Below are 55,587 nucleotides of genomic sequence, written 5' to 3'. Positions count from 1 at the left end.
ACTCTTTATGTGACGCATTGCTATATGCAGCAAAGGATACGGATAACTTTCACCAATGTATCAAAAACGGTTTGAAAGTAGCACAAGAGTACAAAGCCGAGAAATGCTACCTCGATATCATCAAAACGATAAACGGCAATCCAGATGGAAGCGTGTCTCGTACGTCAAACCCTGTGAGGCAATGAGGAATAATTATGCGACAAAAAATACACGCATGGTTAAAACAAGAGAATGTGACAAGCATGTCACTCTATGCAATCAGCCTTCTAATGATGAAAGGAACATCTCTCATCATGCTCCCGTTCATGGCGGCCTATCTTTCACCAAATGAGTTCGGCCACCTTGAGTTATTATCGATTACAACGGTGTTTTTTAGTCTGTTGGTCGGACTATCAATGCATGAAAATTTATACCGTTTCGTTGGCACAGTTAAGCTTGATACCGAGCGATTCACCAGAGTTTGCGAGCTATGTACAAGCTCATTAGTCACCTCCGTACTGCTTGCATCGGTGTTTGCTATCCTTTTTTCCTTTGTATTTCTAACCACGGCGATTAGTAGCCATCAGGCGGCTATCATTACTCTGGTTATCTCGGTAGAAGCACCGCTAGCCATATGCTTGGCTTGGCTAAGGCTCAACAACAAAGCATGGATATTCTTTAAAGTCAGTTTGGCGACGCTGATAATTCAAATTTCACTCATCGTATCGATACTGGTGACCTCGCCAAATGTGACTCTTATCTTTGCTGTTGGTGGCTTGTGCACTGTTGTACAAACAGCATATCTGTACATACACAATCGATTTATCTTCAAATTCCCATCACTTGAGCACTACAAAAAATATCTTCGCTATTCGTCACCTTTAATGCTTTCAGCCATTCTTGCTTTCGGATTAAGTGGCGCAGAACGATGGATCATCGCTGAATCACATCCACTCGAAACACTTGGCATTTATGCTGTTGCAGCAAAGTTTGCGCTGGCTCTGGGTATTTTGATCCAACCTTTTCATATGTGGTGGATGCCAAAACGCTTTGAGTTATTAGAAACCCAAGGTAGAGAAAAAGCCGTGCATCATACTCAGCATGGCATATCAGCCCTATGTATATTAAGTATTCTCGTGACATGGATCAGCCAGAGCTTTATAAACCTAGCCCTGCCTAGCAGCTACCATTTAGCCAGCCAGCTTGTCGTGCTTTGTATTATCATTATGTTGTTAAAGGAAATGGCCGAACTTTTAAATATTGGGGTGCTCTATGCTCAAAAAACTCATCGTCTTTTCTATATCAATGTGATAGCAACGGTGATCGCTTTATCTTTAGCTTGGTATATGAAACATCTTGGTGTATCCATGATTTTGTTATGTCTATGCTTAGGACAACTGGTTCGTATTGTCCTAATTGCCTACCTAAGTCAATCTAGTTACCCTCTGCCATACAAAACAAAATCTCTTATACTAACAATGATTATAAGCGTGCTTTTTATTTCAAGCAGTTGGCATAACAGCTCTATTGCTGTAGCGATGTTGATGATGGTGATCCAGCCTATTGCATTGATTATATTACTTAATAGACTGAATTTAATCGAAATTGACCTATATTTCTTCAAACGTCACTCACCGCAAGATCGCGTAGGACGCATGTTATGACAGGACACAGGGCGCTTTCACCATTAATTGTTACACTTTGCGTCTGTTCACTCATCGCCCTGATATGGAAGTTTGTACCTCATCCTGCCGTCGCTGTGGTGCTATGTATGTTGCCCTTGGGTTTATTGTTTGTCCTCAACCAAACATTCTGGCTAGTGAGCTTATTTGTGCTGTTTTCATTTTTCCGAATTCATGAAGCCATTCCAGCCCTTTACTCTCTCAAAATCCCATTACTTTTATCTCTTGGAGCTCTGAGCGCACTGGTTTGGCACAGTTTGATCAGCAAACAATTAGAAACTTTCTGGCATCCCAGTTTTACTTGGTTATCCGTGTTCTGGTTTCTGGTCTTCATTGGTATCCTTTTTTCATCAAACCCGGGCCTCGCAGTTAAATACTTCAAAGCCATGTACTGGAAAATTATTGTGATGACTTTTGCCATTGCCTGGCTAGTCAATAGTGTCATCAATGTTCAACGAATCAGTATATTAATTGTACTCGCTGGTGGTTTGATTGCTTGTGTGGCACTTTTTAACTCCATCAATGGAATCGGTTTAGTCGAGGGCACTCGCGTCACCATCGGAAGACAACTCAGCTCAGTGTTAGGGGACCCAAACGATCTGTCTCTTGTTCTCATGTTCCCACTGGCGTTTGCGGTGAGTTTACTCACCACCAAAAATATTGGTGGTATACGTATATTAGGCTTAATCGGAACCGTGTTATCCATGCTGGCCGTTCTTGCAACACAAAGCCGAGGAGGACTACTGGGTTCGATAGCCGTCTTTGGTATCTTTGGGCTGAGACTCATTCGTTCTAAGGTTTTATTAGCGGTGATCGGAAGTATCGCCTTATTGGTTCTTGCTGCCGCTGCAGGCATTTCAGATCGCAAATCAGGTGGCGCGGCAGAAGAAGGAATCGATGCCTCTGCCATGGGCCGTTTGTACGCTTGGGAGGCCGCATTCGGTATGGCGGTAGATAATCCCATAACCGGAGTTGGAATCAATAATTTCTACTCAAACTATTTTTTTTACAGTCCACACTGGGATGGTCTCAACCATGCAGTGCATTCTACATGGTTCGGTGTATTGGCCGAAACGGGCTTTGTTGGCTTGTTTGTTTTTATTGGTTGTATTATCTCCTTGATAAAAACCAGTCAACAAACTCTAAAATTACTCGATTCCAATCCGTCTCACTACTCACCTTATCTGCACGGGACTGCAACCGCCGTCTACGCTGGAATTATTGGCACTATCGTTTCTGGTACCTTTCTCACTCAAGGTTTTACTTGGCCTATTTATATACTCGCTGCTCTGTGTATTGCACTTAATCGAGTTGTTCAAAATAATTCTCAAAATGATAATATCGCTCAAACCACTTTCAATAAAACTTAACATAATGTTTTAAAATGATTTTTATTTTGGCACGCAAAGTGTAACACCTCCTACATTGATTAAACACTAGGAGACTATCCATGCTGGCGGCTCAAATAAACGACATAAAATTATGGCTCAAAGAAAACCCAAATCCTATTTGTCGCAAACTGTTTTGCATTTTGAAATACATCAGAGCATGTGATCTCCCTACCCCTTCTTTGCTCAATAAGCTGATTTCTATCATCTATACTGGTGTAACAACATCTAGTTCTGCCTTAATGCGCGTCTTTATATACACACCAGCGTTTAAAGGGCGCTTAGCCACCTATGGTAAACGCCTCTATTTATTCGGGGGTGTCCCGCTTATTACTGGCCCACTGAAATTGGTTGTTGGTGATGATTGTCGAATTTCAGGGCATACAACCTTTAGTGGCCGCCCTCAGTCAAGGGCGCCAGAGCTTATCATTGGTAATAACGTTGATATTGGCTGGCAGACCACGATTGCGGTCGGGAAACAGGTGGTGATCAGCGATAATGTCAGAATGGCAGGAAGGGCATTTTTATTTGGATATTCAGGACATTCATTGAATGCAGAGCAAAGAGCAGCTGGCGCAGGTGACAAAGATCAGGATGTGGGGAGCATTATACTGGAAAAGGATGTTTGGCTTGGAACCAACGTAACCGTGTGTCCCAATGTCACTATTGGTCAGGGAACAATCGTAGGCGCGGGAAGCGTTGTTACTAAAAGCTTGCCCCCATTTGTTGTTGCAGCAGGAAACCCTGCACGAATTGTTCGAAAATTGGCAGAGCAGGAGGTTCTATGAGTCGTGATTTAATCGTATTTGGCGAGGACTTTGGTGGACTACCTTCGAGCACTCAACATATCGTATCCAGACTCGCGAAGGACCGAAAAATACTTTGGGTTAACTCTATTGGCCTGCGCCAACCCAAATTCAATACAAACGATGTAAAACGTGCTGTTGGCAAATTACTCGGTCTAAGTAAGCGTGGCTATTCGTCAGAATCTCGGCCGCATCCAAGCAATATCACGATTGTCAATTTAAAGACCATTCCGGCACCAAAATCAACATGGGCAAGAACCATCGCTAAAACAATGTTATTAACTCAACTTAAGCCAATCATCGATAAGCTTAAATTGGTGAATCCTATTTTATGGACCTCTCTTCCCACCGCTGCTGATCTTTGCGGACACTTGGGTGAAACAGCTGTAGTCTATTATTGCGGTGACGACTTTGCATCGCTAGCGGGCGTCGATCACCATACAATCTCGACTCACGAAAACAAACTTGCCAATATCGCTGATTTAATCTTAGGGGCAAGTCCAGCGATATGTCGTAAGTTTGACTCAACCAAAACGACACTTATCACACATGGTGTCGACTATGAGTTATTTAGCCAAAGCGCTAAGCGAGCATCGGATTTGCCAAGCAATGGACGCCCTATCGCAGGATTTTATGGCAGTATTTCAAACTGGCTCGATTACGAATTAATCGCGAAAATCTGCCTCAGCAACTCAAATTGGGATTTCGTTTTCATTGGCCCAATCGAGTTAGGTTATAACCCATTACCAAATTTATCGAATGTCTATTACCTTGGTCCCAAACCTCACCATCAACTGCCCAGTTACAGTCAGCATTGGGATGCCAGCTTACTTCCTTTTAAACTCAATCAGCAAATTATGGCTTGCAGCCCTTTAAAACTCATGGAGTATCTAGCAGCAGGCACTCCTGTTATTACTACACCCTTCCCTGCACTGGAAAGATACAAACCATATGTAAACCTGGTGAACGATGAATCAGAGTTTAAGCAAGCACTGGATGATGTAATGGTTAAACAAAAAGGTAATTCAGAGATAGTTCGTAGTGAAAGTTGGGATGCTCGAACTCAAACAGTCAATAGGCTTTTGGAGTCTCTATGAATGAACTTAAGCTTCGCTTCATTGTCATTTTGAACGCCGCTTGGCGCCAAAGGTACATTATCGTTTTGCCGATATTGTTTATGCCAATAGCAGGATATTTTGTCGGTAAAATGGCACCAGCCAAATACATCTCACACACCAGCATGCTCATTCAAGAAACAGCCAAAATGAACCCATTTTTGGAAGATCTCGCAGTTTCCACCATGCTCAAAGAACGTTTAACTGCGCTGCGGACACTGTTAAAAAGCCGGCATATTCTTAGGTCGGTCGCCGAAGAGCGAGGCTTAACAAATGATAAAATGTCTCCACAACAAATCGATCGAGTGATTGCTCAGCTCGCGGCGAGCCTCACTGTCACTCAACCTGGCAAAGATTTTCTCAAAATTGAGCTTACTGCCTCTAAGCCGGACGGAATGAAAGAGTTACTCGAATCCATTAGTGAACATTTTATTGAACAAATGCTCGCACCAGAACGATCATCGATTAAAGATTCTAGTGAGTTTTTAACACTGCATATTGAAAAACGTCGACAAGCTTTGGACCAAGCCGAAACGGCTCTAGCCAACTTTAAAAATATCAACGCTGCAGTGACACCGGAAATGCAAAATCAAAGCCTAACTCGGTTAGCCACTTTAAAACAAAGCCTTGCAGAAAAAGAAGCCGAACTGGCTGGTGTGACTCGAAGCCTTGGCTCTCTTGATCAACAGTTATCCAGAACCAACCCTGTTGTTGGTAAGATTGAAGATCAAATCATAGAGATTAGAAGTGAGCTGTCATCTTTAAGAGCCAAATATACCGACAACCACAGCGCAGTTATAGGTAAGCAGCGCGAGCTGCGCCGCCTTGAAAACGAACGTACTGAACTATTATCCGTTGAGCAGCCGAATATCAGTAGCGAGCAGCTTTGGGACATCGCCAGTAGCAACACCTTATCTGATATGAGTAAGATTCAGCCATTACTTGTTACTCAATTGCATAACTTACAAGTTGTCCGTGGAAGGTTTGAAGCCTTAAGTGAAGAAACCAAAAGCCTTAAAGCCATGATCTCTGAATTAGAGCAACAAGCAAATAAGTTTGGCGACAATGCCAAAGACATATTTCAGCTTCAAAGCGATGTAAGAATTAAAAGACAACTCTATGACGAGTTGATCCAGCGATACGAAATGGCGCAGCTTACAGGTTCTCTTGGTGTATTCGAGCAAAATAAGCGGGTAAAAATCATCGACCTTCCATTCACCCCAAGTGCTCCAGCAAATCTGCCTATTATCATCTTTATCGCCGCAGGGCTTTTTGCTGGTATTGGACTAGGCTGTGGCATCGCAATAATCATTGAACTATTCAATACATCCGTAAGAAGTCCGAACGAGTTAGAAACACTTACGGGCAAGCAAGTCATAGCGATTATTCCCAAAATAAAACCCTTTCATACCTAAATGAATCTCAAAATGATACAACCACCATTAGCAATGTTAACTTACTGTTTAACATTGCTTTTTTATTTGGCATAGGATGTGCTTTAAGCGTATTAGGTTCGTTCACTTAGGAACTAATAATGAAGAAGCATACCAATACTGTCATCCATGTTGTCCAGCACCTATCTCCCGGTGGTTTAGAAACTTTAGCGATCAATATGCTCAAGTTTGCTTCATCAAAATCTAATGTTTTAATCGTGAGCCTTGAGGGTAACAAACAAGATGCGATTAAAAACTGGTCCGTACTTAAAAACATCAGTCATAAACTTGTCTTCATGGGTAAGCCTGCTGGCCTTAGCAAAAAAACGGTTCTGTCTCTTTATCGTCTGTTCAAACAAGTGAAACCTGATGTGGTCCACACCCATCATATTGGTCCACTTATATATGGCGCAAGCGCAGCAAGATTGGCTGGTATCAAAAACCTCGTTCATACCGAGCATGATGCATGGCATCTTAATAATCCTAAGCGCCGCCTACTGCAAAGTGCGATTCTAGCCCTGACTCATCCACAAGTGGTTGCTGACGCCGATGTGGTAAAAATGCAGCTCGATACAAAACTCAAATATCATAAAGTCGCGGTGATTAAAAACGGGGTTGATTGTGAACGGTTCTCACCCGGAAATCAAAAAAACGCCAGAACACAATTAGGCTTGTTGTTAAGCGATACTATTATTGGTTCAGCTGGCCGCTTAGAAGAAGTAAAGGGTCATGATTTGCTGTTAAGAGCGATGCCATTTGTCGATTCTAAGGTCAAGCTGGTGATTGCAGGAGATGGAACCAAACGTCAGACGCTCATTCAACTGGCAAAAGATCTCCACATTAGTGACCGTGTTTATTTTCTTGGCTTAGTAGATGATATGCCAAATTTTTACCGCGCTCTTGACGTTTTTTGCCTCCCTTCTCGATGCGAGGGCTTCCCTCTTGCAACATTAGAAGCTCAAGCTTGTGGAATACCTACCGTTGCACATGATGTGGGCGGCACTAAAGAAACACTGTGCCCAGATACAGGGCTTCTTTCACAAGTCGGAGATCACCAAGCTTTAGCAAACAATATTAATAGACAGTTAAAGCACAATTCAGACCGTTCACCGCGCCGTTTTGTCACCATCAATAATGACATTCGAAAAATGGTCGAAGCATACAATGCCCTTTCACAGGAGAAATTCGCATGATCGACATCATTATCGCTGCTGGTTTCACATTAAGCGCAGCTTTGATTATCTACCACCATGTGGTTTACCCAATGATTCTATCGTGGTATTCCAAACACCATCCAGCTACGGCGATACAGCATGTAGAGCGTGGCTACAAAAAAGGTCAGGATGATGTCGAGTGTGCAGACGTAACTATATTGGTACCTGCATATAATGAAGAAAAATGGATTGCTGAAAAGATCCGCAATCTAGCATCGATTGATTATCCCAAAAAGCATTATCAAGTCATTATTGCCTGCGACGGTTGTACAGACCGTACCGTACAAATCGCTCAAGATACCATTCAAGAGGCTATTTGTTGTGATACACACTTTGAAATACGTGCATTCGAGGAAAATAGGGGCAAAGTGGCGTTGATTAATGACCAAATGCAGACCATTACATCCGAAATCACCGCAATGAGTGACGTTTCAGCACTTATCTCTATTGACGCTCTACTGGTTGCCAACAGACATTTTCAAGATAGCCGTGTTGGCGCTGTCAACGGGCACTACCGGCTTCTGTCAACTGGCAGTCAAGGTGAAGAGAGGTATTGGCATTACCAAAGCAAAATGAAGCTAAGCGAAGCCAGTTTGGGCAGCACTTTAGGCGCACACGGTGCACTTTACATGTTTAGAACTAAATTGTTTGAGCCTTTACAGGAAAACACCATCAATGACGACTTTATTATCCCAATGCAAATCATACGCAAAGGCTATAAAGTGCACTACGACCAAAATATGATCGCCTTGGAACTCGAAGCCACGTCTTGTGACAAAGATTTTAAACGTCGGTTAAGAATTTCTGCTGGTAACATGCAGCAAGCTGTTCGTTTAGCTGACCTATTTCTGCCCAAACACAGAGGCGTAGCCTTTGCCTTCTTCTCGGGAAAAGGCCTTAGACTCATCGCCCCTTATCTTATGATTGCTTGTTTGGCGCTATCAATCGCCCTTATCAATCATCCGGTGTTTTTCATGGCAACTATTGCTCAGGCTTCTGTCTATACCCTCGCTGGTTTAGGGCATTTTTTCCCACAAATATTTAAGCATAAATACTGTCAGCTGCTGACATACATAGTGGCGGGACACGCCGCCAACCTGATCGGCGGCCTACGCTATCTGTTCGGCTTAGAATCTACCCGTTGGAAACGAATTCAATAAAAGGAGTATCTCATGAGTAATGCATCTTCTCTATATTCAATCTGGTTAGCAAAGCGTACCTTTGATTTTCTCGCTGCCTTGCTAGGACTCTTCATTTTATCGCCCGTGATGCCATTAATTGCACTGGCGATAAAGTTAGATTCCAAAGGACCTGTGTTCTACAAACAACTTCGGGTCGGGAAGTCGACACCTAAGCAAATGATGTTCTTTGAAATTGTTAAATTTCGTACCATGTATGTGGATGCAGAAACTCGCACAGGGGCAGTATGGGCAACGGAAAACGACCCCAGGATCACCAAGGTAGGTCGTTTCCTGCGCAAAACTCGTTTGGATGAGATCCCTCAGCTATTTAACGTAGTGCGTGGTGAGATGTCTATCATAGGACCAAGACCTGAGCGTCCAAGCTTTTACAACAAACTAGAGTCTGAGATACCCTACTTTGCCGATAGAACTTACGGTGTTATGCCCGGAATCACAGGCCTTGCACAAGTCAACCAAGGTTACGATACCTGTATCGATGACGTAAGAAAGAAAGTCGGTTATGACCACAGCTATGCCCTCTCACTTCGCTCTCTTAAATCTTGGATTATGATGGACTTTAGTATCATTACCAAGACCCTAATCGTCATGGTTGACGGTCGCGGCCGATAAGCCAATAGGCCGAAGTTTCAACGCCAAACTTCGGCCCTTCAAGTCCAAAAAAGCACCAAATTGCCTAGTTGTGAAGCAAACAACTTGAAAACCAACAATTTGCACTTGCACACCAATCAAAGTCTCGGTAATATCCACCTCGTTCTTAAGGAATGGGTCCGTAGCTCAGTTGGTTAGAGTACTACCTTGACATGGTAGGGGTCGGCGATTCGAGTTCGCCCGGACCCACCACTCCTTAAAGCATAAATATGCAAAGAACATAAATTTGGGTCCGTAGCTCAGTTGGTTAGAGTATCGCCTTGACATGGCGGGGGTCGGCGATTCGAGTTCGCCCGGACCCACCAAATTTAGAAAAAAGCCTACTAGTTTTAGTAGGCTTTTTTTGTATTTAAATTGCACCATTATTCATTAATCTGAATAACAAAAACCAGCCGAAAGTGGCTGGTTCCAAAACGGTTCCAAAACGGTTCCAAAACTCACACAACTGAAAGCTCAGCAGCTGGTACGGTAACCCAATGAATATGACCCTCTTTGTAAACTTCAGTGCTACGCGAATCTGTATGGGCAGCACGAGCTTGTGGGTCATACCCAGCTTTGTCATATAGGTGGATGCTTAGAGCCCTTATTTCATGGAAAGTAGGCCTTTGGTCAGAAGCTAGGTTGTCTTGAACACCGACTCTGTCCCGTACTATTGAGAATTGCTTGCTGAGATACTTTTTATTCACTTGAGTGTAATGATCGCAATTCTGACTCACTTCATTACTGCGCTTGAGTGGAATACGGTGCACAATATAAGGTGAAGCGACGTCATCTTCCCTACTTGTTCTGATGATTTGAAGTAACGACTCTGTGACAGGAATTCGAACTCGGCTTGCTTCTTTGTCTTTCACTTTCTGACGATGAATCTTAAGATATCCATAAATTTTCAAGCCCTGCTCTACTACGGGTTGATTCAGCTGTTCAAAATCAGTGTACTTCATTGAACACACTTCATTTACTGAGTGAGTGGTTTCAATAGATAAAGCCATTGCTGTTCTCAGCCATAACGGCGCTGCAAGCCATATTTCCTTATACTCTGTCAGTGAAAGACGATTTCTACGCTTGGCCTCAATTCGACGGCTTTTCTTCCTCCGTGCTGGATTATCGGTCATTACTCCTTCATCAAGTGCGTAATCAAAGACCTTTACCATAAATCCAAGCCAACGATTGTAAACTTCGTTTGATTTATCAGTTGTAAACAGCGTTAGCACATGATTTACATCACTCAGTGTCACGCTATCCCCAATACGATCACCCAATACTTCCTCGAGTTTGCTTAACCTATTCAAAAATAGCGTTAGCGTCTCTTTTGATGGTTGCTCATCTTCCTCATATCTAATTCGTAGGCGATCAAAGAACTCAGAAAGCGGAGACCCATTTGATGAACCTTTATTCGGACAAAACTCTGTTATCACATGAGTCAATTCTGAATCTACACGAAACGTTGCGTTGTAACGTTTGGCTAGTACTACAGCTTTAGCCTTATCATGGCCTAAAGATTTCCAAGTGTTGTCTATTCGCTTAAATACATAGCCTTTAACACCTTTATGATAGAGGCCCTCTGGCAGGCCTCTGTTTTCTAATTTTCTTGGTCTGGGCACGGTCACCTCAAATCTATTTAATGTTGCATTAAGTCATCAAGCATAGGGTCGCCTGACGCTTGTTTCTCTTTCTCAATATCAACATAATATGTGTGACCAATTTTCTTACCTGGCAACGTACCCAAATCGATTTCCCTACGACAGATACGTACATCTGGCGCACCTCCTTTCGGAAATCTTTCTTTTCGCCATTGGTTGAGTTTCATTAACATAAAAGTTCCTCCCCCACAGAGTGCCGGAAAAACCTGTGAATCTATGGGATGAAAGTAGCCATTAAAATAAATTCAATGACTTAGAATAAAATTGTTTACTATTTACTCCACAAGTTGCCGCCTGCGGGAGTAAATTACCTATGGGACGATCTATGAAATCCCATAGGTTTGTTGGAGCCTAAAGCATAGTTTTGCCGTCTATGCTGCCTTTATGCTGCCATCTTTAAGCGTTAATTCCTGTAAAACCTGTACAGTCCAATCGTACTCAGATTTCAGGTGGTTAAGCTCTCTAGAAACGGCTAGAGCAGACAAAATATCTGTTTTCTTCGCCTGATTGCTCATAGTTGTAATTTGATCACTCAACAAATTTTTCAATTGCTCAAAGTAGTAACTATTAGCGAGGAATAAGTGAACCAAAGCCTCATCTTGAATCCTAGAGATTGAAGGTTCAGAATCGAGAGCATTAGTAAGCTGTTCTTTACCAGTTGAAGTTAACAAATATAATTTTTTGTCTGGTTTACCCGACTGAGGGACCTCTTCCAACGAAACTAAACCTAACTTTTCTAGCTTGGACATATCACGATAGATTTGTTGATGTGATGCCTTCCAGCCTTTATCTAAAAGTAGCTTAGTTAACTCGTAGCCCGTTGATTGCTGCTGGTTCACTTCAGACATCATGATGAGTTGTAAATTTGATAAATACATATTGCTTCCTCTATGCTTGGTTATTACGGTTACCTGCTTCAAAAGCAGCGACTTCTAGTTTTGATAATAAGCGGCCTGTTTCCATAAGTTCATTCGGTAGCTCATTAACTCGGTTCTGATTCATTCTCAGATTCACTGACTGAGACACACATTCAAGATTAGATAGTTGGCAGTTCAATTTATTCCCATCAATAAATCGCAAGATCATCCCTTTTGGTACTCTACCGTTCTCTTTTTCCCATAAAACATAGTGTTTAGGTCGATAACGTGTATCAGCCCCAGTATGTGGGTTTCGTTCAGCAACATTAATTAGAATGTAACCATCTTTTGTACAAATCCGTTCGTGTTCTAGGGTTTTTTTATTGTGTGGTACTTGTCCTGACTTAAAGCTTCCAGAGTTGGGCTTACACACTCCCTTGGTTCCGGTGTTCCAGGGCAATTCACCTTTTTCGAAGCATCCTGTACGGCCTGTCAACCACCCATGACGCTTACAATAAGCAGATATCGCTGGCTGACTTTGTTCAAGACCAAACTTAGAGTTGAACAGTGCTGTAAGTTCTTTTCGAGGAAGTAGATAGTTGGCTTTTAGAAAACTCTTCTGCTCTTCCGTATATTGGTGACAAACTCCTTTAGGCATTGCGCTTGTCCTCCATCATAGGTACCTGATATTTCCCTGCGTACTCAGCTTTAAATTTTGCTCCTTGAAGAACAAGTTGAGCATTATTGACTATCTGCTGAGAGACAGAAGTTATGGCTTTCGTACGAGTAACTTCCATCTCTAGTGCTTGACCTTTTAGATCCTCATCACTCAAACGTTCAATCTGAGCAAATAAATGGTTATTCAAATCTGTTAATTGGTTTTTCATAGGTTTACCTTCTTTCGGTTTCTGGTATAGCTAGACACCTATAATTGTCAGCATCGAAGATTAATAACGCTGGCGCCATTAGTTTGCTGTATGATTAAGTGCTTTTATTGCCATCTTTTATGTCCTTAATTATGGATCGAACTAGTTCAGGGGCACTCATGGGCAACACACCACTCTCGCCTAATAACTTACCTCCACTTATCCAGTCGAATGAGAAAACGATATAGCCTTCTTGTTGTGCATAATCAGAGATGTATTTGATGATGATATCGATATAGCGTTTGTTCTTTTCATCAATTAAACACACTCTATCACCCACTTTAAAATCACGGTCGTTCTTACGAATTTCGAAGGTTTTGTTCCCTTCGATAATTGAGTTTAAATACTCAGGTTTAATTTTCAGTCGGTGCTTTTTCATGCTTTGCTCATCTCAAAGTGTGTTTTTAAACCAGTTTGAACATGTGTTATCAACTGAGTCAGGTACTCGTAATCGCGGTTAGGTTTAGAGGGAATCTCCCACCACCACTCAAAGCCAATCACTTTTCTTAGCAGTGGCTCGAACATAGAACAATACAAACGGTCACCGAAATCATCCGGAATATCATTGAAAAGCTCTCTTGCTTCATTTTTGCCGATATCATTCTCACGGCGTAGTTTTAAAAGTTTCTGCTTTACAACTTTGGCGAACTTCTCAAAGTCATCTACTTCACAGCTGATACTTGATAGTTTCCCCGCCAAATAATGCTCATCACAATCAACAAAAAACTGCTCTATACGACGCCCAGACATTGCAGGCCATTTACTTGACCAAGCCTTGCCATAGCACTCGATCGTGATTCCTCCTTTCCCTGGGGCATAGTTTTCTAAATGAACCGTAACAGGGTCAAACTCGTCGATTTGAGTAATCAGGAGCGTGGTGCTTTCAACGGATTCAATCTGCATTTGTTCGTTTCCCTCTAAAATCCCATTGCTCTATCAAAGACTCCACAAAGTCGCTCCCATAAATTTCATGCGACTCAACAGCCCCACAGCACTGAATTAGTGTCAAAACCCCATCACGTAATAGGTTGCACGACTCTCCTCTGGTGTAAGACATTAAGTTGTACATATCAGCACCACAGATGTTTGAGTTGTATAAGTTGACAATCAGACTCGCAATATGGCGCTTTTCTTGAGCAAGCCGCCCAACATATGCCAGTTCCTTTCCTCGCTCATTGGGAATTGGCATATATTCCCCAGGCCGTGGGTTCAAGTTAACGGGTATATGATTTATGGATACAAACTGCATCTGGTACTCCTTATTGGTTAGTTTCTTTCTCACGAACATCGTCTGGAACCGCTGGGAACAAGCCAAATTCACGCAAGTTCTCAACTCCCAGAGCGACAAAGTTAGCGACACGCTTACCATTAATTGATTTTTCGTGGCCATCTTTCAGAACCACTTTGGCCTCCTTCAACTGCTTCTTAAGAATGCGGTCAGACTTAACCGGCAAACTGTCGAATTTTGCTTTGAGTGCTGGGCTTTGGCTGATGTGCTGCATAATATGGCTTGTACGAACCAGCAAACACAGCTCACCTTCAATCCAATCGAATGCATACGGATGGCGGAAGTGTGCCGCATCCATCTCACCAAGAATTAGCTCTAAGATCCAAACCCATGGTTCACGCTCAGCTTCAGTTTCTCGGATATGTGCATTCATCTCCGTTACTAAGTCCTGCAAAAAATGACCGTAGTTACTCGCAACGCCTGTAAACTCACACAACAAACGCCAAGCCAGCATTAAACAGGCGTAATTGTCTCGCATACGGTTGGCACCGTTATCATCTGGCTTGGCCATACAACGTTGAGATAAGTAATCCACACACTCTCTATAAGCACGTTTCATTTGAGGCCGAGAGTACGATGTCAGATAAAGAATCCAGTTTTTAACTGGGAAACGAGGCAAGTCATCAGGAATCATTTCACCCTTACGCCCAGTTAGATCAGAACGAACAAGCTTTCCAAGCAGAGACTGTACAGGTACGTCTTCTCCAGCTAGAAGAACAGGCGCAATACTCAGAAACTCGGTCATGTCAGTACCGCGGCGAGTAATCGTGTATTGATAGCTTTCCTGAAGCATCGCAACCGCTTTATCAATCACGCCTTGACCTTGCGCAGATAACTCTTCCCACCCAACTGGATGAGAGGTATGTGAAATTGATGTCAGCAAACGGAACTCTGTTTTCAAGCTTTGGCCGGAGAACATCGTGAACGCTAATGTACGCTCTAGCGATTTAACCAGTGTTGACTTACCAGCACCCTTTCCTGCGTTTAACATGTAGTGAGGCCAAAAGCCCAAATATGTTTTGATATGACAGCCAAGCCCCCAAACCAAAAGCATCAGAGCGGCATTATTTTTAAAAGTGGCATGATAAGCCTCTAGTACTCTAAGACCTTGATCCGGTGTTCCTGATGGGAACTGAAGGTTGTGATAAGGGCACTGCTGTGTTGGGTCAGTAAAGAACGAGTCCGGGCCTTCATTCAAAATCGCTTGCCCGTTATGCCAAGCTAAGCCAACGAAATTCACTGCGCTGCGCTCACCAATATGAGTCGCACGCTCGAGGATGGAAATCATTCGGGTAAACTTACCTGGATTGAAAATTCCGCCGCCAACTCTACGCCATACGTCTACGTTATATAGCTGATCGCGCTTCATCACAAAGCGTGTCAACTCTGTAGGCGAGTCTGGTGTTTGTATTGTTGATGAATACACTTTTGTTGGTTGTAAATCTGGCTCCCCTGTCATTGCAGAGTTAGCTGATGAAATAGTTACTTTCGATAAGCCAGCGATGCGAAAAGAGCACACATCTTGCGGAATCTTCTGTTCGCCCTCTTCGTTCGTGACGATTTTTAAATAGCTCGTAAAGTCAGGTTTGACTCTAAACAACCAATAAAGACTTTGATCATGATTAGGAAGCGGCAAACGCTTAACATTTCCATGTTCGAACTCACCATCCTGTCCAGCGACCAACCACTGTTCTAAGTTATAAAGTAAGGTGTATTTAGTCAGCGTCGTTCCATGCTTCTTAAGGAAGTCATTCAGATCATTTAACCCTTCCCACTTGCCATTTTTATGGTCCACTAAAAAGCAGGGGATATTAAGAGCAGTGCATTTTTCATGGACTATCCATGCGGCTTCTGGCCCTGGTCTGTGTCCTTTTCTTGGCCCTTCAGCGATAGGTTCATCATTGTCAAAACAACAAACCACTTGTTTACCCGCCAAAAATCTCCAATCAATCTCATCAACCGCTAAGCCACGGGTTGCAATAGCAGTACTTAATGCCTTCCCTTTACCCTTGGGATCAAATGCAGCAATAGCCGATATAGCATTAATTGCTGATTCGACAACCACAACCGTAGACGCTCGCTTTAGTGCAACTTTATCCGGAATGTATGGGAAGCCTCGTTTCTCTCCCATCGCTTTTGTCTTATTGTCACCATTTAGACTTGGATCGAAAAATCGTATATCGATACCCATAACTTCATTAGTGAACAAACATCGACTTGGAAAAGTAATAGCCGGACCACCGTATCCCAGCTCACCTGCGTTCTTGCTAGGGCTAGTCCAATCGCTATAGCCGAATGCTCCTCTCTTTTGCAACATGTCCACAACTTCAGCTGGAATACCTCGTTCATCAATTAGGTAAGCCCTTGCATCAGATGCCATGGATAACTGCTTATCAGCCACCCATGCTAACTGGCTTTGTGGCTTGTTTTGCTGCGGAACAACATCATCAGTAGGAATATTAAATTCCTCATGCAGCCATTTCATTGCCTCACTGGTATCAGACGCTTGACCGCAATACATCACAAGGTCAATACAGGATCCCTTTTCACCTGACGTGTGGTCTTTCCACATCTCATAGCCAGCTTTCCCTGCATTAAAAATACTGACACTAGGATGCTTGTCAGGTCTATCTGGTGCACGGTAGTTGCCGTTTGGATCTGGCCGCTCCATTCCCAAGCGGTCAGCCAACTCATGCAGGTCAATTTTTTGTTTTAGTTGTTCTGCGGACGCCATACAGCGTGCCTCCAATTCTGTGTAGTTCAACCCCAACCGATACAGGGCCAAAAAGACGTTCTAAATTTTGTTTCACCTGCTGAAATTCATGTGACTTCAACAGATCCGCCATCATTGGGTATTCTTGTTGAATACGCCCCCAAACCGCTTTTTTCTTACTAGGGGCCAGTTCACTCAGAGTGACAGATGGCATAGCACTGCGAGTTATGACTGGCTCAGAAAACCAAAGGGGGCAAACCCATCCCTTATATGGGCTACAAGTCGTAGGCATAAAATCGCCTTAAGCATGCAGCCGTAATCCAAAGCTCATGACTCATATGACAACTATGTGTAAGCTGCAGGTTGGCCACTTCAGTTTGATCAAGGTGAGCAATCTCGCGTTCGTTAAGCTCAATGTATCCAGCCAGCTGCCACTCTTTAAAAACCATATCCTGTTCATCAACAAAAGCTTCACGGTTGATAAACCCTTTCTGGCGAACCATTTGCTGTTCTAACTTAAACAAGCATGCTTTTTGGGGTGCGGTTAGCTTTGTAGCCATCAGTGTTTCAGGCATAAGTCGCCTCCATGTAGTTCTGTGCTAGACGTTTGGAAGGTAGTATTTGGTGACGCCCCCAAACAGAGTGCTCGTTTAGAACGTCAAGGAGTTGATTGGCATATATCTCAGGAACTCCGCCACTGGTCAGCCATAGGCGTACATCGGTAGATCGCACGTTTAAACGCTCTGCTAAATATTCAGCCATTCGCAATGAACTTGCTCGACCGTTAAATACATGCAAATTAATGTTTCGCATAGCGGCTGCTAAAGAGTTTCTGCGCATCTGCTGTACCATTTCTTCTAAACTTAAATTTTGTTGCATTTGTCTATTTCCCCTGATTAGAGTGAATATGAATACACCGACACTCGGCGGTCTTTACTAAGAATCACTGGTGATTCACCAATGATTTTCACGACGACATTGGCTCCTTGTTCTTCACATGATTCAACGATGGCTGCACTTCTGGGATTACCATCGATGCTAATAACGTTGCCACGAATAACCTCATCCGCTGGAACATGCCTTAAACTCGGCTGTTTTATCGAAAACATGTACTTGCCTCCTGCATTGCCTGCTCAAGAGATTCTCGATTGGGTTTGGTATAAACCGCTGTCGTCGAAGGGCTAGAATGACCAAGCACCGCCTGAACTCGACGCAATGCATTGGGATCCGTTGTGCGTTCAAGAAACCGGATAGCCCAACAATGACGTAACCAGTGTGGTGTTCCCTCTCGCACCTCAGCCAAACGGCACCATTGAGTAAATCGAGCTTGAAAGCTGCGGCGGCTCATTCCCTGACGATTACGGCTAAGAAAGAGAGGACGCTCTAAACGAGACGTATCCCATTCAATGTCCTTGCTCATGTTTTTATGGATCTTCAGAAGTTCTTTAAGAGCTGCTATTGCTGACTTGTTAAGAGCAATTGGATGCTTCTTTTGGTTCTTAGCATTGGCAGTTTCATACACCAAGTACCCCTCCGCTAAACTGGCTTCAGCATCGCCAATGGTTAAACCAATCATTGGCAAATTCTTCTCTTTAGCTTTTTTGGCATCCGGCCCTGCGAGAACACCTAAACGCACTGCGGTTTCACGCATTAGCAGCATCCAGTAGTAATCGCGCTTGGCGTAAATGCCATAAGTTTGCTTGACGGTTTTGAATAGTTTTTTCTCTTCCTGCTCAGAAAAGTAATGGAGAAACACTCCTGAATCAGATACTTCATTGTTATGGAATACTGGGGCCATGGCCTACCTCCTTTGGCTTCGCCGTTGATTACGCTTTGACTAGCGAGCGCAAGCGCTCTAGTAATTCAAGCGCTGCTGCAAACACTTCTTGCAACTCACGCTCAATGCGTTCGAACTCATGTTGTTCGATATCACCATCTTCTAGCGCTTCTGAGATGGCGCGATTCATATCACCGATCTCCGCATGTAACGTGCTGTAACAGTTAAGTAGTTCTAAGTCTGAGACAGAGCGATAGTCTCCAAGGAAGTAAATCGAGTAGTTCAGCTCGCAGGCTATGGCACGTAACGGGCCAACATCTCCGGTAAGCTGCATCATTTGAATGGTGTCAAACAAGCCAAGTTTGTGGCTAGTTTGGTTGGGGTTAATTTCGTTAAACAATACACCCGGTCTTTTATTTAGGTGCTGTTCAACCTGCGAGACGTTACCAAATACCTTTAGCATTTGATGTAAAGCGTGCACCACTTGCGGGTTGCAAGGTGCTGATATTGATAGATTGGCCATGTGGCCTCCTAAAAAATTGATACGTTTCCAATTCTTAGAAGCCTGCGCTACAATCTACCGTAAGGATGAAATGGTGTTGGAGCCGTGAGCATAGAGGTTGCCGCCTCGCTCTAAGTCCCTACTGGTAGACTGCGTATTGCAGACATCAGGCCCTTACTGGATTGCCGTCCCGTAAGGGTTTTTCCTTTATGCTTTGATTAAGTCACCTAGCACATTTTTCAGTTCGTGAGCCACCCCCATAGTTTTTTCACATTCCAAAAAGTAGTCACGCATCTTGTGACTTAAATCTGAGTGGTTGTCCAACATTATCAAATGCATTCCCATTCGCGTTGTAATGAAATAATCACCTGAAGCTTGGACAACATAATCAGTACCTTCATGGAAGAAATTATTATTAGTGTGCTGTGCAATCCAAAGTGGAAATTCCACCTCAACATCCATTTTTGAATGAAGTTCTTTTGCAGATGAGCACCAGTGCTGCTCTCCACCGATTACAGACTGAAATCTTTCAATTTGAGTTGTTACTTGTGTTGTATTCATGTTTTGTTTCCTTATTTAAAGTTGAATGATGGTTTTAGGGGGCGATCTGACCCTCGAAATTAGCTATTGACTTTATTCGTTACTAACTTTGGTTTTAGTGCATGGATAACCCAATTGACGTGATACATCAGAAAGCGCATGTTGCAATGCCTCTTTCTCAAACTCATTTTTCGATTTGGCAATGGCTTTTACTAAATCAATGTATTGCTTCCGAGCACTCAAGCTTGATTTACTATCCAAGGTATACGTACCTGTCGCACGAATTTGCGGAAGAACTTCTTTTGTTACCCAATTAGTGAACTCTTTAGCTACTGGTTTACGGCTGGTAAAAATCAGCTTGTAAAAACCAGATTCAGTGATAAATACCATTTCTTGTGAACCACCAAGGGTGTCAGTAGTAATGACCCCCTTTTCATCATCATCGAGTCGATTTAACGCTTCTCTATGATTAGAAAGATCTAATAATTGACACATATCTTTACCACAGAACATAGGATGCCCTGCCTCAGTCAGAGCTGTACGAAGTTGCTGGTCACCAAATTCAAACGATAAGACTTTTTCAAAAAATCTAATTACTTCACTCATTTTTGTTTCCTTTTTTAATTTCGGCTGATTTTCAGCCCTAAATAGAGATTGACCTTACTTCAATCGCCATTTCAGGAGGTGTTAACACCTTCTGAATCACAGTGAATGCTCCTAAGCCGCCTGCTCATCAATAGGCGGTAAACCTAGTTCCTCCTCTTTTAGTTCAACAGCTTTTCGCAGAAGAAGAGCTGCCATTTGTGTCATTTTTCTATCATCCAACGTTGCCAAACGCTCTACACGCAGTCTTAAATCTAAGTTGCGAATTCCGATTTGATCAGAATTTGGATTTTTTGCTTTAGTCATGGACCTAATCCTCTATAATAAGTAGTTAAAGCTATTAACGCCCCTCTAATTACTTTGAATATCTAGCTTTGCTATCAATGTGAAATGATATTAGATCGGTTTACTAAGATTTACAAGCCAAAAAAGTAGGTTTATTAAGATGAAGTTTGAAGAACATCTCGTTTTCCTAATCAAAGACAGAAAAAAAACACCTTGGGGAAAGTCTCTAGGCTTCACATCACCAAGTATTACTGCGATGTTTAATGGCCATACTCCTGGCCCAGAGTTTCTAAACGCAATACGCCGCGCTGAGAATGTAAACCTTAACTGGCTACTCACAGGTGAAGGCTCACCTTATATAGTTGAACATTTCAGCACAGCCGAAACACTTAGAAATCATGTTTGCGCAATGCTTCAAGACGAACCTTGGAATGGTTATGTATTAGCTCATCACGAAACGGCATGTATTATCCTCACTCAACCAGGACAATATGAATTCAAAGGTAAATGGATTGATTACAGCATCATTCACGTTCTGGTTGGCCCTGGTGACGAAGCTTTGTTGAACACACTGGATGATTACAACCGACATCACGGTAGATTGTTCATTCCTGATATGACAGAACAGGACAAAGAGTCTCTTATCAATGGCAACATAGGCACATACCAATTGCTTCATCAGGCTAGCCCTATACTCACCACTGATGGTGCTTTGTCTGATATTTCTGAGCTGACCTTCAAAAGTGGGACACGCCTAGATAACCCAATAGACGTATCCACAATGCGAGCTGTTGTACAGTTGGTCGATGAGTGCGAAGAGAAACTCAATACTAAACTAAACAGCAATCAAAGAGCGCGTGTAATAACCGCGGTTTATCGACAAGCCGAACGCCTAGAGTTGTCTGAAGAAGATATACAAGCTGCGATTGAAACTTCCTTTGACGTATTAAGCGGTTGAGCCTCACACCGCTGATCATAAATCAATTGTAAACGAGATAATGCCAGAGCGAGTACTTTCTGCTCTGGTAATGCTTTATTACTCATATCTTTATACCTAGCCAATTATAATTATATATTTGTTATTTAACATTTTTTAATAACACGATGAAATATAACCATCTCACCAGCTTAATTAAGTGCCATGTGTGGCATATGGAAAATATGTACACGTTGTATTACTAGTTAGGTACAGGTTTGTATTTTTTGACCAAGTTCAAATTTTTTGTTGGTGCGTTGAAATGGTATGAAGAGAGAGCGGCTAATTTTAGCTAGGGAAAAAGCAGGGCTATCGAGAGAACAAGTCGCCGAAGCGATGTATAAATCACCGCACACTATCAAGTCGTGGGAAACCACATCGCGCCAACCTAGATCCTTGAAAGAAATTGAACGCCTCTGTGACCTACTAGGAATTAACGTGCACTGGTATCTCTCGGGTCAACCGCCAATGAAAAAACTATCAAAAGAACAACAAGACGAACTGTTAGCCCTGTTTTCAGAGCTAACTGACCAGCAGAAGGAAGCTATTTTGGAAGTAATGAGAGTGATAACACCATAAACAGCAAAAGGCGTGTCCAGTGTTAGTGGACAAAACTGAATCAGTAGTTTTGCTAAATTGGGAAAATATAAATATGCAATACATTAATAGGCAAGCAAAAATAAAGACCTACCGCCACAGTTTTCAATAAGTTGCCCGTCTTAATCAATACCTGCTTTTTGACTAGTAAAACGAACGAAATGAAAGGTGAAACTAGTTGCTCAATATCTTAAAATTTCCGCTTCATTTATCGAGTAGAGAAAAATCCATGAGTGCAATAGCTTATTTATCAATTGAAAGTATATCTAGTGGGTGCTTATCAACAGGATGTAACACACCTGAATCTATGGGCAACAGCTACCAGTTATGGCACAAAGATGAAATCACCGTATTATCATTTTCTCATTCTGTGGCTTACGATAATCGTTCAATCCATAATCCTATTCAAATCGTGAAAAAGGTAGATAAAGCTTCTCCGGTTCTTGCTCAAGCATGTTCAGATGGTGAGGAACTGAAATGTCATTTGACTTTTTATCGACCTAACCCCAAAGGAGGCAGTGAGCTTTTCTATGAAATTAATCTGACTGGCGCATTGATTCGTTCAGTATCCACTCATATGCCTCATGTTATTGATTTTAATGAAAATGAAATGACCGAAACGGTTATTATTGCGTATCGTGATATTAACTGGCGACATGTTGGAGCAAACACAGCCGCTTTTGCTTCTTGGTTACAACCTTTCTCTGAAAAAGCGAAGCAGCCGCAACAATGAGTAAACTAAAAAACGAGATCGAGGAAGATGATGTCAGGCTTGCTGTGCGCGGGCTTCTTCGCCAAGCAAACATGTACAGCATGAGTCACTTAACAAACCCTGCAATTCAGCACAATTTTAGAGAAGAATACCGGTTTCTCGGTAAATGTCTGGTTAGTGACTATCGCAAAGGCGTTTTAAGCAGAGATAAAGTGTTGTCTTACGTCAGGCAAGAGCGGCAGAGTTTAATTGATCAGGCCGCTGAACTCGGAAAATATGGCATCGGTTTAGTGGCAGGCATTGGGCAGCTTTCAACAGGTTACGCCCTTTGTGTTACCAGTTCGATATTCTCTGTTGTCGGTGCTTCTTGGTGTTCGAGTACAGGCACAACCATGATGGCGCATGGTGGTAACAACATATATGAAAACTCATATAACATGACTGGCAATATAGTGCAGAACTGGAAGGGGAAATACACAGGAAATTATGGTGATGGGAATGGTTATCTCCGAAAACTATACCGCTCTGGAGCCGAACACCTTGGTATGCAGCGTCGTGATGGTGATTTGGCCTATGCTTCTGTAGACTTGGCAACAAGCTTATACGGACTAACAAATACTCTAAAAAGTGTACCGAATGCGAATGTCCCTAACGCTAAACAGTTCAAATTGTTTTATTATACTTCTCAAGATTTTAGTAAGGGGTGGAGAACGATGTCCGGTTCCTCTTTGGCTAACGAAGTCGCTGCGAATTCAGTAACAGCTGTAGGTGCAGCAACCCCATATTTTGATGGTTCAGACAAATGATAATAACGGTATACTTTATCTATAGCTTTCTGGGATTATACCTACTCCATATGGCTTCATCTAAGTACACAGAGCATCAATCGAACTTGTGGTTTGTTGTCTGGATAAGCTCTTTTGTATTTTTTAATAGCCAGCAATACTGGATATTATTTGAAAAGGAAGTTCTTTCATATTGGTTCTTTTTTATGCAAGAAAATACATTTGCTATCACAGATTCTTTTAGGGGTGCGTCTCTCATTTTCCTGATTCTTAATACAGCTTCACTCCCGCCATCCAGATTAGGACGATGGTGCAAAATGGCATTCTTATTAGTTAAAAGGTAAGTAGAAAACAAATAGGGCAAAGGTGAGTCAGTTTTGAGCTCAAGAACAAACATTTTTGCCCAAAAATTCAGCCTAACCTGGGAATATCCCCAACATTCTGTTTGGGGATAACAAACTCACCACTTAGTGTATGCCCATCCGTTCCCAACACTTCAGTCACTTTGCTGCACATCCACTCAGTATTAAACTCTTTCCTCGCGTGACCTGAAACTAAAATATTGCGCTCTGCTTGAACCCCGAGGATGAATGGGAAATCATCTAGAGTCAGCACATAGTCGCTGCGTTGCTCTTGATAAAGAACCGCTTCCGCAGCTGCTCGAGCTGCCTCTTCGTTAGGGAATATTTTGCTCAGTTTCTTAACCTTACCCGTGTCCTCTCCGACTCTGACCATCCGCTTTTGCCCTTGTTCCACCGCTTGCCAGAACGCCTCTACCGCTTTAACGTTACCGGAGCCTTTTAGCTCAATCTCTGCTTCTGTTTCATCGGTGATATGGACGGGGACAGGAGGCAAGGTTTTCCCGCTAACGCTTTGGTTATCGCCTCGCTCAAAGAACACCAATTTTTTATCTGCGATTTTCATGGTCGCACCATGTTCTTTCGCCAGCTCCGTAACTAAGTCAGCATCACTTTGCCCTGCTTGTACATAGTGATCAATCATAACATTTTCGTATTTTCCGCTCACTGCTGGGGTAAAACCGTTTCGGCTAGCGATGGTTTCAACCAGCGATTTTAAGTTAGTACTTTGCCAAGTAAAATCCCGCTGTGTTTTAAAGCTTCCTCCTAGATTTGCGGCATCACCGGAAATCACTATTTGTTTATCCGGACTCCTGAGCTTTACTGAATTCACCGTAAAACTGCCTCTAAACACTAAGTGCTCTATATCTTTACCCGTATAGATTTGCATGTTCGCATCCGCTTTAGGAAACGCGATCTTGCCATCATCAGCTAAGACTAACTCAAAGTTGTCACTTTCAAGCCCTGCTTCATCATTGATCGTCAAACTCACAAAAAATTCCCTGATGATTGGCGTAATGTCTTTACCATTTACCACGGTCTTAAATGGCGCTAATCCCATAAACTTATCTCTTCTTCATCTGCAGGCGTTTCAAGTTCAGGTAGGAGTATTTTCACGCCTGCTTTAAGTGGGTGCGGCAGAGCAGAAAGCCCCCTGTTAGCTTTGAGTACCGCTTCATAGGCACCGGGTAAACCGTTGTAGTATCGGTAGGCAATATCATCAATCTGATCACCATCTTTTGATATGTAAGTCGTCATAGCTACACCTCGTCTGGATACTCTTTAATCTCTATTGTGAACTCAATTTTACGCGCTACGCCTTTGGTAAAAAGATTGGTTTTATCGACTTCCAAGGAGCGAATAGTCCATAAAGCGAGGTCATGGCCAAGACCGTCAATCAGGCGCAGCGGCTTCCCTTTATCACCTTCTGCTTTCATTTTGTCGGTCTGCCCTAGCCCCCCTCGAAAATGCGGATAGATAGTTCCTTGAAAACGAAGAGTCGATAACTCCCCTCCAATAAACTGCGAACGTGGCTTACGCCCGGTAAGATTATGATCCGCCCATCGCCAAGCATGAACTTCTCGAATGCTTTGTAGTGCAGCGGTATCGATACTGAAACGATAGTCCCCTAACGCCATCATTACATCTGCCATTCTATTTCCTTAATCTGCAAAGCTAACGTTGCGCCCACCTGGCTTCATTTTCTCCATCTGTTTCGCAACACGAAGTACCATTTTTTCGAGCTTATTCAGTTGCTCATCACTGGCATTACCCTGAACATGAAAGACAGGATTAAAGTTAATCTGAGGCGACGTCGCCTGACTAGACGACTGGCTGACTTGTTTAGCTGTACTGGTAATTTGAGTATTTTTAGCCTCGGTTTGCTGGTTGGCTTTCTTAACACTGTCACCAGGTTTAGGGCCATCTGAGCCAAAGAGTCCGCCTATCCAGCCACCCAATGATTCACCACCCATTCCACCAAGTAGCGCACCGGCTAAACCACCTATCGCAGTACCAACTACAGGAACAAACGATCCCATAGCTGCGCCAGCAGCTGCTCCCGCCATTGCACCACCCATATTGCCAACCGTACCGCCAATTTGCGTCGATTTTTCTTTACCGGATAACGAATCATCCATCATGGTTGAACCAAGGCTCAATGCCCCAAGAGCCGCACCGACATAAGGTAATCGACGAGTTAAGCCACCCAACTTGCTAGCAGACGATAAAGCCCGTCCAGGCATGGAACGAGGACGAGCTTTCCCACGTCCACGCTTTCTCTTGGTCCCTACATCACCACCGAATCCATCGGCTGGCATATTTGTCACGTAAACCTTAGACACATCGCCAGAAGGCAACCCGGGTAAACCTGCACCTCCACCACTGCTTTTGGGGCCTCGAACGAAATCCATGATCCCTTTACCCATGGTGTAAGCTTTTCGCCCCGCCCAAACTGCACCCAATGTGCTGGCTAATGCAGTCGCACCAGTAAGTACGTTTGCTAGTGTGTCGGAATCTAAGCTATTAATCGCATCGGCAAGTTCTGCTATTGGCTCGGCTAGCTTTTCATCTGCAAAACTCATCCAAGCTGTTTTTAAGCTCATCATCGCAGCATTGGCAGTTTGAGCTGCTCGAGCAGAATCTTGAAGAACGGCAGTCCCATCGCCTTCAATATTAAGAAAACTACTGAATGCTTTTTTACCATCTTCACTCGAGAGCACTTTCATAAAACGCATCGCTTCATCACCAAACAGTTCGCTGTATTGAGTGATGTCTGAATTTGTTGCAGCCATGATTTCACTGACGATTGAGGGTAAATCCCGAAACTTCTTTTCGCCTCGAGCAAGCGCTTCCTGGTCGAAGACCTGGATACCCAACTTTTCTATATCTTCGTAGTTGGATGTAATGTCTTCTAGAACAGACTCCATCGCACTAGCGGCTTCAGCTGCTGAACCAGAACCCATTCTCGATATCTGCAGCATCGCCCCCATTTCTTGCACTGCTTTGGGGCCTGTACGTCCCATTGCTGCGTATGCTGCTGAAACTGACGCACCTTCCGCAGCAAGGTTTTGTAATGTGAATGCACCCGCTTTGCCCTGCACGACTAAAGTATCAATCGCAGACAGCACATCTTCACTGTTTTTAAGGCCAAACTTTTGCGACATATCCGCAAACATTTCACCAACATCAATACCCGCGGCACCAGTTGCCTGCATTACTCGGCCAATGTTAGCCATGTTCTCTTGGGCAAACTCAAGATCACCCGTTTTCTCAACAATCTTTTCAACTGCTGAAAGCATTTCACCCTGGTCGATACGAATATCTGATTGCTGTGAAGTCGCGAACATCTCTTTGCGCAGTGACGCCATTTCAACTTTTGACTTTCCCGCCTGAATCCCTAATCGTTCATAACGTTCTTCTAGACCCATAACAGCAACTGCGGAGCCAGCCCCTGCAGCACCGGTTGCTAACGCCGTCCATTGGTTACCCAGACTATCAATACCTTCGCCAACCTTATCGACACTACGACGCATTAGATCGGTTTTCTTAATTGCAGCGCCCATATCTTGGGTGTACTTACGAACGTTCTTACGAACATTAGCCAAGCGTTGCCCCATGCGACTGGTCGAACGGCCAGCTCGTTGGTTTTCTCTACCCAATCGACTTGTTTCGTTTTTTAAACGCTGAGAGCTTTTACTCAGTCGCTGATTCTGCCGCTCTAGATCGTCAAAAGCTCGAGAGACAGATCTGTCAACCCGAGCTTCTACACCAATCCCGACAGATGCCTTGTCATTAGCCATATCGGTTCTCTGTCTTATGAATTATCACTTTCTTCGTTCAGCTGGCTGATGTTCTGACATTCCTCTAGCCATTCAAACAGCTCCGCTATGCTGAGTCGTCTGAGCTCTTCGAGGGAGATGCCTCCACAGAACTTGGAAATAGCAAGGCAGACCTGGCGGCAAACTGCGGGATCGGCAACAAAAAACAGTCATACGCTTTTTGCAATTGAAGGTAATCATATTGAGCCAAACTCCCTATAAACTCACGAGTGGTGTTAGTCAGATTGGCAAACAAGTGCGCTTCATGTTCAGCGTTGTCATCCACCAAATTACCTTCAGCTATAATTCGACTTTGCTTCTGAGCCAAGATGACATCATTCGTCTCAGGGGGGCGCATTGTTAAAGTTACTTGTGTTGACCCATCAAGCACTTTAGGTACCTGCAATGAAATTTTAATTGGTTGATACATGCTTATTCCTTAAATACCTAACGCTGAGTTAATGCCTTCACGCAAGTTCACACCGCCCACACGGTTGATGCCTGATAGCAAGTCGATGTGAACAAGTTCTGAACCGCCTTGTTCGATGGTGTATGTCGTCCATGTAATCTTACATGGCATCTCTCCGACTTTTTTGCGCTCGATCTCACCGATATCTAGACCAATAACACGGCCAGTCACTTTAACGACAAATTTTTCAACACCCATTGAGCTTTGAAGTGCAGAACGAAAGACAAACTGCTTCTCTTGTCCGTTTGTGAGGCCAAACAATTTAATGGTCTCGGCGTTTGGCTCAGCAATGGTCACTTCTAGGTCTTCAGTCTCGACAACACCCATATCAATCTTAACTGCGCCAACCATACCGCCAGCTATCCACTCTTCAACTACTTGATTAAGAGGTGGTAGTTTTACTTTAGGTACCAAGCCAATCATGCCGCGGCCGTCCTGGTACCAAACAAAATCTGCGAGAACTTTTGGAGGTCTACGTTCCATGATTGTTCCTTACTCAAAGATTACGTCAGCGTAATCGTTAACAAAGTGGCTCGTCACAGTGATGTTTTGTGCGATACCTGGAGGGGTAAAGTCGTAATCGACATAAAAGTTACCCGCAATGATAGATTCTGGAGGGTTCAAATCAGGATCAGCCCAAGCGCCACCTCCATATAAGTGACCGGCTCGGACTTCAGCATTTAGGCCGTTCTGAATTGAATCTGTAACATCTTCAACAAATGTGGCGAGAATCTTACGGTCACGCGCCCATTTCAGACTGGAGGTGATCATATCCAGAATCATGTCATTGACGCGAACATGCGAGTTAAACTGCCATTTGGGGTCATCGCTGCAGCTCAAGTTGCCCCAACTTCGATACCCATCATCAAGAATAACGGTAGTAATTTGGTTCTCATTCAACAGGTGCGCCATGCAGTTAGTATCCCCATCTACATAATCGATAGGAATTTCAGTTCCTAACGTGCCGTTAACTTTTCGGTTAGAGATTGAAGCGCTGTACCCATCATTTGGATCTTGGTCTTTCTGAATCTCCAAACCGAGCATGAAGGCACTCATAGGAACAAGACGACCGTGTGCATTTTTCATCCGTGGCCAGAAAAGCTCTAAACGCTTATCACCCCATAACTGGCGATAAGTAACAGCCTCTTCGTAAGTATTGCCTGGACACTCTCCAAATACTTTACAACGTAGTCGCGTAGCAATCGGTAGCAATTTGGTAAGGACCGATTGGTTGTTTAAGTAACCAGGGACAGAGAGTAAACGAGGTTGCTTCCCTGTTACCGCTTGGACATCCAAAATGGCTTCAATACCCGACTTCTCACCGGTTACTGGATCTACGCCACCAATGATATTTGCTATAGTAGCCGCTTCATCGGCCCCTTCTTCAACTCGAATCACGCAAATAGCACAGCGTTTTTGATCATAAATCGCAGTCAATGCATCGAATAATGTCCCTTTGGCAGCTCCGACCATATCAAGCTTGGCAAGCTTATGAACATTACCAGCAATCAATACTGGTTTTTTATATGGGTAGGTTGCTGGGTCAGCATCAGGAGCGGTACCAACAACCACGGCAAAGGATGTGTCCGCCATTTGCATTGGACGAACGCCACTATTGTCAGTATTTCCAAAGATGCCATGTTTAAATTGTGATGACATTGTGTGTTCCTTTGTTGATAGAACTCACCTTCAGCGGCATCGTTTAAATCAGTTTATGGGTTTAGAGCAAGAAAAACAGGGGCTAGTTCTCTGGCGGTGTTGGCCAAGGGTTTTCGGTTTGGATTTTCTGCCGTTCTTGAACCGCTAGATCCATCAAACGTATGTATTCGTCTTGGTCGCCGATATGTTTTTTGATTTCCGCTTCTTCAAGGTATGGACGCACTCTAGCTGTGTATTCGGCTTCTCGATCCTTATCTACCTTATCGTATTTTTCTTGATACACATCGCGCTCATTTTTAACGCGCCAAATACCATCTTCATTCACCAAATCATCAGCGAAGTAGCAATCAAGCAGCTGATCAGTTTCATTTTGTTGCGAGATGAATTTCGTACCAGAGTTATTAATATAGAACTTGTTTTGATTAATCGAAAAAGACTCACCCGCCGAAGTGACATGAATATCCGGAGTTACAATCATCGTAAATACTCCACTACAAAATTACCTGATTTTAGGTTGTGATAGTTCATACTTAAGCCGTTTGTTTGCCATGCAAGTAAACATGGTCCTTTTTCGGACATCAATAACCATTCATGATTGCCGATATGAACTAACTCAGTCATACATTGATTCGTTTGATAGCGTTGCAACTGACGACTGAAAGAAAAAGTATTGACTGACACAGTTGTATCAGATGTCTGGTTATTTGTTTCTATTCGTATAAGTGATTTTTGTGACGACTTGACAACACTAACAGATGTAGAACCGCCACTATTAAAATGTCCGTACCCCCCCATTTCAGCATTCGCTGGAACTTCAACTTTTTGAGCGCCTGAGTTGCCTAGTTCAAGATTTGAAAACGTAATTCGCATATTGCGTAGACGGGGGCAAATAGGCACTAATATGGATCCACTACCTGTCACGGTAACTGACTTTGACAGCTGGTTTGTATGAACACAACGCATCAACAAGCCTTTATAAACAAGCGCAAGATTCATATCATCGTAACTCGTATCAAACCGTTTGTCTGACTCATCTAGACTGTCGGGGTTATATTCCAATGAGCTCACATCTTTGATGTGAAAACCATCAGTCATGTTAAAACGAACGTGATAAGCTTTCTCTAAATCTACATGAAACGACTTGTTTGGATAGTCAGATGTGTTCACCTCAAGCCAACCATAAAAACGGAGAATTTGGTTATCTTCAATAGTTAATGTCGTACCATCTAAAGACATATTTAAGCGATTTTCATCGTTTACCACCTCAGGGTATAGTGGTATTTTTTTTAGTGCGCCGTCTCTCTCAGTTTCATTTTGGTGATACTCAAGTATTCTTAAGTATTGTTTGTGGGGATGATTCTGAGAAACATGCTTTGCATCTTCTTCTTCAACAAACTTACGAGTCGCAGTAACAATAGCAGGGTCAATCATCACAACTGGGTCCAACGATGTAACCGCAAACGTCATCTCGATAAAGATATCGTTGACTTCCCCGCCATTGTTACTGCCGGACAAAATCGGAATGCGAACCGTGTTACCTACTGCGTGAATGTAACTATTGCCATCAAAAGTAGCGACCGCTGCAAATTCACGGACCGCGATATCGACGGTATTATCTGGAATTTTGGCCCACACCTTTAGCAGAGGTACACCATCTGGCTCTGACGGGGTAATTTTTTCCATACCAGTAACAGGGATGCGAGTTATCTCATTAACAAGCGTTGTTTGTGTTCTCGAAGGCTGCACATAAACATCATTCGCATCGCCGATTGCGATATGAGTGAAATTAATCGGTTTATTATTCAGCTTACCGTTAATCTCGGCGTTCTCGCCGGTAAGGGTCAGAATGGAACCGTAACTGAGTTCAGATTCTGGAATACTCATGTTATCTCCAAAGGTAATGCTCCAGAGCGAATAATCATACCAAGTCGCATAAAGCACACATTGTTACTATTCACTGAGCTCGTAATATTCTCTGTTCGCCAAGGGCCGCTACGAATTATCATACCCATCCGACTGAGCACGCTGTTTTTAACAGGATTATTGACCTGACTTATGATTGAAATGCTCTCAAGATGAGAGCGCGTATTTTTGGCATTGTTGACCGCTTTGAAGATCTGGGGAACCATGTTTTCATCGATATCAGAATTACATGCTTGTAGAGTAACTCGGAAAAAACCAGGGCGAAGTTTTACTTTATCCTCGAACCATTCGGTGATAGTTAATCCATCTTTACGAATTGATTCAATACTCTTATCCAGTGCATATCGAGTTCCTTTGTAAATATGAATCTCGATTGCCGCAGCAATGACATCACGCTTTGTTTGTTCGTCCCAATCTTCGTTCCAATCATCAACGCTCATCTCCCACGCAAGGTACGGCAGTAAGTCAGGTCTACATTTGTATGGGTCTAAGAAATCTTTGATATCCCGTTCAATGAGCGCGATTTCTTCAAAGAAAATTTGTTCCATAACACGTTCTAGCGAAGATGCAGAAGGTGGTAATTTGCTAACAAACTCAGGCTGACTCAACGGAAACCCCTTTTTGACGAACCACTATTCCGGTGCAATATGGCGCCTCTGAGATCCCGCATTCAATCTTGGCCGATGGAGATACGATATCCACATCTTCAACTGGCTGAAAACTTACCGCATTCTCACTGTCATCTTTCTGGACATGAGCAGCTGCATCAATCAATGACAGTGAAACATTGCGATATAATCGATGAGTTTCATCAGCCAAACTTCTCAAACGTTTCCTAGCAACTGCCAGAGTTTCACTTTCACCAGGTCCGTTAGGTAAATCTAGTTCCACTTCAATGCTGTATTCTTTAATGGTCGCTGAAAGCACAGACAATTCATCATTAAGTGGACGTTTGGTTTTAGTACTTACGTATTCAAAAACTTTCTGGCAAAGGACTTCTGATGCCACACCATTGCCTGTTCTGCTCAAGATGTACAACTCCACTTTAAAACCATCAGGGCTGTGAACTTTTGCATCAAGAATATCTTCATCTGCGGCAAGCGCATGAAAGATATAGGCCCCATCTGGTCCTGCCGTAGAAAAACCTTCAGGCGCCATCTGAACCCTGCGGCGAAACTCTTCCTCGGTTTCGTTCTCAAACTTTTCCACTGGGCGCCAATCTGCAAGACGCTGTAAATTGGCCCCTGTCGCATAGGCAACCATGTTCTCGAGTGAAATGTCTTGAAATTCTTGTCTAGCGCGGGTGACTTCTTCAGACATGGAAGAAAAAGCATTGTAAATAGGGTCGCCCACTTTTGGGACCGACACCTGTGATAGCTCTGCATAACGCTTTAACATTCGTTCACGAATGAATTGAGCATCAAGCTGCTTAACGACTTCCGGAGGTGGAAGCTGCGAAATCTCTATTTGACTCATATGCTCAATCCTGAGATTTCAACCACAGAGCCATCAAATAACAGCTCAATTTCCATCGACAAAGTCACTTGATTTTCTCCATGCACTAGCCACGACTTCACCAGTTTTAACTCATCATTAAATCCGTTTGGAGGGTGAGATAAAGCATCCGCAACATCGGCATAGATGTCGATCTCTAGCTCTGGGGTGATTTTTTTATCCACTCGACTTGGTAAATTAGATCCATACGGTCTATCTAAGGGTAAAGACCCTCGGCGTGTCTTAAAGCAGCGTTGAATTCGTTGCGTCAATTCTTCAACACCATCGATTATCAGTCCTGACTTTTCATGTATACCAACAGCCATACTTTCCTACTTCTTTTGATTTGGTTTCTGTGTGTTAGGAGTATCGATTGGGTGATCATGATTGTTATATATTTTTCTATCTTCAGACATCGAACGCACACCATCTGAAATATTTTGACCAGCCGATACGTTAGCTGCTGCTGAAATACTGGATTTGGATAGGATATCTCCTGACGATATTTGCTTACCTTGGTGCTCTATATCTCCCACAAAAAAGAGCTTTGGGGAAACTAAACGAATTTGACTGACCGCTTCTATATCAACACTACCTACTACAGAGCCAGATAACTTCTTATTGGCCATGTCATATTGCAGCCAAGTACCGTCAGGAAACTCACGATAAAAAAGATTGATATCGTCTTTTGGCTGGTCATGACTTTTCTGGTTAAGGCTCGCAACAATGACACCACCTTGAGTATTGAACTCCTTCACAACCAGAACGAGTTCACCCTCTTGATGAGGAGCAAAATCTTTCACCGCACCGGCATGACCAACATCAGATGGAATCCAATTGGTTGTTAAGTCAGAAGTGAACTGGACTTTATAGCGAAGTGGTTTTGCCTGAACCTCGACAATGATGCCAATTTGGATCATCTGAGAAATTAACCGTACTAACTGCGCCTGAGTAAATTCACTCATTGTTTTCGCCAATCAAATCAGAGATAACTAAATAATCATCTTTATGTATCTCACCAATATTTGGCGGTAGGCTGACATGAATTTCAGTGGGCACTTCGGCAGGTTCTTCCGGCAACCAATCAACCTCACCACCAAAATCATAAGGACCAGCCACACATTCACAAATAAACCAACCGTCTGGTACCTCTTGCTGCTGAGAAGTGATCACCTTCTGAATTGAGATGTTGCCTGCGGCGGACGAGGAACAAAACAAACGCCAGTCTTTTAGAAACGCGAGCTCAGCATTCTCGATGTCAATGCCTTTCGATTGTTGGCCACAATAAATACGACCAATAGACATAAAGTTAATACGTGTGTTGTAGACATCACCTAGGGGACTTTCTCCGGTGAACACCAAGGTTAAAACTCCTGGACGCAATTCTTCATTTTGGTATGCAGCACGTTCTTGCCAATTGCGAGTAACTGTACGTTCAGGGCTGCGTTTCTTAAATGCAGCCTCAATACTATTCATGATGTCACTAGGGGTAAGTTGAGTCATACCAAGCTCCTAAATTTTAAAGCCTGCGGCTTTCATTCCAGCGGCGACAGAGCGCTGTAAAATCTGCGCAACCTTATCCTGAGTTTTTTCTGCAGTACGGTCGTAAAAATCATTAGCAGCAGTGCCGTTTCTTGCGATTGAACGCGCAATCATAAAGGCCATATCTCTCTGGTCATATTTGGGATTATTCGGTTGAATCCTTTTCACCCTCACCCAATCCAACACTGACTGAATTGGGGGAATTCCTTGAGGGCCAGTTTCGTTAACAACAAAAGCGTTGTAGCGTAGAGAACTGGTTACCATTCTCTGCAACTCTCCAACCTGATTAGAGCGGATAGAAAGAGTTAATGTAGATTCGGCTTTCGGTGCCTCTTCTCTTGCTGCTCTAGAAACTAATGAACCTGCGGTGCTAATTCCTGCCTTTAAATGCTTGTTCAATGCATCTGGAGCAGTTCTGAATGCTGCATCCAATGCGGACGTATGAAGTTCAACACTTAACTCACGCATTTTTTACTTGCCTTTCGAAAAGCGTCATCAGTTGCTCATGCACAGCAGCTGGTGTGCCGTTTTTTGCTTCACCACCAATACTATTGCGTACAGAAACCGTTTTGCTGAGTTGATGAATGGCTATGTATTTCACTGCTTCTGCCATACAGCGGAGCAACAACAAAGGTTCGTCTTGCACATCAATGTTTATCGTTTCGTTCACTATTTTCCGACAAGCATAGTAGGTGTAAGAGAAGTCTCGCCCACAGCTCATAACAACAGAATCAGCAGGGAAATGTGAGAGCTGAATCCACTTCGCATCACCGTCATCATCAACAACCGACAGCCCAGGCAAATTGCGTGGATAACCAACCTCCCAAGGCTGTTTTGCTCGTTGGCTTTGTCCATAGAGCACGTTGCGAACACGAATTAAATCAACTGGTGCTTTATATAGCAGTTGATTGGCTATAAGAGTAAAAGTGGCTATTTTAGTTTGGGGACGATAACGGCTTAAGTCAGCCAGAGCGATCTCAATTATTTGTTGTTCGATTCCTTCAAGCAACTCAGCGCTGTCTTTTAATGCATTCTGTAATTTTGCAGTTAGATTACTTAGTTTCACATGCCACCTCGGAGGGCATAACCAGCTAAGCCAAAGAACATCGTAAGAATTAACCAGATGAGATCGCGGTTATACTTTGTTTTTTCTTGGGTGCCACTTTGTCCTTGCTCAATAGGCCGCACACGACGTTCAACCTCATCCAAGTCACGCTCTAAACGAGTGAATTGAGCTTCCAGATTAGTATGCTTGGTCTGAAGCTCGACCATTTGACTCATAAGCTTGGTTTGCTGTTGCATGTAATCACGCATTTCCACACGAAATGAGTGAAACTCAGTTTGCAATACAGGACTACCGGACATTAAAACCTCCAATAAGCTGCTTGCTCTTAGTTTGACTTCCCATGCTGCTTCCGAGCCAAAAAGCGATCGCAGTACCAAAACCACCAAGCACGGTACCCGCTATCATTATTAGAACTTGAGAATACGCATCAGGGGGGGTGCCAAAAAATAATGCTGCAAACATACCAATCACCATCAAAGCCAAAATGACTGTTAATGCCCATGGCATCCAGTGATCCTTATGTTGACCTCTCGCATCTTGACTATCTTCTAGGAAGTTTTCCTCTCTCCTAATTAATAACCGTGTTTCTTCAATCATTAACTTACGTAATGCAATGCGTTCATCACTTTCCAACTGTTTTATTTTAATCAGTGCATCTGGATTACGTTTGAGCTCGGCTTCAATCGCTTTTGGTGTGTTTTCAACACCAAGAGTATGCGCAACTAATGATCCAACACTCCCGCCTACAGGCCCCCCAATTAACCCACCTACCAATGGTGCTGCGCTAGCGACAATGGATTTTACTTTATCCCACATAGTGGCTCCTTAATTGGTACCGTCATAGATGGCGGCACCAACCATTTACTTATTGTTCAGCAATAGCTTTTAACGTAGCTAGCGCATCTTGAATCGCTTTTAGCTTTAACTCGTTATCGCCAGCGGCCAAAAGCTCAACTTGCAGCTCGCTTTCGTCTTTATCTTCCAAAGACTGCGCATACACCTGTGGGTCAAATTCACGATCTTCTTTACGTGCAGTGAGCGTGTCAGTGATCTCTTTAAGCAGTGTTTTACGTTTGCCATCTGATTGCTCCAGCTCGGCTAAACGTTCTAGTTCGTTATCTTCGAACGAGGAAAAGAAAGGTTTAATGTCATCAATGCTGTTATCTAGCAGCTCTGAGAACACCGCATCTTGGAACGCACCAGCATCGGCTTTATTTGGATTTTCAAAATGAATGATTGGTAAGCGTGCCGCAGTATTTGGCTGCACGACCGTTGTCCCGAAATATTTCGGCGTAATGCCAAAGTTGATGTACAGGACTATGATTTGACGGTTGGTTTCTGGTGCTGCCGAAACAAAGCGAGCATCGACTTCACGCGTCTCACCAGGTTGAACTGAGCGGCCACCAATATTGACGGTTTGTTTTTCGTTGTTTGTAAACGTAGTCATGACAGGCATGATGATTCACCTTCTTAAGTTAGGAAAAAAGCCCCCATGACTCGATTCAAAGTGAGGGGGCAAGGGCTCGCACTATCGGCCAGTGGCTGAATAGAACAGTACGCTGGTAAAACGGTTACGAATTGGTTTAGGACAGTGAATTGCGTTGTACTCTTCACCATAGGCCTCTTTACCACCTTTAAGCTGGCCATTTGCATCACGCGCTTCTTGCATTTCGCTAAGGGTGAATGGCTTAACCACGGTGTAGGTCAATGCACCTTTCTGTCCCATGATGATACGTTCATCACCCAAGTGTGTTGCAGGTGCATTGGTTGAGAACGCTGGCAAAGACTTGACCATTTCCAGATCACCTTGAGGTGTAGTGTCGGTACCACTGCGCTTCATAGAGGCAACAAACGTTTCTGCGTTGGTACAGGTATCATTCAAAGTGTTCGACATCAGTAGGAAGTCTGGAGTAACAAAGCGGTCATCTTTCATAATCGCTTTACGACGGCCAATTGCCTGCAGCAGCTTGTTGTAGTGCTTCTCTGGTGCCATACCATCTAGAATATCACTATCTACTTTGACAATGTTGGTTGCGTAGCTATAGGTAATTGAAGCATTGGTAGCTGTTACTGACTTCAATTCGCCAGCCTCATCAACGAGAACCAACTTACCTAGGTTGTACGACTGAACCACGTAATAAGTGCCTGCCGTTTGCTTACCAGAGCCGTCGAACGGCTGAACCTGTTGACCATCAATTGTTAGCGTAATTGGGTTCTCTGGCGCACCAACAGTATTGCCTTGCAAGTCGTATTGTTGATGCGGCGCCACAATTGGGAATTGAGCCGTTTTGATGATGTACGCGCTCTGCAACTGTGCAGCGATGTCTTCATTATTTGCCTTTGCCGCTAGGTGTGAATCGGCTACGCGCTGCATGGTGTTGACGATGCGACGAGCAACCAGCTCTTTAATGATGCGGCTAGCCGTAGCAACATTACGCCCCCAAGCGTCCCAGTTAATGGTGGAAGACTTGGAAAAATGCATGAGCTCGTTCGAAACTTCAAATGCCACTTTCATTGGCAGAACGTAAGCCAAGTCCATACGCTGCGAGTTTTTCACTTTTGGAATGGTGTTGTGCTCAAACACAATACCATCACCCATGATCGCCGACACATCACGGTTCTCATACGGAATATTAGTGGTTGCTGAGGCGCTAAAGTCGGTTAGCGTTTGCACCAGCTGTAGAACATTGAGATCAGACAGTGCTTCACGAATCACTTCACGTTGAACCGATACGGGTAACTCAGTATCTGAAATGACGTTTGCCCCACCCTGACCTGTCAGCGCTAAACGCTCTGCATGAATTTGGCGGTGGTGAAGGCGATCAAACTCCGCTAGGACCTGGCGAGCAAAGACTGGCAATTCTTTTTCTTCCGTTAGGTTGAGTTGGCCTAAGGAATAGGTATTGGTGTTACGCAGAGCAGAGTGAATTTGTGATTGCAGTTGTAGACTTTCGCGCTGTTGGTCTGGCGTTTGTGTCACAGAACCAGCGACATGGCCAAAGCCCATCTCACCCAGCTGCACGGATACCATCTTCTGATTGCCGTGGCTGATTTGGTTTTCAGCAAGTTTGGTTACTTGCTCTTCGGTCATCTCAGTGGTGATCAGGTCTTTGGCTTCTTTCAGCTCTTTTTTGATGTCGTCGCTTAGCCCTTCGGCGTTATCTATCGCATCAGTGAAGATTTTCACTCTCGCTTCAAGCTTTTGTTGTTGCTCGGCTTGTGCCGTTGCCGTTTTAGTCGCTTGCTCACCAAGGATACGGACTACGTCTTCTTCAGTCAGTGAGCCGCCATTTAAGTTGATAACAGGAGTGTCAGTAGTGCCAGATACTGACAGCAGCTTAGCTGTATCAAGTACCTGGTCACTTAACGATTTAGCTTTCTCTTCTTCACTGACACCATTTAGAGAATCGGTTAGAAGTTTGACCATTGCAGTGTGTTGCTCTGCTGTCAGTTTTAAACCTTTTAGCTGCTTTTCAAACAGCGCTATAAGTTGTTTCCACATGGTTTGACGTTCCTCGGAAAATTTATTAGCTAAAGACTCGGCAAGATAAGTTGGGCAATCGTGAAGACTGGCTTCACTGAGTTCGATTTTGTCTAAGTTCTTGATGCACGGTCTGGTTACTAGACCTGCCCCAAGAAGCGTTGGACCAAACTGTTGGTATTGGCCATCTTGTCCGGCCTCATTGCTGACATAGTTAGGATGAATTTCAGCAGATAAGTATTTAAAGCCATCTTTAGTGACCTTATTAACGCCGAGTTCGTACCACTCCACCTCTGCTCGTAAACGACCGCGATCTGTAAATAGGCGTCTTACCACCGCCCCAGCCCCATCTTCAGGTTTATGGGCTATATCGATATTTATTTCCTGACCAAACACGCCTTCATTGAAGTTCTTGATCATGGAGTCAAACATTTGTTGGGTCAGTTCAAACTCGCCATAGCGAGGGTCATAAAATGTGCCGGTTCGGGTAATGGTGACAATGCTACGTTTATTAGAGGTATCCACCTTGACGGCATCAGAAAGCAGGTGAATCACACCTTGAGGTGCTGAAGAGGAGAGCGCCAGTACAACACTAGCTGCGAGGTGAGATTTAAACATGAGATTTCCTTTGCCTATAAACGAAAAAGCCCCTGAATAATCAGGGGCTCGGTCGCCAATTACAGGCAGTATCGAATGATATATTGACCGTTTGGAGGGGCTATTTTTAGTCAAATAGACGTCTCAACCAGCTAGCCAGGGTGTGATGTACTATATGGGCAACTACTACTATTGAAATGGAAATCATTAATTTGCTATACCAGAGTGTGTACCATGCTCTTTCACCATCAAATAAGAATTCGTGCTTTGGCTGCGAAGCAATACCTATATATGTGACTGTGTTTGCATTGTCTAACATGTCAAAACTACAGACAAAAATGCCCAATATAGCTAAAGGCCAAATTCTAATATAATGATACCAACTCGGATTATAGTGATAATTGTAATAGCTGGTGTGGACCGGGCTCCTCATAAAACCATACCGAACCCAAGCATAAACACAATACACCAAACCTATCGCTACACTTGACAGGACAAATTTAACTGCGACCGCCCACGGAGCACCGTAAGACTTTGCTATGGAAAAAGAGAAAATGCCAATGAATACCATCGCTGCTACCAGCATAACTTGAATAAACTCTATATCGTCCTTTTCTCTCATAGATCTCCTCACACCTGCACTGTTTAAATACACAGGTGTAATTTACTAGCACTTAAGTATTGGTTCACCTCCTATTATCTAAATTTGTTATGAACCGCACAAATTAATGCGCAACAAAATGCACTTGTTAATGCCCAAAGGTAATTAACAATTAATGTTTTAGTGAATATGTTTAGGTCAATTTTTCTCATTTAAAACAATAACCAGAGCATTAAATTCTTCGTTATGAAAATGAGATTAGATGCGCATTTTTCAAAACTCTAAAAGTATAAAACTTTAGATAATGCTATAAGGTTCATATTCTCGCGTATTGGATTCATTATGAAAAATAGACTCTATATTACCGTGATTTCTAGCTTAATACTTTCTGGGTGTGGAGATTCCTCAAAACTAACTAAACCTGAGTTTTCAGGAAAAAGTGATGTTGTTCAAATTGCCGAACAAGGTTGGGATAAGCTTCTAACGGCTTGTCCTGGAATAGCAGAATATAGCTCTGATTTATTTTATGAGGGCTTAAGTGACTGGACATATCTCGACACACCAATGAGTAGAGTAGAAGTTACATTTAAAGTGGCAGATCACCCTTCAAAAATACCTAGCGCCTTACGAGCATGGGGACATACCTGTAGCTACGCTATTTCAACAGATGGAAGTTCATTGCGAATTCAAAAAGATCTTTGCGTGTCGATTTGTAAAGGTTCGAACTATTCAGGGAATGGCAGTGATTACGTAATTACATTATGAGAGCTAAAAATGAGTAATAACACAATAATATACGAGAGCACTGATAATTTGGAAATAGCTATTAACTTGGATTATGTTACTCACGCATTTCCAGATGATGAGGTAACAACTCGGGTTTATATCCATAATTTAGAGGGAGATGGCTATATCTTAATAAATGTTCCGTTCAATGAATTTTATAAAGATATGGTACACATACAAAAATGACTACGGCCCAGCGACGATGCTGGGTTTCATTTTTTACTTCGTTCCTATCGGTACCTTCACCCAGCGTTTACAGCGACATAAGGCCTCGCCTTCGATTATCTTCACACAGCGAGAACGAATGATCCCCTCACTGTCACAGATTCGATGGCCACAAATACAGGTAACTTCAATTACCTTCTGGTTCTGGCAGATAGCTTGTGACTGATAGGTGGTAGCAGTATTCATTATTGTTGGCTCCTAGCTATTGGCACTTTGCCTTTTTAATATCACTGACGTAGCCATTATATCTATCTATACGTGAAAAACAGGGGGCAAGTTATTCACAAGCTTGATGTGTCAACCCCCTTTCGTTTCAATGCTGGCTCTAGGTGTTTCCACGGCGTTGCAATCATTCTCTTGTTCAAATGCCCATGGTGAAGTGCTGAAACTTTCTTATCGTGGCCAAGTATTGCTTTCTGTAACTCTTTACTCTGGCTCTTAAGCCAATCTAGGTGATTGGTTTGCCCAGTTCTATCTTCATTTGATACCTCATCAACAAACACCACTTGCTCATAGCTAAGTGTATTGGGGTGTGCTGGCCATGGGCTTTTACCGCGAGGATAAACCCCTTTTCCTAGCCCATATAAATTTGCTTTGGCGTGCATATCGCAGATATCTCTTTTCGGATGATTAGGACTCAGTTTGAACTTGGTACCCACAACAAACTCATCTTCAAATGCCGAGTTCTGGAACGCCACTCCATGAGCACGGTTTATTTCAGTGCGCATTACTCGCTTAATTTGGTGGTATGGGGCACCTTGATCATCGATCAATGCATCTTTCAATTTTTTGTTTATCGCTGACCCGCTCGCCATATTCATTTGTTGTGTAATATTGAGTGGTACCGCTTCTGCCCTTTGTTGAAACTCTTGCGCGGCATCAGTTGCGGAGTTACCCAAAATAACAGCACGTTCTACCACTTGAATTAGCTGCTCTTTTGCATTTTGGTGTACACGCCAAAGGCGATCACTAAGTTGTAAGCCATCTTTCTGTTTCATCGTCCGCACCGCTAATACCGCAGAGTCAATGGACTGCGATACCCTCTCAACCGGAATACTGGTAGAGAACGTATTACCGCCGTTCTTAGCTGCTTCAACAATATATCCCTCAATCATATGTGATTGAGTTTGACTGATTTGCATAAGAATATCTTCGATTTGCCTAGTTAACACTTGCAACTGGGAAAGACGAACCGTCCCAATTTCATCGGCAGAATTAGTGACTAATTGCTGAATTTCTACCAGCGCAGAACGATACAATACTGTCAGCTCTTTCATAGCCTGAGCATCAAGTTCATTCGTCGCGCTTTGTGCAGTTTTCATAGCACGACGAATAGTTGCCTTAATTTGAGTCCGTTGGTTATCGGCCATTGCATTTATCCGTTGCTGATAGAAGTGGCGCTTTCGCCTTTCGGCTGATTATTTGGGGTAATGCTGACTTGCGGCTTTGGCTTTTCGTCTTCTTCGTTTTCCATCTCGTTATGCTCAGGATATGGGTCTTTGCTGTTAGCTTCTTCTTCTCGCATAGCTTCGGCACGTTGCACGTCTACTCCTGCAGATTCCCAAGAAAGTTTACGTGGCATACCAAGCGCCTGATATTTCAATGCCAGGTCTGCGCGTTGGTTCTTACTGTCTGTCATGCGTTCCACAAACTGAATTTGGAACTGGAAAGAATCGGGATTTAATCCGGCCAGTAAAAGCTGTAACTTAAAACCGTTTTCATAGGCATAAGCCAAGGCATCTTGCAGAGCATCGATTTCTTCATAGTAGTCACGTTTTAAATCTTCCAGTACATCCCGGGCTAAACCATCAACGTAACCAAATAACCCTTTTGGCGCAGGAGCCCCAGAAAAGAAAGCATCTACCAGTAAAGTGATATCCGCTATTTGCTCCATGTTAGCATCACCACCGACTGCACTCACCGTTAGCTTATTCCCATAAAAATCTGTCGCAATTTCTCCCGACTGCCCTTCAACACGCTCTCTATATTCATCCAGTGCTGTTTTATCGGCGCCATCTAGCGAGTGAGCTAATTTTTGCGGCGCTCGAGTACGGCGCCTAATGACAAGATCCTCTTCCGTCATAATAAGCTTTTGCCAGATGCTTCGTGATGCATCTAGATAGGGTCTGCCCATGCATCCCATATCATCATAATTGTCCGGGTCTAATCGACTAACGGTAAGTTGCCATAGCGGGAATGTGCACAACTCCTGATAAGTGAGCGGGTCCACCTGGCGGAATGCTTGTTTCACGTTCTTGAACCGACCTGACTGGTCAACGATAGGTATAATGGTTTCTGTTGGCATGCGGATAGAGCTAGTTACCTGGCGTAGTTCGTTCACCACCCACTGCAATGGTAAATTTCCTTCTTTGGCCAAACCCGATGCATCACTCATCAGTTTGCTACGGTTGTTAAGTTGCAGTCTTAACATAAACTGCTGCCAAAGCTTGTTAACTCTGGCGCTTTCTTTGCCTATCCAGTGCAGTTTCAGTCCGCCTTTAGTCGCATCTCTAGCAATACGACGATGAATTTTTTTTACCCTAGGGTCGATACGGTCCATATGACGGAGCATAACAATTGAAGCTCTAAGGTTAGGGTCTATCTGCATTTGTTCATACAAATACTGTACCGAGCGTTCAGGGTCCGCAATGTGACCTTTCTCTGTGGTTTTCTCACCCTGATGATTCCCTGAAGTATTAGGCGCAGAAGGTAGAGCTCTACCTCTAATTGCTAGCCATGCGTTTTTAATTCGGCTCATGTTAAGTTCCTTAATAAATCTAGGCTACTTGGTGCGCCCAAGAGTTGATCGCGGGTCTTATGGTTGATGGTGATAATACTTGGTACGGGAGCTGCTCCTTGTGTTACTAGAGCCCAATGGCTTGCCATATGTGCATCAAAAAGATCATCTCCAATCGATTTTTTCACCATTTGATAACTGCTATAACTCCCCGCTTTCACAGGAGAAGGTTTGATGTTTTTAATTTGCCTAGGTAAATTGACATAGTCCTCTACAACTGGGTCAGCTTCCCTATCATCAACATAAGGCAGCACCATTTGACGATTGTGATAGGCGCTTCGAAGTGATTGCGCCATTTGGTGTTTGGCCATGCCTTCAAATCGTAATGGTGAAAAAGCCCATTCTGGCCAAGTAGATGCAGTACTCTCACCATCACCAATTGCACGACGGTCTATTTGCGTTAAACCCTCAGCAAATAGATCATCGTTAACCTGCGTTATTAACCCTATTCCAAAGGCATCGCCTATTGCATAGTCGGGTCTGAAATAGCGCCAGAATCCCACGATATCTTTTCTAATAACGCTCTCGTCTGTGCTTGGGTGCCAAGTTTTAGCGAAGATGACGATAGAAAAGTTACCCACTTGTTCTTCAACGACTAGCGAGGAACGAGAAGAGGCTAAGTTTTCACCGTGGCCCGTATGATCATATCCAAATGCGAGCACGCCGCGCTTTTTGTAAAAAGTGAATGGGTCTGGTTCAGAAGGCTCTAATCCAACCTTGGCACCCACTTGAATTGCATATCGGATGTACTTTTCCCAAATGAGGTTCTTAGCTGCGACATTAATACACAACAGCTGACGGATGTACTCATCTTCAGGTAGCTGTTTTCGCATCGACATAATGAATTCTTCATTGAGAATTCCAAGTTCTATTCCTAAATAACAGTCCACAGTTGGCAAACAGTGGTACTCGCCAGAATCAATCATCCCGCTGAGCACATCGGCACCTTTAAAGACGCCAGTAATTCGAATCTGGGGATTGTTGATCGCTGATTTGCTCGCTCCAAGTCGCCTGCTTGAACCCATCATTAGCAGGAAACGGCCATATAAGCGATCTGAGTCGAGGTCATCTACTTCTTCCAAGGATGCCCAAGTCAAATCACCACCATCCACGTTAGCCATGATGCCGTAAGCTCGAGCCTTTGAACGATTAGCAAACTCGTAATAGGTATCAGCCAGCTGTTTTCGGCCTTGCTTATAAGCTACATAGCCACTCAAGATGTCAGAGCGGCGAATCGCATCTAGGTGATAACTGAGGTTGACTAGAGACTGCGCTTCTCGCGGGGCAACAATACCGCCTTCTTGGTCACAATGAATGGCATTGTGCTCGAGCAAGTACATTTCTTTAACGGCAGTTTTACCCGTTCGGCGACAACTGTTATCAACGGTATTGAGATTTTGGTCCATCTCCTCCATTTTGAGCAGCTGCATTGGATCCAACTCAACATTATGAACGTGCTTATGCCACATCCCATGGTTGCCTGCGTAACGCTGAATCTCCCGTTCGGCTCGGCTTTGAATTTCAATCCGCTCCTTTGAAGATATACGTTCAACCATTATCGACTTCTCCATCGATATAATCAGCGTCTTCCGCCATATGTTCCTGATTGTGCTCTATCAGAATATCGTCATTTCGAATTCGCTTACGGGAGTTGGCTATCATCTCCCGCAAGCCTGACATCTGTTCTTTCATCTGGCGTTGATACTCAAGGGCAGACTCTCTTTCATCTTCATTTTCTAGAGTTCGTCCCATCTCTAAGCCTTGATCAACCTGAACTTTAGGAGTCATGTTTAAATCCGACATCGACAGATTGTTTTTGCTTAACATCTCAAGCATTGGCTTCAACAATGGGTGCGCTTTTACTTCTTCAATCGTCTCAAGGTTTCCTTGCTCATTTTTGTACTGACCAATATGAAAACCACCCTCTTTATCAAAGTCATAAACGGGGTTCCTCAGCGCAACACCGTCAGAGACTATGGTTTGCATCATGTCCTGAAATATTGCTGCCATGTTCGCTTGGTTAATGGCGTGCATTTCAGTGAGCTTAGTAGGATCATTCGACTGAAATGCAATCAAATGCTGCATCATTAATTCAGTACGCTTTATACAAGCTGGCTGAATCGCGCAGTAAACATGGTCGACATCACATGTCGCACATTGAGGATATTTACCTGGTCTAGCAGGAAAAAACAAAGCAGTTTTTGCGTTTGCGCCATGTTTTAACGCATTGAAGCGGCTAATACCTCTATCACTAACAGACTTTAAATTAGCAGAAGACTTGGCTTTTCCCTCTTGAGTTTTAGGACCCGTAGCCGAAAGAACCGCACAAAACTGACCTACCTCCCAAGGCACTTGCTGTACTTCGCGCTGACAACTGTCGCAAATAGCGAAATACCGATATGGATGAGCTCGGGTTGGTTCTTCTTCTATGCGTGATGCTTCGCTCTTGAATGTGTAATCACAAGAGGTGCACTTGAATGTAATCATAGACTTTGGCTGTTTATGCTCGTTCATAATGCCATTTCGCCTGATTTTTGATTTTGATTGGAGGGATTCAAATCAGTAATCATCTTTGAAGCTAAGTTGATGCGTGATTGGGACGCTGTCTGCCCAGTCCAGAATAAAAGGTGTTGTGAAACTTTGTGCTTAGGCACGCCTGCATTCAGAAGACTGAACATTAGGATGTGTTTTAAATGCGTATTCCAAGTATTTAAAAGAGGAACGTAAACTCGCAGCGTTCCTCTTCCTGGATAAAAGGCAACGTCGTAAAGAGTTTTCCAAATAAAGCGATACTGTTCCGGAGATGTCAAATAGTAGACTTCAAACCATGCCTTAGATAAACGCTTACTATCAAGCCAAAGCTCAAACTCGTCTGTGGTCATCTGCAGATGTTTGTCCTTCAACTTACAAACTTGGATGCGCAAACGATGGCCAGTACGGACCTCTTCTAACCCTCGCCACAGTTCTAAAAACTTTAATGTACCGATATGGTTCTGAATTTCTGTCCAATGGCTAGGAAGAGATAAGCAGCTAAACGCTTTTTCTAATTCACGTTCACTTAATGAAAGTTCTAATTTGGTGTAGTTATTTAGGTACCTACCCCCCTCTATCGGCGAGGGTAAATCTCTATGCCGAGCCCCCACCCCATGAGCAGTGACTTGATGATCCTTAAGTACATCTAGATATTTTGAAATTAAGCTGCGCATTCTCTAATCCTTCATGAAAACTGGTTCCAGTAAACACAAAGGCTCGAGCACCACAGTAAGTTGATGAGCTGCGCATTCTGTTAGTATGTGCAGCTAGTGACGTGTATCACATAGACGGGTTTGTTCGTTTCGAAAGTGAGTTCTCATAGCTCTCACAATCGTCCGTCAACATCCATTATAACTGAGTTTAGAAATAATGTTAAAGACAGGTTATATAAGTTCTAAGACGTTAAAGTGCAGTAAGAAAGTCTGTGTAGCGCTCTCAAATATTCTAAGATTGAATTGGTACTAACTAAGCAAAGCTATCAACAAATTCAAGGAAAGACAGATGGATGAAGAAAATGAAGTTTGCCACATATGTGGTGGGTCTGGAGTAGGTAAAGCGACTGTACGTACACAACAAGAGTGGGAAGAAGAAGGTTGTCCTTCTGAACCGATTCAATGTCAGCACTGCAACGGTTCAGGAGTGGAGCCAAACTAATATAACTAACGGGGGGTAATTAAACACCCCCATAATCAATGAACGATATCTCTGCTTCATTAATAAATACCCAGGTTTGACCATTACATGCGACTTCTAACCCTGAATAAGGATTGAATTGAACTTGATGGCCAACACTAATCTCTTTAACTTTTGGCCCTATAGCTGTAACGGTACCTCGATTCACAGGCTTATCCGGAACCCAAAGCAAACTTTCATCTGGCTTGTCACGCTTAATAACGACCCAATCATGCAACGGTCTTAGCTTCACATCAATTTGCCCTTCTTGAATTCGTTTAGAAGTGCCGTAACTGGTGTATCCATTTTGCTTAATGGGTTACCTTTATCGAGAACATGAGTCATTTTACGCATCGCGATATGAGTGTATATTCCAGACGTTTTCGGGTCGGCATGCCCCATCAAAGCCTGAATTTGTAGGGTTGAAGAATCGGACTCAGCCAATTCAGTACCAAATAAATGGCGCATTGCGTGCGCGTGTGCCTGATCTTCAGGAACTCCAGCAGAAATAGCATATTTCTTAATCATCCTATCAATCGTTCGGCAAGATAAGCGACGTAGTTCTCCTCGATGCTCCCATTCAGGAACGTGACGATTGCGCATATTCACAAACAAAACCTGGTCACCACTTTCAAGTAAGCGGTCAATGTTTTTTAAGTCATGATGGCCAAGATATGCCTGGACTAAAAGCATTGCTTCAAGAGGCACTGGTACAAGCCGCTCACGTTCTCCTTTCTCTAATATTCTTATAGCCAGACGTTCCACTTCACCGTACTGATACCAAATAAGCTGAGACTCGTTTAACCCACAGAGACCAGCGACACGAAAACCACATCCAATAAGTAAAGCTAGCATAGCGCTATCTCTAAGTCCTGATAAAGAATCTAGGTCAGGCTGTAATAACAGCGATTCAGCATTCTTTAGTCCCATAAATCTAGGTAGCTTTCGTCCAATCTTCGGGTAAACCAATCCAACTGCGGGGTTTTTATCAATGAAATGTCGTTTAGCTAGGAAAGAATAAAAGCCTCGTAAAGCAGCAACCGCTACTTTTCTTGATGCGGCCGAGTAACCTGCTCGATGTAGCCAACCGCCGGAAAACTGTTCCAATATTTTCAGCTCAGCAGCACCAAAATCGTTATCTATGTACCCACCAAATTTCTTTAGTAGGCCACGATACTTACTGATGGTTCGAGTACTGCAGTTTTCATTTTCCTGCTTCCATGTAAGAAACAGATCAACTAAATCAGATTCAGCAGTATTTTGTTTTATTTCTTGGTCAGGGGCAGATAAATCCATGGACCTATGGGCTTGCAGGTTGAGAACTCAATAAAACCAGTATCCATAAGGCTTTAACCTATGTGGAGGGCTTTAAATAACCCATGGAAAAACTTATGGAACATAAAAAACACATGGGATAAAAAATGAACACAGAAATTAACCTATGGATACCAATCTTTGCTGATTTCCTTCTTTCTTGTTCTCTATCTCTCTCTTTTTATTAAATAAAGAAAGAAAAGAAAGAAGAGCAGCGCAAAAACCATCAATTTATTAATCCATGGAAAAACAAAGTGAACACATGGAAAAAATAGACTAATCCATGGGCGAAAATTTATTACAAAACCAGTAAAAATCAGGGATGAAGAAAGGCACTCCATATATTCATAGGTTTTGACTAAGTATGCGTGACGCCAGAATTGACAAAACAGACCCAAGCCACCATCTTATTTTCCATGCTCAGAACCCTACCTGAGCGCCCATATTCTTTAAGGGGGTGCGGGGGACAGAGCAATTAGGGAGTCAAGCGCCTTTTTATGACGGGCGTTCTTTATATGGGATCAGTGAACCCACATTAGTATGTCGGCACCTTAAAGAACGCCCTCTTAAGAGTTGTTCAGCAAGATAAGAATGCACATAGCAGCCAAAGGAGAACGCTATGTGTATACCTAACTCAAGAACTATCAGTGAAATCATTCTGGAGGCTATGGAAAAGGAAGGGTTCAGATCAAACCACGTTGATGACCTGGGTGGAGATACCACTTACGGCATAACAGAAACTGCGGCTCGTCGATTAGGCTACAATGGCTCAATGGATAACCTAACACCAGATATAGCTTATTCACTCTACCTAAATGAATACGTGCAACGGGTTAAATTTGACGAAATACATTCTGTAAGCGCAATTATTGGTGAAGAGGTTATCGATACTGGCGTAAATATGGGACAAAGTATTGCTGCTAAGTTCCTACAACGTTGGCTCAACGTTTATAACAACAAACAAGCCTATTACTCAGACTTAATAGTTGATGGCCATATAGGACCAGCTACTATCCAAGCGCTAAAAGCGTTTTTATCAAAGCGTGGCCATGAAGGAGAGATAGTACTGTGGAAGTCACTAAACGCATCCCAAGGAGCGCGTTATTTAGACATTTCTGAAGCTCGAGAAAAGAACGAAACCTTTGTCTATGGTTGGATGAAAAATCGAGTGGTACTAGCTTAAATTGGTTCCAAAACTCATCTGTAACTCATTGATTTAATTGCCCTCATTTGTTCTAAAATGAATACAGAAATGATAGCAAATAAAACAACAAAAACTTTAAATACAAACACTTATAGTGCAATGCAGACAGTCTTGACATGGTAGGGGTCGGCGATTCGAGTTCGCCCGGACCCACCACTCCTTAAAGCATAAATATGCAAAGAACAAAAATTTGGGTCCGTAGCTCAGTTGGTTAGAGTACCGCCTTGACATGGCGGGGGTCGGCGATTCGAGTTCGCCCGGACCCACCAAATTTGAGAAAATCTCAGCCCATGCTGGGATTTTTTGTATCTGTTATTTAAGATTTTAGATATATGTCCCTAAATATTTGTGTTTGCGCAAACATGGCAGATAAAGTAGACGTTAAGATACGATGGTGTAGTAAATAACATAGATATTTAGCCCTATGATTAAGCTACAAATCAAGCTCCCTACCCAAGTTAGCGATTTACTGTTTGCCATATCCCCCATGATGGTTCGGCGTGCAGTAAAAGCAAGTAATGGGACAAGAGCAAAGGGGATACCAAAACTCAATACGACCTGACTCGCTACCAATGCTTTTTGCTCATCAACTCCCAGCATAATGACAGCCAGAGCAGGAATCATAGTAATCAGACGGCGAACACCTATTGGAATAGTAAAGCGAACAAAGCCTTGCATTAATACTTGTCCAGACATAGTACCAACAATTGATGAAGATAATCCCGCCAATAGCAACCCAACACCAAACACAATACTGGCCATTTTACTGCCCATTAATGGTGCAAGTAGCTGATAGCTCTCAGATATTGTCGCAACATCATGATAACCGTTAGAGTGAAATACTGAGGCTGCTAATGCGAGCAATGCTAAGTTGACAATCCCTGCTAGTGCCATACCCACAATCACATCCAAACGGTAAAATCTAGCAATGGTTTTTTTCTCTTGGTTATTGGATACCTTAATCCTGTCTGTTGCCAACGCAGAGTGCAGATAAATCACATGAGGCATAATGGTTGCGCCCAGGATACCCGATGCCAGATAAACTGCGTAGCTATCAGGGAATTCGGGAACAAACATCCCTTTCGTTAAACTGGCCATATCAGGTCGGCTTAACAGAAGTTCAATCGCAAACCCACTCGCAATGGCCAAAATCATGGCACCAATAACAATTTCCATTAAACGGAAACCAAGCCGTTGAGTCAGCAGTGCCAAATAGGTAATCACTCCCGTTAAAAGTGCACCATAGATCATAGGAATATCAAACAGAAGTTTAAACGCCAGAGCCGCTCCTAAAAACTCAGCTAAATCAGTGGCTATAGCGACAACTTCTGCCTGTATCCAGTAAAACCAGACTACAGGTTTTGGGTAGCGATCCCGTATTATTTCAGCCAAATTCTTTCCGGTTGCTACGCCTAGTCTGGCAGACATCCCCTGAATTAACATTGCCATCAGATTCGCGGCTAGCACCACCCATAGCAATGCATAACCATAACGTGCTCCAGCCTCAATATTTGTCGCAAAATTACCAGGGTCAACATAAGCCACAGCAGCAATCAAAGCAGGACCGAACATCACCATCCAGCTAAAACTATTTGCCTTACCTCGTAGTATATTTGTTGCCTGATACTGGACTGAATTATTGGAAATTGCCTGCAACATTTAACTTACCTCATATAAGTTAACCGTGATTAATACTCCTATATGAGGCAATTTACGGTTCAAAATCCAATTGTTTAAATCTATTAAAATGATAATTATTATCAATTACAAACTTAAACATCGCGAATCAAATGGAAAAACCAAATAAAATAAGACACGTGTATAACGCTTAGGCCAGTATCATCTCTTGCTCGCTTGGCCTTATCTAATTTTATGGCAAACTGGGAATTATAAAGCCCTATCCTTTTTTTCTATTGAAGCCCAATCCATCATATCAAAAACTACGACTGACCCAGCTTGAGATCCCGGACACTTGAGTAACTTTTCAGCTTCAGCTTGCCATTGCGGCAAAATATTGTCCTTAATCCAGTCTTTTGCAGATTCCAAATCCTTTTTCGCCATCCCAAATACGGGTATTGGCGACGCTTCGTCATCTCTGTTCTTGACATCAAAAAAATAGCCGTTCGTCGCTTCAATCATCGACTTAAGTACCGCGTAGTTATCATGACTCCGACTCGCATGATCCTTCTTACTGCCATGCATTATGTCGTTCAAAAGATACTGAGTAACATAATACGGCGAACATACTACGCCATCATCCGTTGTGTTGTAGCCCGGAGCCTCAAGGTTCTCAACATCAATATGTCGAACTACTTTATCGTCGAATGTAAGATTCTCAGGCTTAATATCGTGGAAATAAATAGATTGACTGTGCAAGCGTTTTAGCTCGCTTAGCAAAGTCTTAAATGCCTGAGGCTTAACGGATTTCCCTTCCTCAATAAGAGAAGCTACTTCCTTTCCTCCATTGCGTGCAATCATAGTCGTCGGATTGACGTACTGTGCCTTGCATATGGATTCGAAGCCTCGTAACGTGCCATGCGCTAACTGGTTGTAACTTAGCTGGTTAAGATCTTCATCTAATCTATGAATATGAAGTTGAACAAACTTGTCATCCCTTCGCACAAGCTGTTTAAAACCACCTTTTCCACCTTTGTGGAAGTTATCTGGTGTACGACTTAGAAACTGACCTTTTTGATCATAAAAATAGCTTCTACTCGCTTTAGAATTGGTTAGTGTTTTTATACCAAGCTCGTTCACAACCTTGGCTTGTTTTCTTTGTTTATATGCTTTGAATGTGTCTGCAATTAAGTGAGCAGCGCGTCTTTCTGCTTGTTGCTTTGTTTTGTCTAGCGGGTTGGATACCTCAGCCTCTAGCTTGATGTTTTCAATTGGTTTACCCACTGGCTGACGATTGAATCGCCCGATAAGTTTTTGGGCTTTGGAGTTTGGGTTATCGGAAACGTTAACACATTTTTTAATACTCATTGGCCTCGTTGAGCCTTCAGCTTTCGCCGAGCTCTCAATTTGGGCTATTTTTGCTGCATGGAATAATTGTGGTTTCATATTGGGAAAGAAATTAAATTTCGGGTAACAATGATTATTCTCACTAAACCATCAACTTCACGAGATTTTTCCTGAATTTACCTGTCAATCTCTCCCATCCAAAGAAAGGCACGTATCAATTGGCTAAATGCCAGTAGGCATATCAGTCCAACCGAAGAAATAAACTAGAAACCATTAAATGCATTATCGTCTATTGAAAATTCTACCCACATGGATATTGCGTAGAGAGGAATTTGTATAAGTTGTTTACTAACCATTGTTCTGCAAGGCTAATTTATTGATTTTACGGACTTTCTCATATCGACTTTACAAGTCCCACAATTTTTTCTGTTCGCGCTCTAAGAGGATATCCTCAATCTTTTTTCTTACTTTGTGGATATTTTCTTTGCGATCATCATTGGGGATATTTTCAATATTGACTGATTTCGATTTTTTAGCCGTTACTTTCTTCAAACCTAGCCTCCTTTTGCTGATGAGAGATAAAAAGTACCCAAGACCGTACCCTGTGAATTTTTTATTTCACCCGTACTTTCTGACTCACAAAATGAAAAATTCAAATCAAGGAAGCTGGTATTGGCTCTAGGGAGGATATGACGCTTTAGCACGTCACTATTTAACTGATTTATGGTCGCTGACCAAGAGATTTTGTTGTGATGAAGGTAATATTCTATTTGGTACAATTCATTTTCTCTTTAGGTATTTTTTGCTCACGCAAAACGTAATACCAATATAATTTCCGATTATTTTTTCTATTCATTTCACTCCTTAAAGTGTTTTACAGGCGAGATCTCACCATTACAGCATGGAAGATCTCGCTAAAATTCTTACAGCACAGTTACGTCAGCTGCTTGTGGGCCTTTACCACCCTGCTCCACATTGAAGGAAACTTTTTGACCTTCAGATAGAGTTTTGAAACCTGTGCTGCTAATTGATCTAAAGTGAACAAAAAGATCCGCACTACCGCTATCTGGAGTGATAAATCCAAAGCCTTTAGTTTCGTTAAACCATTTTACTGAGCCAGTTGCTTTATTTGACATATGTATCTCGATAAATTAATTAAGTTAATAAGCAAGCTACCATGAGCTACTAAATAAGGAATGAAGAAAAAGGTATCGCAGAATAGAGATGACGAATCAAATCAAAAGACAACTGAGAAGGTCTTGAACTAAATAAGTTATTCATAGCTCACCATACGAGCTGTGTACACTATACACGATATTGGTACGATAGATATGTTTTTTTCATTTTATTTCTTAATTTGCCCAAAATCATAGGTCTGCATAGGGTTCCCAAATGAAAATCACTTAGCAAAGCTACTTTAACCGTTGAATACATCCTTACGGTATGACTCCTGCAAATGACAAAAGTAGGCAAGAGCAAGACCTAAGATTATTACCATTCGACCATTGCTATTTTTAGTAGCGGCTGTGCATCCCAAACCGGTGTGACATATCATCATCCATACGACCACCTTTCCAACCTCCGCTAGCTGTTAGATTCAGAACATCACGGGCATTAAAATCATTTGCCATAAAAAAATCGTGCGAGATAGTATTGCGAAGCAAATTGAGTGAAGGGGCGATGTCTAAGTCCAAATCTTTGGGATCAGCAAACAAAGCAAAAGCGATCTCTTGCTGGCGTTTGCAAAGCGAATTAGCATTCGTCTGCACCTGGCCTATTGTGAAGTAATCACGGCTTCCATAGCCTTTTAGCAATACTGGCGAGAGCACCTTAATCACTTTCTTGATTCTACGTGCGTATTTCGGTGATTGCGATCGCTCGTTTCGGTTTATTCCGATCACTTGATCCTGCCGTT

The 55,587-nt window shown here is 43.0% G+C and carries 67 protein-coding genes and 3 tRNA genes (1 of these 70 only partly in view); 19 read left to right on the top strand and 51 right to left on the bottom strand.

What is annotated here, in order from left to right:
* The 11 genes from QQK21_RS13900 to QQK21_RS13850 form a co-directional block, all read left to right on the top strand.
* Window positions 1–185, top strand: the 3' portion of a protein-coding gene (locus tag QQK21_RS13900) for a glycosyltransferase (protein ID WP_284192789.1). The gene continues 1,012 nt to the left of window position 1, outside the view; the window shows 185 of its 1,197 coding nt (coding positions 1,013–1,197); the start codon falls outside the window, past its left edge; the stop codon is at window positions 183–185.
* 9 nt (window positions 186–194) lie between these two features.
* Window positions 195–1,643 (top strand): lipopolysaccharide biosynthesis protein, encoded by a 1,449-nt coding sequence (locus tag QQK21_RS13895; RefSeq protein ID WP_284192788.1) that lies wholly within the window; start codon window positions 195–197, stop codon window positions 1,641–1,643.
* Window positions 1,640–3,031, top strand: coding sequence for an O-antigen ligase family protein (locus QQK21_RS13890; RefSeq protein ID WP_284192787.1), 1,392 nt, complete (start codon window positions 1,640–1,642; stop codon window positions 3,029–3,031). Before QQK21_RS13895 ends, QQK21_RS13890 begins: the two co-directional genes overlap by 4 nt.
* Before the next feature lie 80 nt (window positions 3,032–3,111).
* Window positions 3,112–3,837: an acyltransferase gene (locus QQK21_RS13885; RefSeq protein WP_284192786.1), complete on the top strand. Its 726-nt coding sequence runs from the start codon at window positions 3,112–3,114 to the stop codon at window positions 3,835–3,837.
* Entirely contained in the window at window positions 3,834–4,952 is a 1,119-nt protein-coding gene (locus QQK21_RS13880) for a glycosyltransferase (RefSeq protein WP_284192785.1), read from the top strand. Before QQK21_RS13885 ends, QQK21_RS13880 begins: the two co-directional genes overlap by 4 nt.
* Window positions 4,949–6,385, top strand: a complete 1,437-nt coding sequence (locus QQK21_RS13875; protein WP_284192784.1) for a GumC family protein — start codon at window positions 4,949–4,951, stop codon at window positions 6,383–6,385. Before QQK21_RS13880 ends, QQK21_RS13875 begins: the two co-directional genes overlap by 4 nt.
* A gap of 119 nt (window positions 6,386–6,504) precedes the next feature.
* Window positions 6,505–7,596 carry a glycosyltransferase gene (locus QQK21_RS13870; RefSeq protein ID WP_284192783.1) on the top strand — a complete coding sequence of 364 codons (1,092 nt, stop codon included), beginning with the start codon at window positions 6,505–6,507 and terminating at the stop codon, window positions 7,594–7,596.
* On the top strand, window positions 7,593–8,777 hold the full coding sequence (locus QQK21_RS13865; protein WP_284192782.1) for a glycosyltransferase family 2 protein: 1,185 nt from the start codon (window positions 7,593–7,595) through the stop codon (window positions 8,775–8,777). The genes QQK21_RS13870 and QQK21_RS13865 overlap by 4 nt, the downstream gene beginning before the upstream one ends.
* A gap of 12 nt (window positions 8,778–8,789) precedes the next feature.
* A complete protein-coding gene (locus tag QQK21_RS13860) occupies window positions 8,790–9,428 on the top strand; it encodes a sugar transferase (protein ID WP_284192781.1) in 639 nt (212 codons plus the stop codon).
* A 154-nt stretch (window positions 9,429–9,582) separates the two neighbouring features.
* Window positions 9,583–9,659 (top strand) — tRNA-Val (locus tag QQK21_RS13855).
* A 36-nt stretch (window positions 9,660–9,695) separates the two neighbouring features.
* Window positions 9,696–9,772: transfer RNA gene (locus QQK21_RS13850), tRNA-Val, on the top strand.
* 132 nt (window positions 9,773–9,904) lie between these two features.
* Here QQK21_RS13850 and QQK21_RS13845 read toward each other — a convergent pair.
* The 18 genes from QQK21_RS13845 to QQK21_RS13760 form a co-directional block, all read right to left on the bottom strand.
* Complete coding sequence (locus QQK21_RS13845) at window positions 9,905–11,068, bottom strand: site-specific integrase (protein WP_284192780.1); 1,164 nt, start codon at window positions 11,066–11,068, stop codon at window positions 9,905–9,907.
* Window positions 11,069–11,085: 17 nt separating this feature from the next.
* Window positions 11,086–11,280, bottom strand: coding sequence for a hypothetical protein (locus QQK21_RS13840; protein ID WP_284192779.1), 195 nt, complete (start codon window positions 11,278–11,280; stop codon window positions 11,086–11,088).
* Window positions 11,281–11,478: 198 nt separating this feature from the next.
* Window positions 11,479–11,985: a PadR family transcriptional regulator gene (locus QQK21_RS13835; RefSeq protein ID WP_284192778.1), complete on the bottom strand. Its 507-nt coding sequence runs from the start codon at window positions 11,983–11,985 to the stop codon at window positions 11,479–11,481.
* Window positions 11,986–11,995: 10 nt separating this feature from the next.
* Complete coding sequence (locus QQK21_RS13830) at window positions 11,996–12,622, bottom strand: HNH endonuclease signature motif containing protein (RefSeq protein ID WP_284192777.1); 627 nt, start codon at window positions 12,620–12,622, stop codon at window positions 11,996–11,998.
* Window positions 12,615–12,851, bottom strand: coding sequence for a hypothetical protein (locus QQK21_RS13825; RefSeq protein ID WP_284192776.1), 237 nt, complete (start codon window positions 12,849–12,851; stop codon window positions 12,615–12,617). The genes QQK21_RS13830 and QQK21_RS13825 overlap by 8 nt, the downstream gene beginning before the upstream one ends.
* 94 nt (window positions 12,852–12,945) lie before the next feature.
* Window positions 12,946–13,269 carry a DUF3850 domain-containing protein gene (locus QQK21_RS13820; RefSeq protein ID WP_284192775.1) on the bottom strand — a complete coding sequence of 108 codons (324 nt, stop codon included), beginning with the start codon at window positions 13,267–13,269 and terminating at the stop codon, window positions 12,946–12,948.
* Window positions 13,266–13,793, bottom strand: coding sequence for a phiTE_072 family protein (locus tag QQK21_RS13815; protein ID WP_284192774.1), 528 nt, complete (start codon window positions 13,791–13,793; stop codon window positions 13,266–13,268). The genes QQK21_RS13820 and QQK21_RS13815 overlap by 4 nt, the downstream gene beginning before the upstream one ends.
* Window positions 13,783–14,139, bottom strand: coding sequence for a hypothetical protein (locus tag QQK21_RS13810; protein WP_284192773.1), 357 nt, complete (start codon window positions 14,137–14,139; stop codon window positions 13,783–13,785). The genes QQK21_RS13815 and QQK21_RS13810 overlap by 11 nt, the downstream gene beginning before the upstream one ends.
* A gap of 10 nt (window positions 14,140–14,149) precedes the next feature.
* Window positions 14,150–16,912, bottom strand: a complete 2,763-nt coding sequence (locus tag QQK21_RS13805; RefSeq protein ID WP_284192772.1) for a toprim domain-containing protein — start codon at window positions 16,910–16,912, stop codon at window positions 14,150–14,152.
* Window positions 16,878–17,183, bottom strand: coding sequence for a hypothetical protein (locus QQK21_RS13800; RefSeq protein ID WP_284192771.1), 306 nt, complete (start codon window positions 17,181–17,183; stop codon window positions 16,878–16,880). Before QQK21_RS13800 ends, QQK21_RS13805 begins: the two co-directional genes overlap by 35 nt.
* Window positions 17,167–17,466 carry an adenine nucleotide alpha hydrolase family protein gene (locus QQK21_RS13795; protein ID WP_284192770.1) on the bottom strand — a complete coding sequence of 100 codons (300 nt, stop codon included), beginning with the start codon at window positions 17,464–17,466 and terminating at the stop codon, window positions 17,167–17,169. The genes QQK21_RS13800 and QQK21_RS13795 overlap by 17 nt, the downstream gene beginning before the upstream one ends.
* Window positions 17,459–17,770, bottom strand: coding sequence for a hypothetical protein (locus QQK21_RS13790; protein WP_284192769.1), 312 nt, complete (start codon window positions 17,768–17,770; stop codon window positions 17,459–17,461). Before QQK21_RS13790 ends, QQK21_RS13795 begins: the two co-directional genes overlap by 8 nt.
* Before the next feature lie 17 nt (window positions 17,771–17,787).
* Window positions 17,788–18,000, bottom strand: a complete 213-nt coding sequence (locus QQK21_RS13785) for a hypothetical protein (RefSeq protein ID WP_284192768.1) — start codon at window positions 17,998–18,000, stop codon at window positions 17,788–17,790.
* Window positions 17,988–18,689, bottom strand: a complete 702-nt coding sequence (locus QQK21_RS13780; protein ID WP_284192767.1) for a tyrosine-type recombinase/integrase — start codon at window positions 18,687–18,689, stop codon at window positions 17,988–17,990. The genes QQK21_RS13785 and QQK21_RS13780 overlap by 13 nt, the downstream gene beginning before the upstream one ends.
* 28 nt (window positions 18,690–18,717) lie before the next feature.
* On the bottom strand, window positions 18,718–19,191 hold the full coding sequence (locus QQK21_RS13775) for a phage regulatory CII family protein (protein WP_284192766.1): 474 nt from the start codon (window positions 19,189–19,191) through the stop codon (window positions 18,718–18,720).
* A gap of 186 nt (window positions 19,192–19,377) precedes the next feature.
* Window positions 19,378–19,731, bottom strand: coding sequence for an antA/AntB antirepressor family protein (locus QQK21_RS13770; RefSeq protein WP_284192765.1), 354 nt, complete (start codon window positions 19,729–19,731; stop codon window positions 19,378–19,380).
* Window positions 19,732–19,803: 72 nt separating this feature from the next.
* A complete protein-coding gene (locus QQK21_RS13765) occupies window positions 19,804–20,316 on the bottom strand; it encodes a BRO-N domain-containing protein (protein ID WP_284192764.1) in 513 nt (170 codons plus the stop codon).
* Window positions 20,317–20,427: 111 nt separating this feature from the next.
* Entirely contained in the window at window positions 20,428–20,619 is a 192-nt protein-coding gene (locus QQK21_RS13760; RefSeq protein WP_284192763.1) for a hypothetical protein, read from the bottom strand.
* 139 nt (window positions 20,620–20,758) lie between these two features.
* Here QQK21_RS13760 and QQK21_RS13755 point away from each other — a divergent pair, with 139 nt between their 5' ends.
* From QQK21_RS13755 to QQK21_RS13740, 4 genes are all read left to right on the top strand, one after another.
* Complete coding sequence (locus QQK21_RS13755) at window positions 20,759–21,556, top strand: transcriptional regulator (RefSeq protein ID WP_284192762.1); 798 nt, start codon at window positions 20,759–20,761, stop codon at window positions 21,554–21,556.
* Between the two features lie 285 nt (window positions 21,557–21,841).
* Window positions 21,842–22,153, top strand: coding sequence for a helix-turn-helix domain-containing protein (locus QQK21_RS13750; protein WP_284192761.1), 312 nt, complete (start codon window positions 21,842–21,844; stop codon window positions 22,151–22,153).
* A 247-nt stretch (window positions 22,154–22,400) separates the two neighbouring features.
* On the top strand, window positions 22,401–22,904 hold the full coding sequence (locus QQK21_RS13745) for an Hcp family type VI secretion system effector (protein ID WP_284192760.1): 504 nt from the start codon (window positions 22,401–22,403) through the stop codon (window positions 22,902–22,904).
* The gene (locus tag QQK21_RS13740; protein WP_284192759.1) at window positions 22,901–23,689 is read left to right on the top strand and encodes a DUF4225 domain-containing protein; all 789 of its coding nucleotides are present in this window, start codon (window positions 22,901–22,903) and stop codon (window positions 23,687–23,689) included. Before QQK21_RS13745 ends, QQK21_RS13740 begins: the two co-directional genes overlap by 4 nt.
* 390 nt (window positions 23,690–24,079) lie before the next feature.
* Here the strand turns inward: QQK21_RS13740 and QQK21_RS13735 are convergent, their stop codons facing one another.
* From QQK21_RS13735 to QQK21_RS13640, 20 genes are all read right to left on the bottom strand, one after another.
* Window positions 24,080–25,087, bottom strand: coding sequence for a contractile injection system protein, VgrG/Pvc8 family (locus QQK21_RS13735; protein WP_284192758.1), 1,008 nt, complete (start codon window positions 25,085–25,087; stop codon window positions 24,080–24,082).
* Complete coding sequence (locus QQK21_RS13730) at window positions 25,078–25,284, bottom strand: tail protein X (RefSeq protein WP_284192757.1); 207 nt, start codon at window positions 25,282–25,284, stop codon at window positions 25,078–25,080. The genes QQK21_RS13735 and QQK21_RS13730 overlap by 10 nt, the downstream gene beginning before the upstream one ends.
* Before the next feature lie 2 nt (window positions 25,285–25,286).
* Window positions 25,287–25,679, bottom strand: a complete 393-nt coding sequence (locus QQK21_RS13725) for a phage tail protein (RefSeq protein ID WP_251768325.1) — start codon at window positions 25,677–25,679, stop codon at window positions 25,287–25,289.
* Window positions 25,680–25,688: 9 nt separating this feature from the next.
* Window positions 25,689–27,827, bottom strand: a complete 2,139-nt coding sequence (locus QQK21_RS13720; RefSeq protein WP_284192756.1) for a phage tail tape measure protein — start codon at window positions 27,825–27,827, stop codon at window positions 25,689–25,691.
* An 85-nt stretch (window positions 27,828–27,912) separates the two neighbouring features.
* Window positions 27,913–28,275 (bottom strand): phage tail assembly protein, encoded by a 363-nt coding sequence (locus tag QQK21_RS13715; protein WP_284192755.1) that lies wholly within the window; start codon window positions 28,273–28,275, stop codon window positions 27,913–27,915.
* 9 nt (window positions 28,276–28,284) lie between these two features.
* Window positions 28,285–28,797 (bottom strand): phage major tail tube protein, encoded by a 513-nt coding sequence (locus tag QQK21_RS13710; RefSeq protein ID WP_284192754.1) that lies wholly within the window; start codon window positions 28,795–28,797, stop codon window positions 28,285–28,287.
* Between the two features lie 9 nt (window positions 28,798–28,806).
* Window positions 28,807–29,973 carry a phage tail sheath C-terminal domain-containing protein gene (locus QQK21_RS13705; protein WP_284192753.1) on the bottom strand — a complete coding sequence of 389 codons (1,167 nt, stop codon included), beginning with the start codon at window positions 29,971–29,973 and terminating at the stop codon, window positions 28,807–28,809.
* Window positions 29,974–30,055: 82 nt separating this feature from the next.
* Window positions 30,056–30,451, bottom strand: coding sequence for a hypothetical protein (locus QQK21_RS13700; protein WP_284192752.1), 396 nt, complete (start codon window positions 30,449–30,451; stop codon window positions 30,056–30,058).
* Window positions 30,448–31,857: a phage tail-collar fiber domain-containing protein gene (locus QQK21_RS13695; RefSeq protein WP_284192751.1), complete on the bottom strand. Its 1,410-nt coding sequence runs from the start codon at window positions 31,855–31,857 to the stop codon at window positions 30,448–30,450. Before QQK21_RS13695 ends, QQK21_RS13700 begins: the two co-directional genes overlap by 4 nt.
* Window positions 31,854–32,504 (bottom strand): phage tail protein I, encoded by a 651-nt coding sequence (locus QQK21_RS13690; protein WP_284192750.1) that lies wholly within the window; start codon window positions 32,502–32,504, stop codon window positions 31,854–31,856. Before QQK21_RS13690 ends, QQK21_RS13695 begins: the two co-directional genes overlap by 4 nt.
* Window positions 32,491–33,372, bottom strand: a complete 882-nt coding sequence (locus QQK21_RS13685; protein WP_284192749.1) for a baseplate assembly protein — start codon at window positions 33,370–33,372, stop codon at window positions 32,491–32,493. Before QQK21_RS13685 ends, QQK21_RS13690 begins: the two co-directional genes overlap by 14 nt.
* A complete protein-coding gene (locus QQK21_RS13680; RefSeq protein ID WP_284192748.1) occupies window positions 33,369–33,716 on the bottom strand; it encodes a GPW/gp25 family protein in 348 nt (115 codons plus the stop codon). Before QQK21_RS13680 ends, QQK21_RS13685 begins: the two co-directional genes overlap by 4 nt.
* A gap of 6 nt (window positions 33,717–33,722) precedes the next feature.
* Complete coding sequence (locus QQK21_RS13675) at window positions 33,723–34,355, bottom strand: phage baseplate assembly protein V (RefSeq protein WP_284192747.1); 633 nt, start codon at window positions 34,353–34,355, stop codon at window positions 33,723–33,725.
* The gene (locus QQK21_RS13670) at window positions 34,348–34,893 is read right to left on the bottom strand and encodes a hypothetical protein (RefSeq protein ID WP_284192746.1); all 546 of its coding nucleotides are present in this window, start codon (window positions 34,891–34,893) and stop codon (window positions 34,348–34,350) included. The genes QQK21_RS13675 and QQK21_RS13670 overlap by 8 nt, the downstream gene beginning before the upstream one ends.
* Window positions 34,894–34,902: 9 nt before the next feature.
* Window positions 34,903–35,400: a hypothetical protein gene (locus QQK21_RS13665; protein ID WP_284192745.1), complete on the bottom strand. Its 498-nt coding sequence runs from the start codon at window positions 35,398–35,400 to the stop codon at window positions 34,903–34,905.
* Entirely contained in the window at window positions 35,393–35,998 is a 606-nt protein-coding gene (locus QQK21_RS13660; protein WP_284192744.1) for a hypothetical protein, read from the bottom strand. Before QQK21_RS13660 ends, QQK21_RS13665 begins: the two co-directional genes overlap by 8 nt.
* A complete protein-coding gene (locus QQK21_RS13655; protein ID WP_284192743.1) occupies window positions 35,995–36,297 on the bottom strand; it encodes a chromosome partitioning protein ParA in 303 nt (100 codons plus the stop codon). Before QQK21_RS13655 ends, QQK21_RS13660 begins: the two co-directional genes overlap by 4 nt.
* Window positions 36,287–36,814: a hypothetical protein gene (locus QQK21_RS13650; RefSeq protein ID WP_284192742.1), complete on the bottom strand. Its 528-nt coding sequence runs from the start codon at window positions 36,812–36,814 to the stop codon at window positions 36,287–36,289. The genes QQK21_RS13655 and QQK21_RS13650 overlap by 11 nt, the downstream gene beginning before the upstream one ends.
* Before the next feature lie 49 nt (window positions 36,815–36,863).
* Window positions 36,864–37,454, bottom strand: a complete 591-nt coding sequence (locus QQK21_RS13645) for an ABC transporter ATPase (protein WP_284192741.1) — start codon at window positions 37,452–37,454, stop codon at window positions 36,864–36,866.
* A gap of 72 nt (window positions 37,455–37,526) precedes the next feature.
* Complete coding sequence (locus QQK21_RS13640; protein WP_284192740.1) at window positions 37,527–40,097, bottom strand: hypothetical protein; 2,571 nt, start codon at window positions 40,095–40,097, stop codon at window positions 37,527–37,529.
* Between the two features lie 922 nt (window positions 40,098–41,019).
* On the opposite strand from QQK21_RS13640, the gene QQK21_RS13635 reads away from it, so the two are divergent.
* Window positions 41,020–41,442 (top strand): hypothetical protein, encoded by a 423-nt coding sequence (locus QQK21_RS13635; RefSeq protein WP_284192739.1) that lies wholly within the window; start codon window positions 41,020–41,022, stop codon window positions 41,440–41,442.
* A 240-nt stretch (window positions 41,443–41,682) separates the two neighbouring features.
* Here QQK21_RS13635 and QQK21_RS13630 read toward each other — a convergent pair whose 3' ends face one another.
* From QQK21_RS13630 to QQK21_RS13605, 6 genes are all read right to left on the bottom strand, one after another.
* A complete protein-coding gene (locus QQK21_RS13630; RefSeq protein ID WP_284192738.1) occupies window positions 41,683–41,874 on the bottom strand; it encodes a hypothetical protein in 192 nt (63 codons plus the stop codon).
* 95 nt (window positions 41,875–41,969) lie between these two features.
* A complete protein-coding gene (locus QQK21_RS13625) occupies window positions 41,970–43,058 on the bottom strand; it encodes a hypothetical protein (protein WP_284192737.1) in 1,089 nt (362 codons plus the stop codon).
* A gap of 5 nt (window positions 43,059–43,063) precedes the next feature.
* Complete coding sequence (locus QQK21_RS13620; RefSeq protein WP_284192736.1) at window positions 43,064–44,446, bottom strand: hypothetical protein; 1,383 nt, start codon at window positions 44,444–44,446, stop codon at window positions 43,064–43,066.
* The gene (locus QQK21_RS13615; RefSeq protein ID WP_284192735.1) at window positions 44,443–46,041 is read right to left on the bottom strand and encodes a hypothetical protein; all 1,599 of its coding nucleotides are present in this window, start codon (window positions 46,039–46,041) and stop codon (window positions 44,443–44,445) included. Before QQK21_RS13615 ends, QQK21_RS13620 begins: the two co-directional genes overlap by 4 nt.
* Window positions 46,034–46,999: a hypothetical protein gene (locus QQK21_RS13610; RefSeq protein WP_284192734.1), complete on the bottom strand. Its 966-nt coding sequence runs from the start codon at window positions 46,997–46,999 to the stop codon at window positions 46,034–46,036. Before QQK21_RS13610 ends, QQK21_RS13615 begins: the two co-directional genes overlap by 8 nt.
* Window positions 46,996–47,691, bottom strand: a complete 696-nt coding sequence (locus QQK21_RS13605; protein ID WP_284192733.1) for a hypothetical protein — start codon at window positions 47,689–47,691, stop codon at window positions 46,996–46,998. Before QQK21_RS13605 ends, QQK21_RS13610 begins: the two co-directional genes overlap by 4 nt.
* A 328-nt stretch (window positions 47,692–48,019) precedes the next feature.
* Here QQK21_RS13605 and QQK21_RS13600 point away from each other — a divergent pair, with 328 nt between their 5' ends.
* Window positions 48,020–48,172, top strand: a complete 153-nt coding sequence (locus QQK21_RS13600; RefSeq protein ID WP_284192732.1) for a hypothetical protein — start codon at window positions 48,020–48,022, stop codon at window positions 48,170–48,172.
* Window positions 48,173–48,191: 19 nt separating this feature from the next.
* On the opposite strand, the gene QQK21_RS13595 is transcribed toward QQK21_RS13600, so the two are convergent.
* The gene (locus tag QQK21_RS13595; protein ID WP_284192731.1) at window positions 48,192–48,443 is read right to left on the bottom strand and encodes a co-chaperone GroES; all 252 of its coding nucleotides are present in this window, start codon (window positions 48,441–48,443) and stop codon (window positions 48,192–48,194) included.
* Complete coding sequence (locus tag QQK21_RS13590; RefSeq protein ID WP_284192730.1) at window positions 48,440–49,486, bottom strand: tyrosine-type recombinase/integrase; 1,047 nt, start codon at window positions 49,484–49,486, stop codon at window positions 48,440–48,442. The genes QQK21_RS13595 and QQK21_RS13590 overlap by 4 nt, the downstream gene beginning before the upstream one ends.
* Window positions 49,487–50,123: 637 nt before the next feature.
* On the opposite strand from QQK21_RS13590, the gene QQK21_RS13585 reads away from it, so the two are divergent.
* Window positions 50,124–50,687 carry a glycoside hydrolase family 108 protein gene (locus QQK21_RS13585; protein WP_284192729.1) on the top strand — a complete coding sequence of 188 codons (564 nt, stop codon included), beginning with the start codon at window positions 50,124–50,126 and terminating at the stop codon, window positions 50,685–50,687.
* 213 nt (window positions 50,688–50,900) lie between these two features.
* Window positions 50,901–50,977: transfer RNA gene (locus QQK21_RS13580), tRNA-Val, on the top strand.
* A 112-nt stretch (window positions 50,978–51,089) separates the two neighbouring features.
* Here the strand turns inward: QQK21_RS13580 and QQK21_RS13575 are convergent.
* The 5 genes from QQK21_RS13575 to QQK21_RS13555 all read right to left on the bottom strand — a co-directional run bounded on the left by QQK21_RS13575 (window position 51,090) and on the right by QQK21_RS13555 (window position 55,564).
* Entirely contained in the window at window positions 51,090–52,367 is a 1,278-nt protein-coding gene (locus QQK21_RS13575) for an Nramp family divalent metal transporter (protein WP_284192728.1), read from the bottom strand.
* 228 nt (window positions 52,368–52,595) lie between these two features.
* Entirely contained in the window at window positions 52,596–53,693 is a 1,098-nt protein-coding gene (locus QQK21_RS13570) for a protein kinase family protein (RefSeq protein ID WP_284192727.1), read from the bottom strand.
* Window positions 53,694–54,077: 384 nt separating this feature from the next.
* Window positions 54,078–54,224 carry a hypothetical protein gene (locus QQK21_RS13565; RefSeq protein WP_284192726.1) on the bottom strand — a complete coding sequence of 49 codons (147 nt, stop codon included), beginning with the start codon at window positions 54,222–54,224 and terminating at the stop codon, window positions 54,078–54,080.
* Window positions 54,225–54,595: 371 nt separating this feature from the next.
* Window positions 54,596–54,808, bottom strand: a complete 213-nt coding sequence (gene cspE / locus QQK21_RS13560) for a transcription antiterminator/RNA stability regulator CspE (protein WP_284192725.1) — start codon at window positions 54,806–54,808, stop codon at window positions 54,596–54,598.
* Between the two features lie 378 nt (window positions 54,809–55,186).
* Window positions 55,187–55,564 (bottom strand): DUF6559 family protein, encoded by a 378-nt coding sequence (locus QQK21_RS13555; protein WP_284192792.1) that lies wholly within the window; start codon window positions 55,562–55,564, stop codon window positions 55,187–55,189.
* Between the last annotated feature and the right edge of the window lie 23 nt (window positions 55,565–55,587).

Source organism: Vibrio zhanjiangensis, from assembly GCF_030161235.1.
Taxonomy (GTDB): Bacteria; Pseudomonadota; Gammaproteobacteria; order Enterobacterales; family Vibrionaceae; genus Vibrio; species Vibrio zhanjiangensis.
This window is presented reverse-complemented; position numbering and strand designations above follow the sequence as displayed.

Excerpts from the sequence above, each read along its gene's own strand:
- QQK21_RS13895 (WP_284192788.1), top strand. The coding sequence starts at position 195 with ATGCGACAAAAAATACACGCATGGTTAAAACAAGAGAATGTGACAAGC.
- QQK21_RS13890 (WP_284192787.1), top strand. The coding sequence starts at position 1,640 with ATGACAGGACACAGGGCGCTTTCACCATTAATTGTTACACTTTGCGTC.
- QQK21_RS13885 (WP_284192786.1), top strand. The coding sequence starts at position 3,112 with ATGCTGGCGGCTCAAATAAACGACATAAAATTATGGCTCAAAGAAAAC.
- QQK21_RS13880 (WP_284192785.1), top strand. The coding sequence starts at position 3,834 with ATGAGTCGTGATTTAATCGTATTTGGCGAGGACTTTGGTGGACTACCT.
- QQK21_RS13875 (WP_284192784.1), top strand. The coding sequence starts at position 4,949 with ATGAATGAACTTAAGCTTCGCTTCATTGTCATTTTGAACGCCGCTTGG.
- QQK21_RS13870 (WP_284192783.1), top strand. The coding sequence starts at position 6,505 with ATGAAGAAGCATACCAATACTGTCATCCATGTTGTCCAGCACCTATCT.
- QQK21_RS13865 (WP_284192782.1), top strand. The coding sequence starts at position 7,593 with ATGATCGACATCATTATCGCTGCTGGTTTCACATTAAGCGCAGCTTTG.
- QQK21_RS13860 (WP_284192781.1), top strand. The coding sequence starts at position 8,790 with ATGAGTAATGCATCTTCTCTATATTCAATCTGGTTAGCAAAGCGTACC.
- QQK21_RS13840 (WP_284192779.1), bottom strand. The coding sequence starts at position 11,280 with ATGTTAATGAAACTCAACCAATGGCGAAAAGAAAGATTTCCGAAAGGA.
- QQK21_RS13835 (WP_284192778.1), bottom strand. The coding sequence starts at position 11,985 with ATGTATTTATCAAATTTACAACTCATCATGATGTCTGAAGTGAACCAG.
- QQK21_RS13830 (WP_284192777.1), bottom strand. The coding sequence starts at position 12,622 with ATGCCTAAAGGAGTTTGTCACCAATATACGGAAGAGCAGAAGAGTTTT.
- QQK21_RS13825 (WP_284192776.1), bottom strand. The coding sequence starts at position 12,851 with ATGAAAAACCAATTAACAGATTTGAATAACCATTTATTTGCTCAGATT.
- QQK21_RS13820 (WP_284192775.1), bottom strand. The coding sequence starts at position 13,269 with ATGAAAAAGCACCGACTGAAAATTAAACCTGAGTATTTAAACTCAATT.
- QQK21_RS13815 (WP_284192774.1), bottom strand. The coding sequence starts at position 13,793 with ATGCAGATTGAATCCGTTGAAAGCACCACGCTCCTGATTACTCAAATC.
- QQK21_RS13810 (WP_284192773.1), bottom strand. The coding sequence starts at position 14,139 with ATGCAGTTTGTATCCATAAATCATATACCCGTTAACTTGAACCCACGG.
- QQK21_RS13805 (WP_284192772.1), bottom strand. The coding sequence starts at position 16,912 with ATGGCGTCCGCAGAACAACTAAAACAAAAAATTGACCTGCATGAGTTG.
- QQK21_RS13800 (WP_284192771.1), bottom strand. The coding sequence starts at position 17,183 with ATGCCTACGACTTGTAGCCCATATAAGGGATGGGTTTGCCCCCTTTGG.
- QQK21_RS13795 (WP_284192770.1), bottom strand. The coding sequence starts at position 17,466 with ATGCCTGAAACACTGATGGCTACAAAGCTAACCGCACCCCAAAAAGCA.
- QQK21_RS13790 (WP_284192769.1), bottom strand. The coding sequence starts at position 17,770 with ATGCAACAAAATTTAAGTTTAGAAGAAATGGTACAGCAGATGCGCAGA.
- QQK21_RS13785 (WP_284192768.1), bottom strand. The coding sequence starts at position 18,000 with ATGTTTTCGATAAAACAGCCGAGTTTAAGGCATGTTCCAGCGGATGAG.
- QQK21_RS13780 (WP_284192767.1), bottom strand. The coding sequence starts at position 18,689 with ATGGCCCCAGTATTCCATAACAATGAAGTATCTGATTCAGGAGTGTTT.
- QQK21_RS13775 (WP_284192766.1), bottom strand. The coding sequence starts at position 19,191 with ATGGCCAATCTATCAATATCAGCACCTTGCAACCCGCAAGTGGTGCAC.
- QQK21_RS13770 (WP_284192765.1), bottom strand. The coding sequence starts at position 19,731 with ATGAATACAACACAAGTAACAACTCAAATTGAAAGATTTCAGTCTGTA.
- QQK21_RS13765 (WP_284192764.1), bottom strand. The coding sequence starts at position 20,316 with ATGAGTGAAGTAATTAGATTTTTTGAAAAAGTCTTATCGTTTGAATTT.
- QQK21_RS13760 (WP_284192763.1), bottom strand. The coding sequence starts at position 20,619 with ATGACTAAAGCAAAAAATCCAAATTCTGATCAAATCGGAATTCGCAAC.
- QQK21_RS13755 (WP_284192762.1), top strand. The coding sequence starts at position 20,759 with ATGAAGTTTGAAGAACATCTCGTTTTCCTAATCAAAGACAGAAAAAAA.
- QQK21_RS13750 (WP_284192761.1), top strand. The coding sequence starts at position 21,842 with ATGAAGAGAGAGCGGCTAATTTTAGCTAGGGAAAAAGCAGGGCTATCG.
- QQK21_RS13745 (WP_284192760.1), top strand. The coding sequence starts at position 22,401 with ATGAGTGCAATAGCTTATTTATCAATTGAAAGTATATCTAGTGGGTGC.
- QQK21_RS13740 (WP_284192759.1), top strand. The coding sequence starts at position 22,901 with ATGAGTAAACTAAAAAACGAGATCGAGGAAGATGATGTCAGGCTTGCT.
- QQK21_RS13735 (WP_284192758.1), bottom strand. The coding sequence starts at position 25,087 with ATGGGATTAGCGCCATTTAAGACCGTGGTAAATGGTAAAGACATTACG.
- QQK21_RS13730 (WP_284192757.1), bottom strand. The coding sequence starts at position 25,284 with ATGACGACTTACATATCAAAAGATGGTGATCAGATTGATGATATTGCC.
- QQK21_RS13725 (WP_251768325.1), bottom strand. The coding sequence starts at position 25,679 with ATGGCAGATGTAATGATGGCGTTAGGGGACTATCGTTTCAGTATCGAT.
- QQK21_RS13720 (WP_284192756.1), bottom strand. The coding sequence starts at position 27,827 with ATGGCTAATGACAAGGCATCTGTCGGGATTGGTGTAGAAGCTCGGGTT.
- QQK21_RS13715 (WP_284192755.1), bottom strand. The coding sequence starts at position 28,275 with ATGTATCAACCAATTAAAATTTCATTGCAGGTACCTAAAGTGCTTGAT.
- QQK21_RS13710 (WP_284192754.1), bottom strand. The coding sequence starts at position 28,797 with ATGGAACGTAGACCTCCAAAAGTTCTCGCAGATTTTGTTTGGTACCAG.
- QQK21_RS13705 (WP_284192753.1), bottom strand. The coding sequence starts at position 29,973 with ATGTCATCACAATTTAAACATGGCATCTTTGGAAATACTGACAATAGT.
- QQK21_RS13700 (WP_284192752.1), bottom strand. The coding sequence starts at position 30,451 with ATGATTGTAACTCCGGATATTCATGTCACTTCGGCGGGTGAGTCTTTT.
- QQK21_RS13695 (WP_284192751.1), bottom strand. The coding sequence starts at position 31,857 with ATGAGTATTCCAGAATCTGAACTCAGTTACGGTTCCATTCTGACCCTT.
- QQK21_RS13685 (WP_284192749.1), bottom strand. The coding sequence starts at position 33,372 with ATGAGTCAAATAGAGATTTCGCAGCTTCCACCTCCGGAAGTCGTTAAG.
- QQK21_RS13680 (WP_284192748.1), bottom strand. The coding sequence starts at position 33,716 with ATGGCTGTTGGTATACATGAAAAGTCAGGACTGATAATCGATGGTGTT.
- QQK21_RS13675 (WP_284192747.1), bottom strand. The coding sequence starts at position 34,355 with ATGAGTGAATTTACTCAGGCGCAGTTAGTACGGTTAATTTCTCAGATG.
- QQK21_RS13670 (WP_284192746.1), bottom strand. The coding sequence starts at position 34,893 with ATGACTCAACTTACCCCTAGTGACATCATGAATAGTATTGAGGCTGCA.
- QQK21_RS13665 (WP_284192745.1), bottom strand. The coding sequence starts at position 35,400 with ATGCGTGAGTTAAGTGTTGAACTTCATACGTCCGCATTGGATGCAGCA.
- QQK21_RS13655 (WP_284192743.1), bottom strand. The coding sequence starts at position 36,297 with ATGTCCGGTAGTCCTGTATTGCAAACTGAGTTTCACTCATTTCGTGTG.
- QQK21_RS13650 (WP_284192742.1), bottom strand. The coding sequence starts at position 36,814 with ATGTGGGATAAAGTAAAATCCATTGTCGCTAGCGCAGCACCATTGGTA.
- QQK21_RS13645 (WP_284192741.1), bottom strand. The coding sequence starts at position 37,454 with ATGCCTGTCATGACTACGTTTACAAACAACGAAAAACAAACCGTCAAT.
- QQK21_RS13640 (WP_284192740.1), bottom strand. The coding sequence starts at position 40,097 with ATGTTTAAATCTCACCTCGCAGCTAGTGTTGTACTGGCGCTCTCCTCT.
- QQK21_RS13635 (WP_284192739.1), top strand. The coding sequence starts at position 41,020 with ATGAAAAATAGACTCTATATTACCGTGATTTCTAGCTTAATACTTTCT.
- QQK21_RS13630 (WP_284192738.1), bottom strand. The coding sequence starts at position 41,874 with ATGAATACTGCTACCACCTATCAGTCACAAGCTATCTGCCAGAACCAG.
- QQK21_RS13625 (WP_284192737.1), bottom strand. The coding sequence starts at position 43,058 with ATGGCCGATAACCAACGGACTCAAATTAAGGCAACTATTCGTCGTGCT.
- QQK21_RS13620 (WP_284192736.1), bottom strand. The coding sequence starts at position 44,446 with ATGAGCCGAATTAAAAACGCATGGCTAGCAATTAGAGGTAGAGCTCTA.
- QQK21_RS13615 (WP_284192735.1), bottom strand. The coding sequence starts at position 46,041 with ATGGTTGAACGTATATCTTCAAAGGAGCGGATTGAAATTCAAAGCCGA.
- QQK21_RS13610 (WP_284192734.1), bottom strand. The coding sequence starts at position 46,999 with ATGAACGAGCATAAACAGCCAAAGTCTATGATTACATTCAAGTGCACC.
- QQK21_RS13605 (WP_284192733.1), bottom strand. The coding sequence starts at position 47,691 with ATGCGCAGCTTAATTTCAAAATATCTAGATGTACTTAAGGATCATCAA.
- QQK21_RS13600 (WP_284192732.1), top strand. The coding sequence starts at position 48,020 with ATGGATGAAGAAAATGAAGTTTGCCACATATGTGGTGGGTCTGGAGTA.
- QQK21_RS13590 (WP_284192730.1), bottom strand. The coding sequence starts at position 49,486 with ATGGATTTATCTGCCCCTGACCAAGAAATAAAACAAAATACTGCTGAA.
- QQK21_RS13585 (WP_284192729.1), top strand. The coding sequence starts at position 50,124 with ATGTGTATACCTAACTCAAGAACTATCAGTGAAATCATTCTGGAGGCT.
- QQK21_RS13575 (WP_284192728.1), bottom strand. The coding sequence starts at position 52,367 with ATGTTGCAGGCAATTTCCAATAATTCAGTCCAGTATCAGGCAACAAAT.
- QQK21_RS13570 (WP_284192727.1), bottom strand. The coding sequence starts at position 53,693 with ATGAGTATTAAAAAATGTGTTAACGTTTCCGATAACCCAAACTCCAAA.
- cspE (WP_284192725.1), bottom strand. The coding sequence starts at position 54,808 with ATGTCAAATAAAGCAACTGGCTCAGTAAAATGGTTTAACGAAACTAAA.